Source organism: Bacillus silvicola, from assembly GCF_050524305.1.
GTDB lineage: Bacteria > Bacillota > Bacilli > Bacillales > Bacillaceae_G > Bacillus_A > Bacillus_A cereus_AT.
The window spans coordinates 1,130,001-1,180,000 of sequence record NZ_JBNGVC010000013.1 but is presented as its reverse complement, the minus strand read 5'-3'; the positions used below and the strand labels follow the sequence as shown (position 1 = coordinate 1,180,000).

The window sequence follows — 50,000 nt, the reverse complement described above, 5'->3', positions numbered from 1 at the left end:
TTAGGAGTCAGACTGCGAGTGATAAGATCCGTAGTCAAGAGGGAAACAGCCCAGATCGCCAGCTAAGGTCCCAAAGTGTGTATTAAGTGGAAAAGGATGTGGAGTTGCTTAGACAACTAGGATGTTGGCTTAGAAGCAGCCACCATTTAAAGAGTGCGTAATAGCTCACTAGTCGAGTGACTCTGCGCCGAAAATGTACCGGGGCTAAATACACCACCGAAGCTGCGAATTGATACCAATGGTATCAGTGGTAGGGGAGCGTTCTAAGTGCAGTGAAGTCAGACCGGAAGGACTGGTGGAGCGCTTAGAAGTGAGAATGCCGGTATGAGTAGCGAAAGACGGGTGAGAATCCCGTCCACCGAATGCCTAAGGTTTCCTGAGGAAGGCTCGTCCGCTCAGGGTTAGTCAGGACCTAAGCCGAGGCCGACAGGCGTAGGCGATGGACAACAGGTTGATATTCCTGTACCACCTCTTTATCGTTTGAGCAATGGAGGGACGCAGAAGGATAGAAGAAGCGTGCGATTGGTTGTGCACGTCCAAGCAGTTAGGCTGATAAGTAGGCAAATCCGCTTATCGTGAAGGCTGAGCTGTGATGGGGAAGCTCCTTATGGAGCGAAGTCTTTGATTCCCCGCTGCCAAGAAAAGCTTCTAGCGAGATAAAAGGTGCCTGTACCGCAAACCGACACAGGTAGGCGAGGAGAGAATCCTAAGGTGTGCGAGAGAACTCTGGTTAAGGAACTCGGCAAAATGACCCCGTAACTTCGGGAGAAGGGGTGCTTTCTTAACGGAAAGCCGCAGTGAATAGGCCCAAGCGACTGTTTAGCAAAAACACAGGTCTCTGCGAAGCCGTAAGGCGAAGTATAGGGGCTGACACCTGCCCGGTGCTGGAAGGTTAAGGAGAGGGGTTAGCGTAAGCGAAGCTCTGAACTGAAGCCCCAGTAAACGGCGGCCGTAACTATAACGGTCCTAAGGTAGCGAAATTCCTTGTCGGGTAAGTTCCGACCCGCACGAAAGGTGTAACGATTTGGGCACTGTCTCAACCAGAGACTCGGTGAAATTATAGTACCTGTGAAGATGCAGGTTACCCGCGACAGGACGGAAAGACCCCGTGGAGCTTTACTGTAGCCTGATATTGAATTTTGGTACAGTTTGTACAGGATAGGCGGGAGCCATTGAAACCGGAGCGCTAGCTTCGGTGGAGGCGCTGGTGGGATACCGCCCTGACTGTATTGAAATTCTAACCTACGGGTCTTATCGACCCGGGAGACAGTGTCAGGTGGGCAGTTTGACTGGGGCGGTCGCCTCCTAAAGTGTAACGGAGGCGCCCAAAGGTTCCCTCAGAATGGTTGGAAATCATTCGTAGAGTGCAAAGGCATAAGGGAGCTTGACTGCGAGACCTACAAGTCGAGCAGGGACGAAAGTCGGGCTTAGTGATCCGGTGGTTCCGCATGGAAGGGCCATCGCTCAACGGATAAAAGCTACCCCGGGGATAACAGGCTTATCTCCCCCAAGAGTCCACATCGACGGGGAGGTTTGGCACCTCGATGTCGGCTCATCGCATCCTGGGGCTGTAGTCGGTCCCAAGGGTTGGGCTGTTCGCCCATTAAAGCGGTACGCGAGCTGGGTTCAGAACGTCGTGAGACAGTTCGGTCCCTATCCGTCGTGGGCGTAGGAAATTTGAGAGGAGCTGTCCTTAGTACGAGAGGACCGGGATGGACGCACCGCTGGTGTACCAGTTGTTCTGCCAAGGGCATAGCTGGGTAGCTATGTGCGGAAGGGATAAGTGCTGAAAGCATCTAAGCATGAAGCCCCCCTCAAGATGAGATTTCCCATAGCGTAAGCTAGTAAGATCCCTGAAAGATGATCAGGTTGATAGGTTCGAGGTGGAAGCATGGTGACATGTGGAGCTGACAAATACTAATAGATCGAGGACTTAACCATATAATATGTAGCAATGTTATCTAGTTTTGAAGGAATATGCCTTCATAGTTTGGTGATGATGGCAGAGAGGTCACACCCGTTCCCATACCGAACACGGAAGTTAAGCTCTCTAGCGCCGATGGTAGTTGGGACCTTGTCCCTGTGAGAGTAGGACGTCGCCAAGCAACTAAAAACACAAGTCTTTTGACTTGTGTTTTTTTGTATTGTTAAACGGTATGTAAAAGAAGTAATGATAATACAAACACGTTGCCCAAGAGTTAATCATATTATATAAGAGATTGATGTATATTTTTCTGTAAATTGTTAAGGAATAGAAGTATAAAATATGTCCATTTAAATAGGGAGGGAAGGTTATGAAATCACAAAGCGAAGTTTGCATTGTTTGTGAGACAGAAAGAAAAGAAGGTATATATGTTTATAATAATTTAATTTGTTATGAATGTGAAAAAGATATGGTGAATACGGAGACAAATGATCCGAAGTATATATATTATTTAAAACAACTTCGAAAATTAGAAGTATCATATTTTTAAATAGGCATATGCCTATTATTTTTTTTGTTCTGTATAATAGATATAGAATGAATAATAAGGAAGAGATATAGATGAATCAAAATCGTATGCCTTTGTATGAGGCGTTAATGGAATTTAAAGAAAGACGACCACTATCTTTTCATGTTCCAGGTCATAAGAATGGTTTAAACTTCCCTCAGGAAGCTACAGGAGGGTTTAAGGACATATTATCGATAGATGTAACAGAGTTAACAGGATTAGATGATTTACATAGTCCGTTTGAATGTATAGATGAAGCACAGCGATTATTAGCTGAAGTATATGGTGTGCAAAAAAGTTATTTTTTAATTAATGGTTCAACAGTTGGAAATTTAGCGATGATTTTGTCTTGCTGCGGCGAACATGATATTGTCCTCGTGCAAAGAAATTGTCATAAATCAATCATTAATGCTTTGAAATTAGCAGGGGCTAACCCAGTCTTTTTAAATCCATGGATTGATGAAGTACATAACGTACCAGTAGGTGTTCATGATGAAGCTATCAAGGAGGCAATTACAAAGTATCCGAATGCTAAAGCACTTATTTTAACACATCCTAATTACTATGGTATGGGGATTGATTTAGAGGCAAGTATTGCTTACGCACATGAACATAAAATTCCTGTTCTAGTAGATGAAGCACATGGGGCACATTTTTGTATAGGAGATCCATTTCCAAAGTCAGCATTAGCTTATGGCGCGGATATTGTGGTTCATTCCGCACATAAAACATTACCTGCAATGACAATGGGATCTTATTTACATATAAATAGCCGTTTGGTGAGTAAAGAAAAAGTGTCCTCCTATTTAAGTATGCTACAATCTAGTAGCCCATCGTATCCAATTATGGCATCCCTTGATATAGCCCGTTTTGCAATAGCGGTTATAAAGGAAAAAGGTCATGATGATATTGTTGAGTTTTTACGCCGATTTAAAGAAGAATTGCGATCAATCCCGCAAATAGCTATTTTACAATATCCGTTGCAAGATGAATTAAAGGTTACGGTGCAAACTCGCTGTCAGTTATCGGGGTATGAATTACAGTCTGTATTTGAAAAGGTCGGTATATATACGGAAATGGCAGATCCATATAACGTCCTATTTATATTACCGTTACAAGTAAATGGGGAGTATATAAAAGCTATAGAGATAATTCGAGTAGCTTTGCAGCAATATAAGGTAAAAGACAAGACAGCATCAATTCGTTATACTTATAAAGGGGAGATTTCCCCTTTACCGTATACGTATAAACAATTAGAGAGATACGAAACGAAGTTAGTATCTATAGAAGAAGCCGTTGGTATGATAGCTGCAGAAATGGTGATTCCGTATCCACCTGGAATTCCATTGATCATGTATGGAGAGAGAATTACTCAGGAACATACAAAGCAAATTACTCATTTAGAGAAAACAGGGGCTCGTTTTCAAGGTAGTACGAAATATATGAACGTGTATGATATAGAAAGTAGGTTTTAGGATGAAGGGATTATTTGTAACAATTGAAGGGCCAGAAGGTTCGGGTAAAACAACATTAATTAAAAGTTTATTACCATATTTTGAGCAAAAGGAACAAAAGGTAATGGCGACCAGGGAACCGGGTGGTATTGCAATTTCTGAAGATATTAGAACAATTTTACATAAACAAGAATATACGATGATGGAAGCACGTACAGAGGCGCTTCTGTATGCTGCTGCACGTAGACAACATTTAGTGGAAAAAGTTATGCCAGCACTTGAGGAAAACTATCTTGTACTATGTGATCGTTTTATAGATAGCTCTTTAGCGTATCAAGGATATGCAAGGGGCTTAGGTATGGATAAAGTATTTGAAATTAATCGTTTTGCAACGGAAGATTGTATGCCTAGTTTAACAATTTATTTAGACATTGAGCCAGAGGTTGGGTTAGCACGAATTGAAAAAGATGCAGGACGCGAAGTAAATCGACTAGATATGGAAGACATCGCTTTCCATAAACGCGTGCGTGAAGGGTATTTACAAGTTGCAGAGCGCTTCTCTGATCGTATTGTAGTAGTAGATGCTGATCAACCAATGGAAAAACTTATAGAAGAAGTTATTCAGATTGTAGAAGATAAATTGTTATAATAGAAGGAAAGAATGAAATAAGTGAGGTATGCATTATGATAAAGACGTGGGAGCAGCTTTCTGCTATACAGCCCATCGGTGTCAAAATGTTGATGAATAGCATTGCAAAAGAGCGTATATCCCACGCTTACTTGTTAGAGGGAGGGAAAGGGACCGGGAAGTTCGCAACAGCAATTCAAATGGCAAAAAGTTTTCTCTGCTTACAAAGAAATGGTGTAGAGCCTTGTCATGTATGTACGAATTGTCGCCGAATTGATTCAGGTAACCACCCAAACTTACATATTGTAAAACCCGATGGATTATCTATTAAAAAACAGCAAATCCAAGATTTACAAGAAGAGTTTTCAAAAACAGGATTAGAAGCAAATAAAAAAGTATATATTATTGAGCATGCAGATCGTATGACAGCAAATGCAGCGAATACACTCTTAAAGTTTTTAGAAGAACCAAGTAGTGATACAACAGCCATTTTACTTACTGAACAAAGTCATCAGATTTTAAATACAATCTTATCTCGTTGTCAAGTTGTTACATTTAGGCCGTTACCTACAGAATCCTTAATTAAGAGATTAGAGGAAGAAGGTATTACAGTTTCTTTATCTACACTGGCTGCACAGCTTACAAATAGTTTTGAAGAAGCTTTATTAATGTGTAATGATGAATGGTTTGCACAAGCGAGAGCTTTAGTGATAAAATTATGTGAAGCGCTCGAAAAAGATAAGGCCTCTATTTTTTTTGTACAAGAAAAATGGGGGAAGCACTTTGGAGAGAAAGAACAATTACAGCAAGGCTTAGATATGTTACTCCTTATTTATAAGGATTTATTATATGTTCAACTTGGAGAAGAAGATCGTCTTGTTTTTCATGAGCAGAAAGAGATGTTTGAATCCTTTTCTTATGCTCAGAAGCGCATTGTATCAGCTCTCTTTCATATATTAGAGGCAAAAAATAGAATCAACGCTAATGTAAATGCGCAGCTTGTGTTCGAACAGTTAGTGTTGCGGTTGCAGGAGGGATGACCGTTTTGTATGATGTAGTAGGTGTTCGCTTTAAGAAGGCCGGGAAGGTATATTACTTTGATCCAAATCAGTTCGATATCTCAGAAAATGAGTTCGTAATTGTAGAAACGGTAAGGGGTATTGAATACGGAAAAGTAGTTATTACCAAAAAGCAAGTTGATGAAAACGACGTTGTATTACCGCTTAAAAAGGTTATTCGTATTGCAAATGAAAATGATCGTACCATTGTTGAAGAGAATAGGCATGCTGCGAAAGAAGCATATCAAGTTTGTCAACAAAAGGTAGGAGAACATAATCTTGATATGAAGCTTGTAGATGTAGAGTATACGTTCGATCGTAATAAGATTATTTTTTACTTTACTGCGGATGGTCGGATTGATTTCCGGGAACTAGTGAAAGACTTAGCGGCAATTTTTAGGACAAGAATTGAGCTGAGACAGATCGGCGTTCGTGACGAAGCAAAAATGCTTGGTGGTATTGGTCCATGCGGTCGTATGCTTTGTTGTTCTACTTTTTTAGGAGATTTTGAACCTGTATCCATTAAAATGGCAAAGGATCAAAATTTATCATTAAATCCTGCAAAAATCTCTGGTTTATGTGGTCGCTTAATGTGTTGCTTAAAATATGAGAATGATGAATATGAGGCAGCAAAGGAACAACTTCCTGATTTAGATCAACGTATACAAACCCCGCATGGTACTGGCCGTGTTATCGGATTAAATATTTTAGAAAGATTAATTCAAGTGGAACTAGTAGACAAGGAACGGATAGTAGAATATACGTTAGATGAATTAATTAATAAAGGGGTCGTTTCGAGTCAAACCACAGATTAATGAGGTGGGTGCTTGTGGAGAAAAAGGATATTTTTGCATCGGTTTCTAGTATGGAAGAGCAAATTGGACATTTATACAAACAGTTGGGAGAATTAAAACAACATCTTGCAGAATTATTGGAAGAAAACCAACATATAAAAATGGAAAATGAAAATTTGCGACATCGTTTTGAAGAAGTGCAGAATAAGGAAAAACAAAAAACTCAAAAACGCAAAGAAATGAAGCCAAAAACAGATATCGGTGAGGGCTACGATAACTTAGCGAGACTGTATCAGGAAGGTTTTCATATTTGCAATCTACATTATGGAAGTGTACGTAAAGAGGGAGATTGTTTATTCTGTCTGTCATTTTTAAATAAAAAGTGAGATTACCTTTCCAATATAATTGGAAAGGTAATTTTTTATACATGAGAGTAGAATGAAATTTATTTTTACATTAATAGAGGATGAAATAGGGTAGGTTAAATGTAAGAAAGGGAGCAATATATGAATTTATATGAAGATGAACGTTTAGATTACTTATTAGCACAAGATATGAAGATTATACAAAGTCCATCAGTATTTAATTTCTCTTTAGATGCTGTATTACTTGCAGACTTTGCTTGGGTACCAATTCAAAAAGGTAATTTACTTGATTTGTGTACGGGGAATGCGGTTGTACCTCTTTTATTGAGTACAAGGACAAAAGGGACAATTACAGGTGTAGAGATTCAAGAGCGCCTATATGATATGGGAATAAGAAGCGTTCAATACAATAATTTAGAAGAAAGAATTCATTTAATCCATGGAGATTTGAAAGATATGCCGGAGAAACTCGGACGCCATCAATATGATGTTGTAACGTGTAATCCTCCTTATTTTCAAACACCGCAAACTTCTGAGAAAAACATGAATGAACATTTAGCGATAGCTCGTCACGAAATTATGTGTACATTAGAAGATGTTGTATATGCAAGTAGCCAGTTGGTAAAACAGGGTGGGAAAGTTGCATTTGTACATCGGCCCGGTCGTTTTCTCGATATCGTTACATTGATGCGTAAATACAAAATTGAACCGAAACGTGTGCGATTTGTTTATCCTAAGGCTGGTAAAGAAGCGAATACATTGTTAATTGAAGGAATTAAGGATGGAAATGCAGATTTGAAAATCTTGCCACCTCTTTTTGTATATGAAGAGAATAACGAATATACAGAGGAGATTCGTTCAATTTTATATGGAGACGAATAAGCATTGTTTTTATGTGGTGGAGTGTTCTGATGGAAGTTATTATGCTGGATATACAAATCATATAGAAAAGCGGATTCAGACTCATAATAATGGAAAAGGTGCTAGATATACACGTGCTAGACTTCCGGTTGTTTTAAAATATGTAGAGGATCATGAGGATAAACGAACGGCTATGCAAGCTGAATATCATTTTAAGCAGTTAACGAGGAAACAAAAAGAAGAATACATGCAAAAAGGAGAACGCTATGTGGCAGCAAAAAAGCTTTCAGCAAAATGAAAAGGGAGTTTTATATTTAGTACCAACTCCAATCGGAAATTTAGAGGATATGACATTTCGTGCAATCCGAATTTTAAAAGAGGCAGATATTATTGCTGCTGAAGATACAAGACAAACGAAGAAGCTTTGTAATTATTTTGAAATTGAAACACCAGTTATGAGTTATCACGAGCATAACAAAGAAGTAAGTGGACGAAAAATTTTAGATAAGTTAGAAGATGGTAAGACTGTAGCCATTGTGAGCGATGCCGGTATGCCGTGTATTTCTGATCCTGGTTACGATATTGTTGTAGAAGCTGTAGCAGAACAATATCATGTTATCCCGCTTCCAGGAGCAAATGCGGCTCTTACAGCATTAATTGCATCAGGACTTGAAACAAAGCAGTTTTATTTCTATGGATTTTTGCAAAGAAATAAAAAGGAAAGAAGAATGGAATTAGAGAAGCTTCGTTACGTACAAACTACAATGATGTTTTATGAAGCACCTCATCGTCTAGATGATACTTTAATCTCAATGCAAGAAGTTTTAGGAAATAGGGAAATCGCATTATGTCGCGAGCTAACGAAAAAATTTGAAGAATTTATTCGTGGAACAATTGAGGAAGCGATTGAGTGGACGAAGCAAAATGAAGTACGTGGTGAGTTTTGTATTTTAGTAGCTGGTTCAACGGAAGAACCTGCTCCAGAAGAACAATGGTGGGAATCTGTTTCAGTACATGATCATATTGAACATTATATAAATGAAAAAGGCATGAATTCAAAAGAAGCGATTAAAACAGTCGCTAAAGAACGAGATTTGTCGAAAAGGGATGTATATCAAATCTATCATGTCGATAAAAAATAAGCTTCTCATAATTGAGAAGCTTATTTTGCTGTTTCGATATAATCTTGAAGTTCGTTTAAGACTTGCTCAGCGCCTTCTTTGCTTAAGATAATTTTGCCTTCAGCTAAAGATAGGTTACCATCAGATACTTCACCAGTTACTTGGCAAGTCATGTTTGGTTTATATTTTTTTAAGATGATTTTCTCGTCATCAACGTAGATTTCAAGAGCATCCTTTTCTGCAATACCTAAAGTACGGCGTAATTCGATTGGAATTACCACACGACCTAATTCATCAACTTTACGAACGATACCAGTAGATTTCATAATTCTTTTCCTCCTAAATAAATAGTTTATAAGTTACGAGTCTATTTTTTTGATTCGTCATTTTTCGACAAAATACCCTATGGACATATGATACCAATCATTTACATTTCCGTCAATTCTTAAATTCTATATTTTTTAAAAAGATTTATAGATTTCTTACTTTTTATATATAATAGAATGTGGGTAATTACTATAATTATTTCGTTTTATTTTCTGAAAAATATATATATTCCAGAGAAGGGCTGTATAATTTTTAAAAATATGAGTAATAGATGATAAAGATATCGAGCATTAACTCGTTTTTATATGTGAGTTTTTGATATACTGTTTATAAATACATATGAGGTCATCCGGGAGGTCCAAAACAATGACAGAGGAAAATAAGTCCTTTTATATTACTACCCCAATTTATTATCCAAGTGGAAAGTTACACATTGGACATGCTTATACGACAGTAGCAGGAGATGCGATGGCACGATATAAGCGTATGCAAGGATACAATGTTCATTATTTAACAGGAACTGATGAGCATGGACAGAAGATCCAAAAGAAAGCAGAAGAACTAAATGTTACACCACAAGCATATGTGGACAACATTGTATCAGGGATTAAAGAACTTTGGGAGAAGATGGATATCTCTTATGACGATTTTATTCGTACAACTGAAGATCGTCATAAAGACGTCGTTGAGAAAATCTTCAAGCAGCTAGTAGATCAAGGTGATATTTATCTTGATGAATATGAAGGTTGGTATTCTGTACAAGATGAAACATTCTATACAGCGCATCAATTAGTAGATCCAATTATGGAGGGCGACAAAGTAGTTGGTGGAAAAAGCCCAGATAGTGGTCATAATGTAGAGCTTGTTCGCGAAGAGTCTTATTTCTTTAGAATGGGTAAATATGTAGACCGACTATTAAAGTTCTATGAAGAGAACCCTCATTTCATTCAACCAGAGTCTCGTAAAAATGAAATGATTAATAATTTTATTAAGCCAGGATTAGAAGATTTGGCTGTTTCTCGTACTTCATTTGACTGGGGAGTTCGTGTTCCAGGGAACCCAAAACACGTTATTTATGTATGGGTAGATGCTTTGTCTAATTACATTACTGCATTAGGATATGGAACAGAAAATGAAGAGAAATATAAAAAATTCTGGCCAGCAGATGTTCATTTAGTTGGAAAAGAAATCGTGCGTTTCCATACAATTTATTGGCCAATTATTTTAATGGCGTTAGATTTACCACTTCCGAAGAAAGTCTTTGCTCATGGCTGGATTTTAATGAAGGATGGAAAAATGAGTAAGTCAAAAGGAAACGTAGTAGATCCAGTTACACTAATTGATCGTTACGGATTAGATGCATTACGTTACTACTTACTTCGCGAAGTTCCATTTGGCTCTGATGGCGTATTCACACCAGAGGGATTTGTTGAACGAATTAACTTTGATTTAGCGAATGACTTAGGAAACTTATTAAATCGTACAGTAGCTATGATTGATAAATACTTTAACGGGGAAATCCCTGCATTTAAAGCGAATGTAACTGAGTTCGATGAAACGCTAGTTACATTTGCGAAGGATACATTGAAAAAAGTAGAAGAGGCAATGGAGAATATGGAGTTCTCTGTAGCACTAAGTTCTATTTGGCAGTTAGTTAGCCGTACGAATAAATATATTGATGAAACACAGCCGTGGGTATTGGCGAAGGATGAGAATGATCGCGAAAAACTTGCGTCTGTAATGTCGCACTTAGCAGAGATACTTCGTCAAACAGGTATTATGCTTATGCCATTCCTAACAGTAGCACCAAGTAAGATGTTTGCTCAACTTGGACTTACTGAAGAGGCACATAAATCTTGGGAAAGCCTATCTACAATTGGATGTATTCCAGCTGGCACAAAAGTAGAAAAAGGAAACCCAATTTTCCCTCGTTTGGAAATGGAAGTAGAGGTAGAGTATATTAAAGAACAAATGAAGGGCTCTGCGCCTAAAGTAGAAGAGAAAAAAGAAGAAGAACCGAAGGCAGAAGAAATTACAATTGATGATTTCTTTAAAGTAGAATTACGAGTAGCTGAAGTAATATCGGCTGAACCTGTGAAAAAAGCAGATAAGTTGTTAAAAATTCAGCTTGATTTAGGCACAGAAAAGCGTCAAGTTGTTTCGGGAATTGCAAAATTCTACTCACCAGAAGATCTAAAAGGTAAAAAGGTAATTTGTGTAACAAACTTAAAACCTGTAAAATTACGTGGTGAATTATCGCAAGGTATGATTTTAGCAGGTGAAGAAAATGGCGTATTGTCATTAGCAACAATCGACCAAAATTTACCGAATGGTACAAAGATCAAGTAATTGGGACAAGAAAAGAGATGTTTCACGTGTAACATGTGTGAAGCATCTTTTTTCTTTTTAAATTCCCCTTTTTTGCATTAAAATTGTAGTATTGTTATCGTTAAGTTAGAAAAGGCTTAATTTTTTCTGGGATAAAATTGATTTCAATATAAAAGGAGTTATTTATTATGTTGTTTGATACACATTCACATTTAAATGCAGAGCAGTTTGAAGAAGATTTACAAGAAGTTATTGCAAGGATGAAAGAAGCGGGAGTTACATATACAGTTGTTGTTGGATTCGATGAAGTAACAATAAAAAAAGCGATTGAATTAGCTGAAGCCTATGATTTTATTTATGCTGCAGTTGGGTGGCATCCCGTTGATGCTATCGACATGACAGAAGAACATTTAGTTTGGTTAGAAGAATTAGCTGTCCACCCTAAAGTAGTTGCTCTTGGAGAAATGGGACTAGATTATCACTGGGATAAGTCTCCAAAAGAAATACAGAAGGAAGTATTCCGTAAACAAATTACATTAGCTAAAAAGGTAAAATTACCGATTATTATACATAACCGTGATGCAACTCAAGATATTGTTGATATCCTAGAGGAAGAGAATGCAGCTGAGGTGGGAGGCATTATGCATTGCTTTAGCGGTAGTGTAGAAGTAGCACAGCGATGTGTTGATATGAACTTTTTAATTTCATTAGGTGGGCCTGTTACATTTAAAAATGCGAAGAAACCGAAAGAAGTTGCTATGGAGATTCCATTAGAAAAATTATTGATAGAGACAGATTGTCCATATTTAACACCACATCCATTTCGAGGGAAACGAAATGAACCTAGTTATGTAAAACTAGTGGCAGAAGAAATTGCGAATTTAAAAGGAATTTCTTATGACGAGGTAGCACAAATAACAACAAAGAATGCAAAAGCTTTATTTGGTGTCGAATAAAAAAGAGTGGGGGAGTCCCATTCTTTTTTTATTTTTTAGAAGAGAGACAGTAGAAATGCTAAGAGCCCATTATTTACCCATAACATAAGTGTAGAAATATTGCGGATAAATTAGGATGGAGATAGAAGTGTTACAATAAGAATAGTGAACAAAGATTTTTCTCTTCTACTTTTTAAAATGTACGATTGGGAAAATAATAATGGAAAAGTCGTCATTTTTTTGTTTTACTAAGTAGAGACGAAACGAGTGTGGAGGCAAGCATGAAAATTAAAGAGATTATCGTTGTAGAAGGTAAAGATGATACAGTTGCGATTAAACGTGCTGTTGATGCGGATACAATCGAAACGAACGGTTCAGCAATCGGTGATCATGTTATTGAGCAAGTTAAATTAGCGCAGCAAAAACGAGGCGTTATTATTTTCACAGATCCGGATTATCCTGGAGAGCGTATTCGAAAAATTATTTCTGACAAGGTTCCTGGATGTAAGCATGCTTTTTTACCGAAGGAAGAAGCACTTGCTAAAAGGAAAAAAGGTGTTGGTATCGAACATGCTTCTAATGAGTCGATTCGCCGTGCTTTAGAGAATATACATGAAGAAATGGAAGCTTACACAAGTGAAATTAGTTGGAGTGATCTAGTCGATGCGGGCTTAGTGGGCGGAGAAATGGCAAAGAGTCGCAGAGAAAGAATGGGTAAGCTATTAAAGATTGGTTATACAAACGCAAAACAGTTACATAAACGTTTACAAATGTTTCAAGTTTCAAAGGAATCATTTGCAGAAGCTTATAAACAAGTAATACAGGAGGAAAAGAAATGAAAGATATAGCAACACCAAATCGTACAAAAGACATTGTTGAAAAGTATGGATTTTCATTCAAAAAAAGTTTAGGACAAAATTTTTTAATTGATACAAATGTATTAAATCGTATCGTTGATCACGCAGAAATAGGTTCAGAAAGTGGTGCAATTGAAATTGGACCAGGTATCGGTGCATTAACAGAGCAATTGGCAAAGCGTGCTAAAAAAGTAGTGGCTTTTGAGATTGATCAGAGATTATTACCAATTTTAGACGAGACGTTAGCTCCATATAGCAACGTTACAGTTATAAATAAAGATGTACTAAAAGCAGATGTACATGAAGTGTTTAGTGAGCAATTCGAAGAAGGACAAGATGTAATGGTAGTAGCTAACTTGCCATACTATATTACAACGCCAATTTTATTTAAATTGCTTGAAGAAAAATTACCCGTTCGTGGATTTGTTGTTATGATGCAAAAAGAAGTTGGAGATCGTTTAGCTGCTAAACCTGGAACGAAAGAATATGGTTCTTTATCAATCGCCATTCAGTATTATACAGAGGTAGAAACAGTTATGACTGTACCGCGTACAGTGTTTGTACCACAACCAAATGTTGATTCTGCGATTATCCGTCTTCTAAAGCGTTCTAAACCAGTTGTAGAAGTGACAGATGAAACTTTCTTCTTTGAAGTAGTACGAGCGAGTTTCGCACAGCGTCGTAAAACGTTAATGAATAATTTATCAAATAATTTAAATGGTTTCCCGAAAGATAAAGAGTTGTTGGATCAAATTTTAACAGAAGTAGGAATTGATCCGAGGCGAAGAGGCGAAACGCTATCTATCGAAGAGTTTGCAACATTAAGTAATGCATTAGTTCTTCATAAATTGTCATAAGAATATGAAAGGGACAGTTCAACTTGAGCTGTCCCTTTTGTCACCTTTCCTTTCCTAAATTCATACTTTAAAAGCAGGTAAGATGGCCTAACGAGTTTGGAGGTAGGAGAATGGCTTTACATGTTGGAGAATTAGTGGAACGATATTCTCATAATAGGGATATTCTTTTTCGTATTATAGAAATAAAAGGCGAGATAGCGATATTGTTTGGGGAAGAAATTAGACTTGTGGCGGATGCGCCGCTTGAAGATTTAATTAGTATAGATCAACGAGAACATAAAAAAAGAGTGAAGCGTGAAAAAGAAACAATGGAGCGTACGTACCGTTTATTTCAACAAGATTATGTATTAATGAAACAAAGACATGAACACACTTCAACAGGTGGATATACAAGTGAAGTGAATTACTTTCAAATGCCAGGGCGTGTATTGCATATAGATGGAGATCCTTTATATTTGCGCAAGTGTTTAGATTTATATAATAAAATAGGCGTTCCTGTACAAGGTATTCATTGTAAGGAAACGGAGATGCATGAAAAGGTAGTAGACTTAATCGATCATTTTCGTCCAGATATTTTAGTCATTACAGGACATGATGCATATACAAAGTCAAAAGGAGTCATGGGAGATTTAACAGCATATAGACATTCTAGACATTTTGTACAGGCTGTTCGAGAAGTGCGAAAAAAATATCCATCATTAGATCAACTCGTTATTTTTGCTGGAGCTTGTCAATCACACTTTGAGGCGCTGATTCGAGCAGGTGCTAATTTTGCTAGTTCGCCATCCAGAATTAATATTCATGCTCTAGATCCTGTATATGTAGTTGGTAAAATTAGCTTTACTTCATTTATGGAAAGAGTCAATGTATGGGACGTTGTGCGTAATACGATTACTGGTGAAAAAGGGCTAGGCGGAATTGAAACGAGAGGGATTTTGCGCACAGGATTACCCTTTCAACATTATGAAGAATGAGCAAGGTACATATGTATCTTGCTTTTTTATGCTGGAATGATTTGAATGAATTTGGATAAAAAACTGCAAGAACGTGCAGACTATACAATGATACTTTTACAATATAGTATTTCTTCTATCTATTCGAACGCATGATGCTTTTATAATGATATTGTCTGTAAATTGCGGTTAATAATTGGGATAGATATATCGTGTTTTAAGTGTTCAATCTAAATTACAGCGAGGTGTAGCAAGGGATATGTCAAAACGTTTAGATGATATTAAAAACGAATTAGATCACCATCTTGGACAGCGACTTATGTTAAAGGCGAATAGTGGAAGAAGAAAAACTGTAGAGCAATCGGGGGTACTTGCAGAAACGTATCGTTCGGTCTTTGTTGTACAATTAGATCAGCAAGAAGACGCATTGCAACGTGTATCGTATAGTTATGCAGATGTTTTAACAGAGACAGTAGAGTTAACATTTTACGATGAACCCCATAATGAAGCATTTTATAATTAATGTGTTATTTGTTACATATATTCCCACAAATGAAAAGCTATATTATTTTGCATACTAATTATACCGTAGCAAAATAAGGAGGGACTCTGCATTGAGTAGACGAAGAGGAGTCATGTCAAATCAATTTAAAGAAGAGCTGGCAAAAGAGCTTGGCTTTTATGATGTTGTTCAGAAAGAAGGATGGGGCGGAATTCGTGCGAAAGATGCTGGTAATATGGTGAAACGTGCTATAGAAATTGCGGAACAGCAATTAATGAAACGAAACCAGTAGTTGTAAGATACTTTCTATGCTACGGTAGCCGAGGAGAGATTCCTCGGCTTTTTGCACGCTAAAAGGTGCCATCATTTGATATAAGTAGTTTCATTCTGAATGCTTTTCGTTATAATTAGGGAAGTGTCATCGTCTTACTATAAATTTATGGTAAAATAAACGATAAAAGATTGAGTACATAGAGTGGGTGAATAGATTGAAGCTACTAGTGAAAGCGCCAGCAAAGATTAATCTGTCGTTAGATGTACTGGGAAAAAGACAAGACGGATATCATGAAGTGAAAATGATTATGACAACAATTGATTTAGCAGATCGTTTAGAGCTAATGGAATTAGCAGAAGACCGTATTGAAATTTTGTCCCATAATCGGTATGTCCCAGACGACCAACGCAACTTAGCTTATCAAGCAGCGAAATTATTAAAAGAGAAGTTTAATGTAAAAAAAGGTGTATCTATTACTATTGAAAAAACGATTCCAGTAGCCGCTGGATTAGCAGGTGGAAGTAGTGATGCAGCAGCGACATTACGTGGCCTTAATAAGTTATGGAATTTAGGAATTACAATCGATGAGTTAGCAAAGCTTGGCGCAGAAATTGGGTCAGATGTGTCGTTTTGTGTATACGGCGGAACTGCGATCGCCACTGGAAGAGGAGAAAAAATTGAACACATAAAGACTCCACCTTCTTGTTGGGTTATTTTAGCAAAGCCACACATTGGTGTATCGACTGCTGACGTATATGGAAATTTAAAATTGAATTGTGTTACACATCCAAATGTAGATAAAATGGTTGAAGTCATTAATGGCGGGGACTATAAAGGAATTTGTGATACTGTTGGTAACGTTTTAGAAGATGTGACATTTGCGATGCATCCTGAAGTTGCGCGTATTAAGGCGCAGATGAAACGATTCGGTGCGGATGCCGTATTAATGAGTGGAAGTGGTCCAACTGTATTTGGTCTTGTACACCATGATTCGCGAATGCATCGTATATATAACGGATTAAAAGGATTTTGCGAACAAGTATATGCAGTACGTTTATTAGGAGAGCGAGAAACGCTTGAATAAAGACGTATAATACGTTATGATTTGTTTAGAATATTCGTGATTTGAGGTGAGAGTATGAAAATTAGACGAAGTACAAGATTGGTCGATATGACTTATTATTTGCTACAAAATCCTCGTCAGCTAGTTTCTCTCACTTTTTTTGCTGAAAGGTATCAATCGGCTAAATCATCCATTAGTGAAGATTTAGTTATTATTAAGCAAACGTTTGAACAACAAGGGGTCGGCACATTGCAAACGATACCAGGAGCAGCAGGAGGAGTGAAATATATTCCCTATATAAGTGAAGAAGAGGCAAATCTAATTATTAATGAGCTTTGTAGCTTATTTGAAAATCCAGATCGCATTTTGCCTGGCGGTTACTTATATATGACGGATCTTTTAAGTAATCCTCGCCAGATTAATGGTGCGGGTCGTTTATTTGCTTCCGTTTTTGCTAGACAACCAATTGATGCGGTTATGACCGTAGCGACAAAAGGAATTCCACTTGCTTATGCAGTGGCGAATTACTTAGATGTACCGGTGGTAATTGCGAGAAAAGATAATAAGGTAACAGAAGGACCCACTGTTAGTATTAACTATGTATCAGGTTCCTCTAAGCGAATCCAAACGATGACTTTAGCAAAGCGTAGCCTTCCAGAAGGATCTAACGTTTTAATTATTGATGATTTTATGAAAGCTGGCGGAACCATTCAAGGTATGATGAGCATGCTAGAAGAATTTAAAGCTAACGTTGTTGGAATTGGTGTATTAGTAGAATCTACGGATATCGAAGAAAGGCTTATTAATAACTTTGTATCATTAATTCGTCTGTCGGAAGTTGATGTAAAAGAAAAGGCGATTCAAGTGGAGAAGGGGAATTATTCGCTTGCGCCATTTAATGAAGGAATTGTAGGGGCTGAGTAAAAAGGGTAAAGCAGATAGCTTTATCTTTTTTTATTCTATTTATAAATTATAAAATAGGTGGACAAACTGCTTTTCGTGCACTATTTTTAAAGAGTAAAAATAAATAATAAAAGGGTGAAAAGTATGAAAGTTGTTCAAACAAGCAAAGCACCACAAGCAATCGGACCATATTCACAAGGGATTATTGTAAATAATATGTTCTATAGTTCGGGACAAATCCCGTTAACGGCAAGTGGAGAACTTGTAACGGGGGATGTAACAGTACAAACAGAGCAAGTATTTGAAAATTTACAAGCAGTATTAGCAGAAGCTGGTGCTTCATTTGATACAGTGGTAAAAACAACAGTATTCTTAAAGGATATGGATGATTTTAATGCGGTTAATGAAGTATACGGTTCTTATTTCTCTACTCATAAGCCAGCGCGTTCTTGTGTACAAGTAGCAAAATTACCGAAAGATGTTTCTGTTGAAATCGAAGTAATCGCCCTAGTTAAGTAACCCTTTGTAAGCGATAACCTCTCCTAATCTCTATATTCAATTACTTTAAAAATTTTTATCTTAAAAATTTTTAAAAAATTAAAGGGAAAATAGAAATTTTGTGGAATTTATACAAATATATCGCTTATTTAGAAAAGGGTGGTGAACACAAGATGGAAGTGACTGACGTAAGATTACGCCGCGTAAACACAGAAGGCCGCATGAGAGCAATTGCCTCTATTACTCTAGACCATGAATTTGTTGTTCATGATATTCGTGTAATTGATGGTAATAATGGATTATTTGTAGCAATGCCAAGCAAACGTACTCCAGATGGAGAATTCCGTGACATTGCACATCCAATTAATTCTAATACACGCTCTAAAATTCAAGATGCGGTTTTAACAGAGTATCATCGTTTAGGCGAGTTAGAAGAGGTTGAGTTTGAAGAAGCGGGCGCTTCGTAAAATTCGAATGAAAAGGCTTTCGAAAGAAAGTCTTATAATTTTGTAGCAAACTCCTGTAAGCATTTACAGGAGTTTGTTTTTTTTTGGAATAATATCTGTTTTTAATTATAAAAATTCATATTTAGAAAAATAAGGGTGGAAAACTTCTAATTTTTTCAAAATCATTTAAAATAGTATAGCTTATTTCTTAAAAAAGATACTAAAGAGTAAAACATCGTATAAGAATTATGGTAAAATTTAATAGTTATAATGTGTTTCTTGAAATATATGATGATTTAGGATAATATCGTTAATGGATAAATAGGTTGCGATGGAGGGTCTATATGTCAAACAGATTTGCAGTGATTCTAGCTGCAGGTAAAGGCACACGTATGAAGTCCAAGCTATACAAAGTGCTACATCCTGTATGTGGAAAACCAATGGTACAACATGTAGTCGATCAAGTATCTCAATTAGGGATGCAGAAACTTGTAACAGTCGTTGGACATGGTGCTGAAATGGTACAAGAACAGCTAGGAAACGTAAGTGAGTTTGCATTACAAGCAGAACAACTTGGTACAGCACATGCTGTCGATCAAGCTGCAAATGTACTTGCAAATGAAGAAGGAACAACTTTAGTTATTTGTGGTGATACACCTCTAATAACTGCTGAAACGATGGAAGCATTGCTTCAGCAACACGAAGAAGCGGGAGCAATGGCAACGGTACTAACAGCGTACATAGAAGAGCCTGCTGGATATGGCCGTATCGTTCGTAATGAGAATGGTCATGTTGAAAAGATTGTTGAGCATAAGGATGCAAATGAAAAAGAATTAGCTATTAAAGAAATCAATACAGGTACGTATTGTTTTGATAATAAAGCTCTATTTGCTTCACTTTCTAAAGTTTCAAATGATAATGTACAGGGTGAATATTACCTTCCGGATGTTATTGAAATTTTAAAAAATGAAGGTCATATTGTATCAGCTTATCAAACAGAGCACTTCGATGAAACGTTAGGTGTTAACGACAGAGTCGCTCTATCGCAAGCGGAAATTATTATGAAAAACCGTATTAACCGAAAAAACATGGTAAATGGTGTTACAATTATTGATCCAAGTAACACATACATTTCTGCTGATGCAATTATTGGCAGTGATACAGTTCTTCACCCAGGAACAATTATTGAGGGGAACACTGTAATTGGTTCTGATTGTGAAATTGGACCACATACAGTAATTCGCGACAGTGAAATTGGAGAGCGTACGGTAATTCGTCAATCTACTGTACATGACAGCAAACTTGGTACAGAAGTATCAGTGGGTCCATTTGCACATATTCGCCCAGATTCAGTTATTGGAGATGAAGTGCGCGTTGGAAACTTCGTAGAAATCAAAAAAACTGTTTTTGGTAATAGAAGTAAAGCTTCACACTTAAGTTATATCGGGGATGCACAAGTTGGAGAAGACGTGAATCTTGGTTGTGGTTCAATTACGGTGAACTACGACGGAAAGAATAAATTTAAAACTGTGATTGGTAACGGGGTATTTATTGGATGTAATTCAAATCTTGTTGCTCCTGTAACAGTTGAAGATGGTGCTTATGTGGCAGCAGGCTCTACAATTACAGAGAATGTTCCATCAAAAGCATTATCAGTAGCACGTGCACGTCAAGTTAACAAAGAAGACTATGTTGATCAATTGCTGAATAAGAAAAAATCATAATGTGGAGGGTTAATCTAGATGTCGACTCAATATCTAAATTCTAATTTGAAAGTATTCTCTTTAAACTCTAATAAGGAACTTGCTGAGCAAATCGCAAAGCATATTGGAGTAGGACTAGGAAAATGTTCTGTTGATCGTTTTAGTGATGGAGAAGTTCAAATTAACATTGAAGAAAGTATTCGTGGTTGCGATGTATTCATTATTCAATCTACAAGCTTCCCAGTAAACGAACATATCATGGAATTACTTATTATGATTGATGCATTAAAACGTGCATCTGCAAAAACAATTAATATTGTTATTCCTTACTATGGTTATGCGCGTCAAGACCGTAAAGCGCGTTCTCGTGAACCAATTACATCGAAACTTGTAGCAAACTTGCTTGAAACAGCAGGTGCAACTCGTGTAATCACTCTAGATTTACATGCTCCACAAATTCAAGGATTCTTTGATATCCCAATCGACCACTTAATGGGTGTACCGATTCTTTCAGATTACTTTGAAACAAAAGGTCTTAAAGATATCGTAATCGTATCTCCTGATCACGGTGGTGTAACTCGTGCTAGAAAAATGGCAGACCGCCTAAAAGCGCCAATCGCTATTATTGATAAGCGTCGTCCTCGTCCGAATGTATCGGAAGTAATGAACATTATCGGTAACATCGAAGGCAAAACAGCAATTTTAATTGATGACATCATTGATACAGCTGGTACAATTACATTAGCGGCAAACGCTCTTGTTGAGAACGGTGCTTCTGAAGTATATGCTTGCTGTACACACCCAGTATTATCTGGCCCAGCAATTGAGCGTATTCAAAATTCGAATATTAAAGAGTTAGTTGTAACGAACTCTATCGTATTACCAGAAGAAAAGAAAATTGATAAAGTACATGAACTTTCAGTTGCTCCATTAATCGGAGAAGCAATCATTCGTGTATACGAAGAAGAATCAGTAAGTGTATTATTCAATTAATTGGATAGAATGAGACGTAACCAAGATTGGTTACGTCTTTTCGTATCGAAAAAAGAAAGTAGTGGTACAAAGAATGAAATTAATAGTAGGACTTGGGAACCCAGGTAGAGAATATGAATTAACAAGGCATAATATTGGGTTTATGGCGATTGATGAACTTGCCAAGCGTTGGAATATTTCTTTGAATGAACAAAAATTCAAAGGGCTATTTGGTGCAGGCTTTGTTAATGGGGAAAAGGTAATCTTATTAAAGCCACTTACATATATGAATTTATCTGGGGAAAGTATCCGTCCGCTCATGGATTATTATAAAATTGATGTCGAGGACTTCATCGTCATGTATGATGATTTAGATATTCCTGTAGGTAAATTACGCCTTCGCATGAAAGGAAGTGCAGGTGGACATAATGGTGTGAAATCAACAATTTCACATTTAGGAACACAAGAATTTCAACGTATCCGCATGGGAATCGATCGCCCGAAAAATGGGATGAAAGTAGTGGATTATGTATTAGGGCGTTTTACATCTGAAGAACTTCCTGGTGTCAATGGGTCCATTGAAAAGACAGCAGATGCATGTGAAGAGTGGTTAAATAAACCATTTCTCCAAATTATGAATACTTTTAATAGTTAAGAGTATAATCTAGAATATTTTATTTTGCTTTAACCCATACTAGTAGTAACTGGATATTTAGGAGGCTAGTATGGAAGGGTATTATTACTGTAGACATTGCGAGAGTAATGTAGGTTCCGTTACCGTAGAAAAAGTATATAGCGACGTTTTGCTTCAACTAACAGAGCAAGAAGTAGTGGATATGATTCATTTTCATGAGAATGGAAATATATATATAAAAACGATTTGTGAATCGTGTCAAGAAACGCTCGCATCTTATCCTGAGTATTATGAATATGAAAAATTTCTGCAATAAAATGTTGTCGCTTTGGCATGTCCAAAGCATTTTTCTGTTTTCTTTTTCCGAAATATTTGCATAAAATATAGTAACTTGCTCTTTATGTTGAGAGGAGTTTTGATAATGATAGGTTTATTAGAGCAGTTTTATAAAAATGAAGAGATACAATCGGTTATTAATGGGCTAGAAGATGGGTTGAAAGAGCAACTTATATCGGGTATGGCAACATCTTCTCGTTCATTATTAATGGCAGCTTTATATAAAAAAACAAAAAAATCGCAACTAATTGTGACGCACAATTTATACCAAGCACAAAAAGTACATGAAGATTTAGTGGCTTTACTTGGTGAAAAAGATGTGTGGTTATATCCCGTAAATGAATTGATAGCATCGGAAATTGGTGTTGCAAGTCCAGAATTGAAGGCGCAGCGTATTGAAGTGTTAAATCGCTTAGCGGCGGGAGAGAATGGGATTATTGTAGCGCCAGTTGCAGGACTACGTAGATTTTTACCAATAAAAGAATTATGGAAGCAAAGGCAAATTGAAATCAATCTAGGGCAAGAGATTGATCTAGATGCACTTTTGTATACTTTACATCATATTGGCTACGAGCGTAAGTCAATGGTAGAAGCTCCAGGAGAGTTCAGTTTACGCGGGGGAATATTAGATATTTATCCATTAACGGAAGAATTACCATTTCGTATTGAATTCTTCGATACAGAAGTCGATTCTATTCGATTGTTTGATGTGGATGAACAGCGCTCTCAAGATAAAAAGGAAAGTGTTAAGTTCGGTCCAGCAACAGAGTTTTTATTTTCACAGGAAGAATTGAAATCGGGAATTAAGCATCTTGAAGAAGGTTTGACTAAGACGATGCAAAAGCTTTCCGATGATAAATTAAAGACTACAGTACTTGAGACGGTAAGTCATGAAATTGAGATGTTGAAAAACGGGCAAAGTATAGAACAAATGTTTAAATATTTATCTATTTTCTATAAAGAACCTGCTAGTCTGATAGATTATTTACCAGAAGATGGTGTTGTGATTTTAGATGAAATTTCCCGTATTCAAGAAACGGCATCACATCTCGAAACAGAAGAAGCGGAATGGTATATATCACTTCTTGGTGAAGGAACAATTATTCAGGACTTATCTTTCTCCCACTCATTTGAGGAGTTTCTTCATCATAAAAAAAGAAGTTTTGTATATTTAACGTTATTCTTGCGCCATATAGCACATACACATCCACAAAATATTGTGAATGTGACATGTAAAACGATGCAGGATTTCCACGGACAGATGCAGTTGTTAAAAACTGAAATTGATAGGTGGAATGAAGGGCATTTTACGACCGTTGTGCTCGGAACAGATGATGAACGTGTAAAAAAACTGCAACATATTTTAAGTGATTATGATATTGATGCAGACATTGTAGAGGCAACAGATATTTTATTGCCTGGAAGGTTACAAATTGCTGTGGGTGATTTACATGCAGGGTTTGAAATGCCGATGCAAAAGCTTGTTGTTATTACTGAAAAGGAGCTTTTTCATAAGAAGGTTAAAAAATCACAACGTAAGCAAAAGTTATCTAACGCTGAACGTATTAAAAGTTATTCGGAATTAAAAGTTGGAGACTATGTAGTTCATGTAAATCATGGTATAGGTAAATTTTTAGGTATTGAGACATTAGAGATTAATGGTGTTCATAAAGATTATTTAAATATTAAATATCAAGGTAATGATAAGTTATATGTTCCGATTGAACAAATTGATCAAGTGCAAAAATATGTAGGATCTGAAGGTAAGGATCCGAAAGTTTATAAATTAGGTGGTAATGATTGGAAAAAGGTTAAAACGAAAGTTGAAAAATCTGTACAAGACATTGCAGATGACCTAATTAAATTGTATGCCGAGCGCGAAGCTTCAAAAGGTTATGCATATACACCAGATACGGCAGAACAACAAGAATTTGAATCTTCATTCCCATATCAAGAGACAGAGGATCAATTACGTTCTATTGACGAAATTAAGAAAGATATGGAACGTGGACGTCCGATGGATAGGCTTCTTTGTGGTGACGTAGGGTATGGAAAGACTGAAGTAGCCATTCGTGCGGCATTTAAAGCAATTATGGATGAAAAACAAGTTGCGATTTTAGTACCGACAACCATTCTTGCACAACAACACTATGAAACAATTCGAGAGCGTTTTCAAGATTACCCGATTAATATAGGGTTACTAAGTAGATTCCGTACGCGAAAACAACAAAATGAAACGATTAAGGGTTTAAAAGATGGAACGGTAGATATTGTAATCGGAACACATCGTATTTTATCTAAAGATGTTACTTATAAAGATTTAGGACTTCTTATTATTGATGAGGAACAAAGATTCGGTGTTACGCATAAAGAAAAAATTAAACAATTGAAAGCGAATGTGGACGTTTTAACGTTAACGGCAACTCCGATTCCACGTACACTTCATATGTCTATGCTTGGTGTGCGTGATTTATCTGTAATTGAGACACCGCCAGAGAACAGGTTCCCAGTACAAACATATGTAGTGGAGTATAATCCAGCATTAATGCGAGAAGCGATAGAGCGAGAGCTTGCAAGAGGAGGTCAAATTTACTTCTTATATAACCGTGTGGAGGATATTGAAAGAAAAGCAGATGAAATTTCGATGTTAGTTCCAGACGCTCGTGTAACATACGCACACGGGAAAATGAATGAAAGTGAATTAGAGTCTGTTATGCTATCGTTTTTAGAGGGGCAGCATGATGTTCTTGTAAGTACAACAATTATTGAGACGGGTGTAGATATTCCGAATGTAAATACATTAATTGTATTTGATGCAGATCGTATGGGATTATCACAGTTGTATCAGCTTCGTGGTCGTGTTGGACGTTCTAATCGCGTCGCGTATGCATACTTTGCATACAAACGCGATAAAGTGTTATCGGAAGTTGCAGAGAGGCGTCTGCAGGCAATTAAAGAGTTTACAGAGCTTGGATCTGGTTTCAAAATTGCGATGAGAGACTTATCAATTCGTGGTGCGGGTAATTTGTTAGGGGCAGAACAACATGGATTTATTGATTCTGTCGGATTTGATCTGTATTCTCAAATGTTAAAAGATGCAATTGAGCAACGTAGAGGAACAGATGGAGTTGAAAATACCGTTAATGTTGAAATTGATTTAGAAGTAGATGCATATTTACCGGATGCGTATATTTCAGATAGTAAACAAAAAATTATGATGTATAAACAATTTAGAGGTGTTTCTGCAATTGAAGATATTGAAGAGCTGCAGGAAGAGATGATAGATAGATTTGGTGATTACCCACAAGAAGTTGGTTATTTATTACAAATCGCAAATATTAAAGTGTTAGCAATGAAAGAACAAATTGAGTTAGTTAAGCAAAATAAATTTGAAGTAACGTTCCTGTTTTCTGAACAAGCAAGCCAAAATATCGATGGTGGGAAATTATTTATGCTAGGGAATAGTTTTGGTCGTATGATTGGTCTTGGTATGGAAGGATCACAATTGAAAATTGTGATGAAAACGAATGGATTAGAGACATCGAAATGGTTAACAATTGCTGAAAATTTATTAAAAGGCTTACCAGATGTAAAAAAAGAAGTAATAAATGCCTAATTTAAGATAAAAAATACAATTCGACGTGCATAGAAGAACTAATGTGTAAAATACTATGTTTAACAGTTGGTGATTTTTACATGAACAGGTAAATTCACCACTTTTGATCATCAGTAGAAAGTGAGGCAGCATTAGAATGAAAGCAACTGGAATCGTACGTCGAATTGATGATTTAGGCAGGGTAGTAATCCCGAAGGAAATTCGTAGAACTTTACGTATTCGAGAAGGAGACCCACTAGAAATATTTGTTGATCGCGATGGAGAAGTGATTTTGAAAAAATATTCTCCAATTAGTGAACTAGGTAATTTTGCAAAGGAATATACGGAAGCTTTATACGATAGCTTAGGACATAATGTGCTTGTATGCGATCGTGATTCTATTATCGCAGTAGCAGGCGTATCTAAAAAAGAATACTTAAATAAAAGTGTTGGCGATTTAATCGAGAAGACAATGGAAGAGCGTAAGTCTGTAATTATGACAGATGAAAGCGAAATTTCAATTATTGATGGAGTAACAGAAAAAGTGAGCTCCTATACAATTGGCCCGATTGTTGCGAATGGGGATCCAATTGGAGCTGTTGTTATCTTCTCTAAAGAGGCTATTATAAGTGAAGTAGAGCATAAGTCAGTAAATACAGCTGCAAGCTTTTTAGCGAAACAAATGGAGCAGTAGTGAAGTGTAATTTCTATAAGTAGCAATCTTTCCTAATTATGATATTTCTATTTGAGAAATTAACTATTTGGAGATATAAGTATATTGAACGAAGGTAGCGCTTTGCTACCTTTTTTCGTTGAACATTTTCTAGTGTTGCACGAACGTATTATTACTTGTGGAGGCAAGGGAGCTTGTTCTTTTCTTTATGATATAATACGAGGGGTGAGAATAGAAAAAGGAGTTTTCTTGTATGGAAGCGAAGAAGTATCAAGCCTTTTGGCGTGGGGCTATTATATTAACAATCGCAAGTTTTGTTACGAAAGTATTAAGCGCTTTTTACCGTATTCCATATCAAAATATAGCGGGTGATATTGGTTTTTATATTTACCAACAAATTTATCCGTTTTATGGATTTTGTTTAATTTTAGCTACTTATGGGTTTCCTATTATTATTTCAAAAATGGTCGCAGAAAGATTAGAACAAGGAAAACAAAAAGAAGCAGAAGAAATTATTTGTGTATCTTTTTGGTTTTTATTAGGAATTGGCTTTATAGGGTTTTTCACATTGTTCTTTGGTGCCGAAACGATTGCATCGGCTATGGGTGATGTACACTTATATAAGTTATTACGTGTTATTTCATTTTCATTCATATTAATGCCATTCTTATCCGTAGCGAGAGGGTATTTTCAGGGATTCAATAATATGATGCCGACGGCTGTTTCACAAGTAATTGAACAAACGATTCGTGTATCTATTATTGTCTTTTTATCACTATTCCTTATTGCTCACGGATTTGATCTATATACAGTCGGTGCAGGTGCTATGTTAGGTTCGATTGCAGGTGGGCTTATTGGGATTATCGTACTTTTACTTTATATGCGTCATGATTTTCGGTCTATTTTCTTTAAAAGTTGGAAGAGAGTTGGAGATAAAAAAAGGATTATTAGAATCCTTTTTTGGCAGGGATTAGCGATTTGTGTTAGTAATTTAGTCCTTATTTTTATACAAATGGCGGATTCTATTTCCTTTTATACCTTGCTTATTCGCGCGGGGGAGCAAGTTGAAAATGCAAAGGTACTAAAAGGTGTTTATGACAGAAGTATCCCCCTTATGCAATTAGGTACTGTCGTGACAACTTCTTTCTCATTGTCACTGATTCCGATTATTACAGCGGCAAAGGAAAGAGGAGATCTTGCTTTTATTCAAGAAAAGGTAAAGTTAGCGATGAAAATAACGTTTGTTATTGGATTTGCAGCAGCCATCGGATTAACTTGTATTATTCAGCCTGCAAATATTATGTTATTTGAGAATAGTGATGGATCAGATGTGTTATCGATTTTATCTTTATCTATTTTATTTAGTTCATTGTCAATTACAACTGCTTCTATTTTGCAAGGGTTAGGACAAACATTAAAGCCAGCAATATTCGTTGTATTTGGAGGTTGTTTGAAGCTAGCTTTAAACTATATATTAATGTCGTATTTTGGTGTAAAGGGAGCTGCAATTGCAACTTTAGTTGCGCTTATTGTAATTGCCTTGCTAAATAGTGTATTACTTATGCGAGCTGTATCAGAGCCGCTTGTTGATAAGCGGAATATGTTAGGTGTAGTTATTAGTGGTATTGGTATGGGGTTTGTATTAATAATCTTTATGCGTGTGTTGCGAATGTCTGGATTAGTAATTGATACAGGACATAGAGGAATTGCGACGCTTGAAGCGTTGTTAGGTGTAGCTATCGGCGGATTAGCATATATGTTTTTAATTTTAAAATTACGTGTATTTACAAAAGAAGAATTAGGAACCGTTATGAAACAAGAGAAAAAAGAAGGTTCATTGAAGAAGAGTGGATAGAGGTGACTGGTTGTGAGTGGAATTATTACTATTTTAGGATTAGGTGCTGGTGAGTTAGATCAGTTAACGATGGGTGTATATCGAAAGATAAAAGAAGCGGACCATATGTTTGTTAGAACGAAGGAACACCCAGTTATAGAAGAATTGGAGAAAGAAGGCATAAAATATACAGCTTTTGACGATGTATACGAAGCGCATGATACATTTGAAATCGTATATGAAACAATCGCGAATACGTTATTAGAACAAGCTAAAGGTACAGAAATTATTTATGCCGTTCCTGGTCATCCGCTTGTAGCAGAAAGAACAGTTCAGCTACTTTTGGAAAAAGGAGAGGTAGCAAATATTGAAGTGCGACTTGAAGGTGGACAAAGTTTCCTTGATCCGATGTTTGCGAGTCTAAAAATTGATCCGATTGAAGGATTTCAATTAATTGATGCTACATCATTTGAAAGAGGGCAATTAGAATTACGTCAACATTTAATCTTTTGCCAAGTGTATGATGCGTTTGTTGCTTCAGATGTGAAACTGCCGTTAATGGAGATGTTGCCAGATGATTACGAAGTGTATATCGTAACAGCTGCAGGAACTTCATTTGAGCAAGTGAAAAAAGTACCATTATACATGTTAGATCATGAAACGGAATTAAATAATTTAACGAGTGTATATGTACCGCCAGTTAAGGAACGTGCATCCTTATATCAGCAGTTTGATGTGCTTAGAGCAATTATTGCTGATCTTCGTGGACCGAATGGTTGCCCGTGGGATAAAAAGCAAACTCATCAATCTTTAAAGAAATACTTAATTGAAGAAGCATATGAAGTGCTAGAAGCCATTGATGAAGAGGATGATGATCATTTAGTAGAAGAACTGGGTGATATATTATTACAAGTTATGCTTCATGCTCAAATTGGAGAGGATGAAGGTTGGTTCTCTATAGACGATATTATTCGAACTTTATCTGAGAAAATGGTTCGTCGTCACCCGCATGTGTTTGGGAATACGGATGTAAATAATGCTGATGAAGTAATTGCGAATTGGGAAGAGATTAAAAAACAAGAAAAGGGATTCGTGAAAGAATCTGTTTTAACCGGTATTCCAAAAAGCTTACCGCAGCTAATGCGTGCTTATGAAATTCAGAAGAAAGCTGGAAAGGTTGGATTTGATTGGGTTGATGTGCAGCCGATGATAGAGAAAGCCTTAGAAGAATGGCAAGAATTCCAGCAAGAAGTTGTAAACATGGATGAGGAAAAGATGCTAGGTGAATTTGGTGATTTACTATTTGCATTTGTTAATATAGCTCGTCATTATAAAATAGATCCAGAAGAAGCGTTGCGTTCAACTAATGAGAAATTTACCGGTCGTTTTTTATACATGGAAGCAAAAGTAGCAGAAATGAATAAAGAAATGCAAGATTTGTCATTAGAACAGTTAGATGTTTTATGGGAAGAGGCCAAACAAACAGAGCGTTAATAGGGGGACTTGATATGCGTTTAGATAAGTTTTTGAAAGTGTCACGTTTAATTAAAAGAAGAACATTAGCAAAAGAAGTATCTGATCAAGGAAGAATATCCATTAATGGTCAAGTGGCAAAAGCGAGTTCAGATGTAAAGATAGATGATGAATTAACAATTCGTTTTGGTCAAAAAATAGTAACTGTGAAAGTAAATGAATTGAAAGAAACGACTAAAAAAGAAGATGCAGCAAACATGTATAGTATAGTTCGCGAAGAAAAAGTAAAAGCAGAAGAAGGCTTGTTCTAAAATGGGTCACCCCTTCATACATTACTATTAGCTAGTATAAAGCTATGGGGGGATTTTCGTGAATAATGGTTACTCACCTATGTCTTCTAATCAACAAAATGTTTCTGTAGAGCATGATATTATCATGCGTGGCAGGCGTGTAATCGATATTACTGGTGTAAAGCAAGTGGAGAGTTTTGATAGCGAAGAGTTTTTACTTGAGACTGTAATGGGTTTTTTAACAATTCGTGGTCAAAATTTACAGATGAAGAATTTAGATGTAGAAAAGGGTGTTGTATCGATTAAAGGGAAAATTCATGAGATGCTGTATATCGATGAGAATCAAGGGGAGAAAACTAAAGGTTTCTTTAGTAAGTTGTTTAAATGAGCCTAACGATTCAGTTGTATACAATGCTTTCAATGATTGGAATGGGTGCTTGGATTGGTGCATCTTTAGATACGTATCAACGATTCTTAAAACGCCAAGAGCGTAAACGTTGGCTTGTATTTATACATGATATACTATTTTGGATTGTCCAAGCCTTATTTGTTTTTTATGTATTACTGCTCGTGAATGAAGCTGAATTACGTATATATGTATTTTTGGCATTACTATGCGGTTTTGCGGCATATCAAAGTTTATTGAAAGCAGTATACATGAAGATGTTAAATTTTCTCATCTATATTTTTGTGCAAACAATACAATTTTTTGTTCGAATTATACAGCTACTCATGATAAAACCTGTTATTATTATAGCGCAGCTATTTATTGCATTTATATTATTCTTATTTCGTGTACTGCTTTCAATTGGACATGTGTTATGGAAAATGGCGATTTGGATATTACTTTTCATATGGAAAGTTTTTTTCTGGCCTGTTCGATTTATTGCTTCACTCATATGGAAACTTCTCCCTAATCGTGTTAAACTTTTTATAACGAAGCATGTAGGGTTCCTGCAATATATAGCAAAGTTGAAGGGACATATCTCCCAATTATGGGAGCGTATAAAAAAGAAGTTAGGGGGACCTCGGAAATGAGGGAACTGAGACAAAGAACAATCGAAAAACAGAGTCCAAATCCTGTCAAAGAACATATAATACAAACGGATGAGAACAGGAAGCGACTTTATCGCCGTTTAGCGGTTTTTCTTGTCTTTGCTTTTACAATTATTGCGAGTATTAGTGTAACGTTTTATCAACAAAACAGTTCCATTAAAGCAAAAGAGGCAAAAGTTAAGGACATGAAAAAAGAACTGGATTCATTAACGAAAAAAGAAAAAAGTCTAAAAGACGAAGTTCAAAAGTTAAATGATGAAGAGTACGTTTTAAAGATTGCTAGAAGGGATTATTTCTTCTCCGGAAAAGGGGAGATAATTTTTCCTGTTTCTAAGTAGAGTATGTCTTATTGACACTATATTTTAGGATTATATATAATAAAGTAAAATTTGACTTTTTAACCACTAAGGAGGAGCATTTTTTTTATGTCAATCGAGGTAGGCAGCAAGTTACAGGGTAAAGTAACAGGTATTACAAATTTTGGCGCTTTTGTGGAGCTGCCAGAAGGCTTAACGGGTCTTGTTCATATTAGTGAAGTTGCTGATAATTATGTGAAAGATATTAACGATCACTTAAAAGTGGGCGACCAAGTAGAAGTAAAAGTTATTAATGTTGAAAAAGATGGAAAAATTGGTCTATCTATTAAAAAAGCGAAAGAACGCGAAAAAACAGAAGGAGATCGTCCACGTGGTGAATACCAACAACGCGGTGGTGATCAACAACGTTCTGGACGTCCACAACGTAATAATCGTTCTTTCAACAGAGATAACCGCGGTGGCGGTAACGACCGAGCTCCAAAAGAAACATTTGAGCAAAAGATGGCACGCTTTTTAAAAGATAGTGAAGATCGTTTAACTTCGTTAAAGCGTAACACAGAATCTAAACGTGGTGGCCGTGGCGCACGTCGCGGATAATAAGTCCGTTTAATTCTTAGCATATAGAGAGGTACCCAGAGTAATTACTCGGGTACTTTTTTATGTGAGAGAATATATTTTTAAAAAAGTTTTTTAGATGTATTGACTTTAAAACATATCTGATGTAAGATACTAATTGTCCGTTAAATACGACGACATGGCGGTGTAGCTCAGCTGGCTAGAGCGTACGGTTCATACCCGTGAGGTCGGGGGTTCGATCCCCTCCGCCGCTATATTTAATTTAACGGCCCGTTGGTCAAGTGGTTAAGACACCGCCCTTTCACGGCGGTAACACGGGTTCGAATCCCGTACGGGTCATCTAAAAAAGATCATGCAAATTGCATGATCTTTTTTTGTTAAGTAAATTAAGACATACAACACTTCTACAAAATCACCCTATATTTTCTGAATATTCCATCGACTATAAATAGATAAATTAAATACTGTGTATATATGTAGACTTATTTCGAATAAAACGTCGAACGATTATAAAAGTGAAAACTGTTGTTTTGACAAAAATCCCAATAATCATCTTTTATAATGACAGTAATTAAACTATGCAGGTGGTGTTAAAAATATGCCTAAAGCAGGAAGGACTACTATGAATACAAGTACATTGGCGATGAATGAAAGTCAGCTTGGAACAATGAAGTGGACAAGTAAGTTGCGAATGAAATTTGAACAAGTTTTCTTTAGATGGGGATTCATAATTGTTGTTATTGGTTTTCTTTTGGGACGAGCATATATATTAACGAACATCTTACCTTTTGCATTGCCGTTTTTTGCTGCTGTTTATGTTATGAAGCGAGATAAAATGCCGCTCGCATTTTTAGCTCTAATGGGAGGAGCACTTTCAGTTTCGATAGATAATTTATTTTTTACTTTTGCATCTATTTTTACTTTCTTCATTTATAATATCTTCTTTAGTCGATTTACACGTAAAACTGTTGGACTTGTACCATTCCAAGTATTTATCTCCGCATTAACCGCACATTTAGTTGTTGTATATTTTGCGCAACAAACCGTCACCATGTATGACTTGCTCGTTAGTACGATCGAAGCAGGGCTTAGTTTCGTATTAACGATGATATTTCTGCAAAGTGTTCCACTCTTGGTGGAAAGGAAAGGGAAACAACAAGCGTTAGAAACAGAAGAAATTGTTTGTTTAATTATATTACTAGCATCTGTTTTAACGGGTACAACAGATTGGTTCGTTTATGATGCTTCTATTCAACATATTTTCACTAGATACTTAGTATTAGTATTTGCATTTATTGCTGGTGCGGCTACAGGGTCCACGGTGGGAGTCGTCACTGGATTGATATTAAGTTTAGCGAATGTGTCTAGTTTGTCTCAACTTAGCCTCCTTGCCTTTTCAGGGTTGCTTGGGGGATTGTTGAAAGAAGGAAAGCGTATAGGAGTTAGTTTAGGATTATTAATTGGTACAAGTTTAATTACGTTATATGTAGACAAGCAAACAAGTATTGTAACAACCTTAATTGAATCTGGTGTGGCAATTGTTTTCTTTTTATTAACACCGAAACTTGTTATGGATCGTATTGCTAAATTTATGCCAGGTACACAAGAACACTCACAAGATCAACAACAATATTTACGAAGAATGCGCGATGTTACAGCGAACAAAATCAATCAATTTGCTAATGTATTTGCCGCTTTGTCTAATAGTTTTTCTGTATATGGGTACGTGGAAGAGGAAGATAAAGAAACAGAAGCGGATTTATTTTTAAGTACAATTACTGCAAAAACATGTCAAACGTGCTTTAAGAAGGATCAATGTTGGGTAGTCAATTTTGATAAAACGTACGATTATATGAAACAAATAATGAACGAGACAGAAGAAGGAACGTTGCAGCATAATCGGAAGTTAGTTCGTGAATGGGACAAGCATTGTGTGAGAGGGAAGAAAGTAACGGATTTAGTAGCAGGTGAATTAGATCACTTCTATGAGGGACAGAAATTAAGAAAACAAATGAAGGAAAATCGTAGAATTGTAGCCGAGCAATTACTAGGTGTATCAAAAGTAATGGAAGACTTCGCTAAGGAGATACAACGAGAAAGAGAGAATCATCAAGCGCAGGAGGAGCAGATTTTACAAGCGTTTCGTGATTTTGGTGTCGAAGTGGAGCATGTTGATATTTATTGTTTAGACAGAGGAAGTATCGATATTGAAATGTTGATTCCAGCTGTATCTAATGAGCATGGAGAATGTGAGAAGTTGGTTGCGCCGATGCTCTCGGATATTTTAAAAGAAAATATCGTTGTTAAGCATGAAGAGAAATCCTCTTATCCAAATGGTCACAGTTTAATATCATTTGGTTCAGCGAAGACCTATTCTCTTGATACAGGATTGGCTACGGCTGCAAAAGGTGGTGGATTTGTTTCAGGCGATTCCTACGCGATGATGGATTTAAGTGTTGGAAAATATGCACTTGCAATTAGTGATGGTATGGGAAATGGGCAAAGGGCTCATATGGAGAGTAGGGAAACGGTAAAATTATTACAAAAGATCCTTCAATCAGGTATTGATGAGGAAATAGCGATTAAGTCCATCAATTCAATTCTTTCTTTAAGAACGACAGAGGAGATGTATACCACGCTTGACTTGGCTATGATAGATTTACGGGATGCGAGTGCGAAGTTTTTAAAGGTTGGATCGACGCCGAGTTTTGTTAAACGCGGCAATAATATTTTGAAAATTGAGGCAAGTAATTTACCGATAGGAATTATTGAAGATGTTGAAGTTGATGTGGTTGGTGAGCAATTAAAAACGGGTGATATTCTTATTATGATGAGTGATGGCATTTTTGAGGGAGCGCAACATGTGGAGAATCACGAGTTATGGATAAAACGTAAAATTAAAGAACTACAAACAGAGGATCCACAAGAAATAGCTGATATTATTATGGAAGAAGTAATTAGGTCTGGTGATGGTTATATAAATGATGATATGACTATTGTTGTGGCGAAAGTAAAGAAAAATATGCCGAAGTGGGCTACGATTCCAATAGTGGGAATGCAGGCGCAATAAAATAATCAAAAAAACCTAGGTATTTACCTAGGTTTTTTTGATTAAAAAGGTAATGTAATTACTTTGTTGAATCTACAGGAGGAATGTAAGATAAAAATGTGAGTTTTGTACATCTTTTTTTTGCACAATGTTTGTAAAAGTTGTACCATTATATACAGGGTAACTAATGTTGCAGTTCTTGTTTAATGAAAGGTGATTGCGAAGTTGAAAGATGCATTTGTTGGAAAAGTAGATGACTTTGTAAAGCAGCATGATGTATTAAAGAAACATTCAACAATTGTTGTAGGGGTTTCTGGCGGTCCGGACTCTTTAGCTCTTCTATATTATTTGTTAGAAAAAAGGGCAGAAAAGCAACTCGAAATTGTAGTAGCACATGTGGATCATATGTTTAGAGGTAATGAATCTTATGAGGACCTACAGTTTGTACAGGGTCTTTGCAAAGAGCTGGGAGTTATTTGTGAGACGATAAGGATTAATGTGTCGCAATATCAACAGCAATATGGAATGAATGCACAAGTTGCTGCTAGAGAATGCAGATATGCATTTTTGGAAACAATAATGAAGAAATATGATGCGAGATATGTAGCTCTTGGTCACCATGGAGATGATCAAGTAGAGACGATTTTGATGCGCCTTGTACGAGGGAGTACTCCGAAAGGATACGCAGGAATTGCAGTGAAGCGTCCTTTTCATAATGGATATTTAATTAGGCCGTTACTTGGGGTAACTAAGGAAGAGATTGTTGATTACTGTAATAAGTTAAAAGTTATTCCGCGTATAGATCCGAGTAATAAAAAGGAAGTATATACAAGGAATCGATTACGTAAATATGTCCTTCCTTATTTGAAAGAGGAAAATCCACAAATGCATGAGAAATTCCAAAAATTTAGCGTGCAGATGCAAGAGGATGAGGCTTATTTGCAGGAATTAGCTTTTGAGAAAATGAATAAAGTAATTACAAAAAAAAGCGATAAACAAATTAGCTTATCAATTCCTGCCTTTGAATCCATGTCTATGCCTTTACAAAGGAGAGGGATTCAACTAATATTAAACTATCTTTATGAATATAAGATTCCATCTTCGCTTTCTTCTATACATATTGACAAGGTGATTGAATTTTTTAAGCGGATACAACCTTCAGGTTCATTGGATTTTCCAGGTGGCTTGAAAATTATTCGTACATACGAAGAATGTAGCTTTGGATTTAAACAAGAAATTGTTTCTCCTTTTTTGCAAGATTTATCAGTACCCGGGACAATTACATTACCGAACGGAGATAAACTTGTAACAGAGGTGAGCGAGGATATACCAAGTAACATGAATGAAACAGTGTTTGTTGCTAAGTATAATGATATATCGTATCCACTTCGTATTCGTTCTAGGCAAAATGGAGATCGCATGTCAATACAAGGTATGGATGGTACAAAAAAGATAAAAGCTATTTTTATCGAATCGAAAGTACCGAAAGAAAAAAGAGAAGAATGGCCGATCGTTTGTGACGCAAGTGAAAATATTATTTGGGTACCCTTGTTGAAACGATCTGCATTTGCTATTTCGAAAGAGGTAGCAAAGAAGGGTAAATATATTATTATTCACTACAAAAGCAAGGAGTCTTCCGGGAGGATAATGAAATGATGAATCAAGATATCGAAAAAGTATTAATTTCTGAAGAACAAATACAGGAAAAGGTGCTCGAATTAGGTGCAGTTATTGCAGAGGATTACAAAAATACAGTACCGCTTGCAATTGGTGTACTAAAGGGTGCAATGCCATTTATGGCAGATTTATTAAAGAGAACAGATACATATCTTGAAATGGATTTTATGGCTGTATCTAGCTACGGTCACTCTACTGTTTCAACAGGCGAAGTAAAAATCTTAAAAGATCTTGATACTTCTGTAGAAGGTCGCGATATTTTAATCGTTGAAGATATTATTGATAGCGGTCTTACACTAAGCTATTTAGTAGACCTGTTTAAATATCGTAAAGCGAAATCTGTAAAAATTGTTACATTATTAGATAAACCAACAGGTCGTAAGGTTGATCTGAAAGCGGATTATGTTGGATTTACTGTCCCTCATGAATTCGTTGTAGGGTATGGATTAGATTATAAAGAGCAATACCGTAATCTTCCGTATGTGGGAGTATTAAAACCAAGTGTTTACTCAAATTAATTAAATACAGGCGTTACAATTGTATAGGAAAGTTTTTCTATGTTACGATTTACTATAGTGTTTATGCCGTGAGAGGAGGTTAGGAATGAATCGTATCTTCCGTAATACCATCTTTTATTTACTGATATTCTTAGTAGTAATTGGGATCGTAAGCTATTTTAATGGTTCGACGCAAAAAACGACATCAGTTAGCTACGATAAATTCATTACTAAACTTGAAAAAGGTGAAGTGCGCAATGTGCAGCTTCAACCGAAGAATGGTGTATTTGAAGTAAAAGGACAATTCAATACTTCTAACCAAGGAGAACAATTTGTTACTTATGCACCAAATACTGAGGAATTACAAAAGAAAATTAATGATAAAGCGCAAGGGGCCGAGGTTAAGTATCAACCAGCAGAAGAAACAAGTGCTTGGGTAACATTCTTTACTTCTATCATTCCGTTTGTCATTATCTTCATTTTATTCTTCTTCTTATTAAATCAAGCTCAGGGCGGCGGTAGCCGTGTTATGAACTTCGGGAAAAGTAAGGCGAAGCTATACAATGATGAAAAGAAAAAAATTCGTTTCAGAGATGTTGCTGGAGCGGATGAAGAGAAACAAGAACTTGTTGAGGTAGTTGAATTCTTGAAAGACCCTCGTAAGTTCGCTGAAGTTGGTGCCCGTATTCCGAAGGGTGTTCTATTAGTGGGACCTCCAGGTACAGGTAAAACTTTACTAGCACGTGCTGTTGCAGGTGAAGCAGGCGTTCCGTTCTTCTCTATTAGTGGTTCTGACTTCGTAGAGATGTTCGTCGGTGTCGGTGCATCCCGTGTACGTGATTTATTTGAAAATGCAAAGAAAAATGCTCCTTGTATCATTTTCATTGATGAAATTGATGCAGTAGGACGTCAACGTGGCGCAGGTCTTGGCGGTGGTCATGATGAGCGTGAACAAACGTTGAACCAATTACTTGTTGAAATGGATGGATTCGGTGCAAACGAAGGTATTATTATCATCGCTGCGACAAACCGTCCTGATATTCTTGATCCAGCGTTATTACGTCCAGGTCGTTTTGACCGTCAAATTACAGTAGATCGTCCAGATGTAAATGGTCGTGAAGCTGTACTTAAAGTACACGCTCGTAATAAACCGCTTGATGAGAATGTCAACTTAAGAGCAATAGCAACTCGTACACCAGGATTCTCTGGTGCCGATCTTGAAAACTTATTAAACGAAGCTGCTCTAGTAGCTGCGCGTCAAGATAAGAAGAAAATTGATATGAGCGACATCGATGAAGCAACGGATCGTGTTATTGCAGGTCCTGCTAAGAAAAGTCGTGTTATCTCTGAAAAAGAACGTAATATCGTTGCATTCCATGAAGCTGGCCATACTGTAATTGGTGTTGTCCTTGATGAAGCGGATATCGTTCATAAAGTAACAATTGTCCCTCGTGGTCAAGCTGGTGGATATGCAGTAATGCTTCCGAAAGAAGATCGTTACTTCATGACAAAACCAGAGTTACTTGATAAAATCACTGGTTTACTTGGTGGTCGAGTAGCTGAGGAGATTGTATTTGGTGAAGTAAGTACAGGTGCTCACAACGACTTCCAACGTGCGACTGGCATTGCAAGACGTATGGTTACGGAATTCGGTATGAGTGATAAGCTTGGCCCGATGCAATTCGGTAGCTCACAAGGTGGTCAGGTATTCTTAGGAAGAGACTTCCACTCAGAGCAAAACTACAGTGATGCAATTGCACATGAAATTGATGTGGAAATGCAAACTATTATGAAAGACTGTTATGCTCGTGCGAAACAAATTCTTACTGAAAAACGTGATAAGCTAGATATTATTGCGAAAACGTTACTTGAAGTAGAAACATTAGATGCAGAGCAAATTAATCACTTATATGATTATGGCAGATTACCAGAGCGTCCAACATCTTCAGATGATGTGAAAGTAAACATCAATATGAAGAAAGATGATGAAGACGCAGAAGATAAGTAAGAGATGAAGGAGTGACGATAGTCACTCCTTTTTTATTTGTGGAATGAATGTAAGTGGCAAAAGAATTTAAATAAAACTATTATTAAAAATTGAAATAGAGAGTAATCTTTTTGTACAATGATGAGTATAGAAAAACTGATTATATAAGTATGTGTGATATGATGTTTTTATAAGTTTTATACATACTGCACAAATATAGATTAAATAAGATAAGTGGTGAGAATATGATTTTTGTATTGGATGTAGGGAACACAAATGCGGTACTAGGTGTGTTTGAAGAGGGGAAACTTCGTCAGCATTGGCGCATGGAAACGGATCGTCATAAAACAGAAGATGAGTATGGGATGCTTGTAAAGCAGTTACTTGAGCATGAAGGTCTTTCCTTTGAAGATGTGAAAGGTATTATCGTATCTTCAGTCGTACCGCCAATTATGTTCGCTTTAGAACGTATGTGTGAAAAGTATTTTAAAATTAAACCGCTTGTAGTGGGGCCTGGGATAAAAACAGGTTTGAATATTAAATATGAAAATCCACGTGAAGTAGGCGCGGACCGAATTGTAAATGCAGTAGCAGGTATTCATTTGTATGGAAGTCCTCTTATCATTGTTGATTTTGGTACGGCTACTACATATTGTTATATTAACGAAGAGAAACATTATATGGGTGGCGTTATTACGCCAGGAATTATGATTTCGGCAGAGGCGTTATATAGTAGAGCAGCAAAGCTTCCTCGTATTGAAATTACAAAACCGAGTAGTGTTATCGGGAAGAATACAGTAAGTGCGATGCAATCAGGTATTCTTTATGGATACGTTGGACAAGTGGAAGGTATTGTTAAGCGTATGAAAGAAGAAGCTAAACAAGAACCGAAAGTTATTGCAACAGGTGGATTAGCGAAATTAATTTCAGAAGAATCAAATGTAATTGATATTGTAGATCCATTTTTAACGTTAAAAGGTTTGTATATGTTATATGAACGTAATGCAAATTTACAGTATGAGAAAGGTGAATAAATAAGTATGAAAGATTATTTAGTAAAAGCGTTAGCGTTTGATGGAGAAGTGCGTGCGTATAGTGTGCGTACAACAAACACAGTAAGTGAGGCGCAAAGACGTCATGATACATGGAGAACGGCTTCGGCAGCACTTGGCCGTTCTTTAACTGCGGGTACAATGATGGGTGCTATGCTAAAAGGTGAGCAAAAGTTAACGATTAAAGTAGAGGGTAACGGTCCGATTGGTCCTATCTTAGTAGATGCTCATGCAAATGGAGATGTACGTGGTTATGTAACGAATCCGCATGTTGATTTTGAAGGGACAGAACAAGGGAAATTACGTGTATATCAAGCGGTAGGTACAGAAGGATTTGTAACGGTAATTAAAGATATCGGTATGCGTGAACCGTTTATCGGTCAATCTCCAATCGTTTCAGGAGAATTAGGTGAAGATTTCACATATTATTTCGCGGTTTCTGAGCAGACACCTTCTTCTGTTGGTGTCGGTGTTCTCGTAAATGGAGATGACAGCGTATTGGCGGCGGGTGGATTTATCCTTCAAATTATGCCAGGCGCACAGGAAGAAACAATTTCGTTCATTGAAGATCGTTTACAAAAAATCCCTCCTGTATCAACATTGATCGAACAAGGTCTTTCTCCAGAAGAGCTACTATATGCAGTCCTTGGAGAAGATAAAGTAAAAGTATTAGAAACTATGGATGTTCAATTTAATTGCACGTGCTCGCGCGAACGTATTGAGAGTGTGTTAATTAGTTTAGGTAAAACAGAGTTAGAGCAAATTCGTGAAGAAGAAGAAGAGACGGAAGTTCACTGTCACTTCTGTAATGAACGATATAAATTCGCTAAAGAAGATATTACAAGCCTAATTGAGAGTCTGTAATAAAGAAGTTTATGCGGAGAATCAGCCGCCCAAATGGATTGACAAACAGGGAATTTTCTGACAAAATCTAAATATAGATAAAACCAATAAAAATACTCGGTGTTAGGAGTGACAGGAATGCGAGTGGCACAATCAGTTTCAGAATTAATCGGGAAAACGCCGATCGTTAAGTTGAACCGCATCGTAGAATCAGACAGCGCAGATGTATACTTAAAATTAGAATTTATGAATCCGGGAAGCAGTGTTAAAGATCGTATCGCGTTAGCTATGATTGAAGATGCTGAAAATAAAGGATTATTAAAAGAGGGCGATACAATCATTGAGCCGACAAGTGGTAACACAGGTATTGGCTTAGCGATGGTAGCAGCAGCTAAAGGATATAAGGCAATTTTAGTAATGCCAGAAACAATGAGTATTGAGCGTCGTAATTTATTACGCGCTTACGGTGCTGAATTAGTATTGACTCCAGGGCCTGAAGGAATGGGTGGAGCAATTCGTAAGGCAACTGAATTAGCAAAAGAACATGGGTACTTTATACCACAACAGTTCCAAAATCAAGCGAACCCAGAAATCCACCGTTTGACAACAGGTCCAGAAATTGTTGAACAGATGGGTGATCAATTAGATGCGTTTATCGCGGGTATTGGTACAGGTGGAACAATTACAGGTGCTGGTGAAGTGCTGAAGGAAGCGTATAAAGATATTAAAATTTATGCGGTAGAACCTGCGGATTCGCCAGTATTATCTGGTGGGAAACCAGGACCACATAAAATCCAAGGAATTGGAGCGGGATTTGTTCCAGAGACATTGGATGTAGCGGTATATGATGAAATTATTCAAGTGAAAACAGAGCAAGCATTCGAATATGCAAGAAGAGTTGCTCGAGAAGAAGGTATTTTAGTAGGTATCTCTTCAGGAGCGGTCATCTATGCAGCGACAGAAGTTGCGAAGAAATTGGGTAAAGGGAAAAAGGTACTTGTTATTATTCCGAGTAATGGTGAACGTTATTTAAGTACACCACTTTATCAATTTGAATCATAATTGAATGCGATTGAAAAAGCATCCTTGAAAGAGGATGCTTTTTCTTTTTGGATTGGAAAAAGGAAAAGAGTGAATGACTAGAAAACTTCATGTAAAATAAGAGGTAGTATAATTAATTTATTTTCACTAGCCCTTGAGTATAATCACTCTCTGTATACATAACTTATGTAGTTGGAGCTGGTTAGTCTAAGAGGGTGGGATAAAAGAAAACGGGGTGTTGATATGCAACGAAGAAAATCTTTAGCACTTTCTATTCCATATCAGTTAGATTTCTTTAAGCAGTATAAATTTCTTTCTAAGGATAAACCGCAACATATTTTGTTAGAGAGTGGACGTGGTGGTCGTTATAACATTGTGGGGCTGGACCCAGTAGCGGTAATTCAAGGGAAGAATGAGACGTTACATATAAGAGAAAGTGGTAAGGAAACAATAAAGCAAGGGAATCCATTAGATTTAATGCAAGAATATATGGAGAAATGGAAAACGGACTATAATCCGGAGTACCCGCCTTTTCAAGGTGGTGCAATTGGTTACTTTAGTTATGATTGTATCCGTTATATCGAAAAACTGCCTTCTCTTGCAGAGGATGATCTGAATATACCTGATATATTCTTTTTATTATTTGATGACGTGTTTGTGTACGATCAAAAAGAACAAGTGTTATGGATTATTACGCATTATGTAGATAAACATGAAAAGGCAGAAGAACGATTAAATGCATGGAAGGATCTTTGGGTGAAAGAAGCACCTAAATTGACTATGCCGTTTGAATGTCCTGAAAAGAAAAATGAAGCAGTTGCTTTTACGGAAGAGGGCTTTATAAAGGCCGTTGAACGTATTCAAGAATATATTGGAGCGGGTGATGTGTTTCAAGTAAACTTGTCGACAAGGCAAGAAAGAACTTTACAAACACATCCGCTAGAAATTTATACAAGTCTTCGTGAAATTAATCCATCTCCATATATGGGCTACTTGGAGCTTGGGGATTTTCAAATTGTTAGTGCTTCGCCTGAATTGCTAATTAAAAAACAAGGGCCAGAAGTAAGTACAAGACCAATTGCTGGTACAAGATCCCGCGGTGCGAATGAACAAGAGGATGAAGAATTAGCAAGGGAATTAATTGAGAACGAAAAGGAAAGAGCAGAGCATGTAATGCTTGTGGATTTAGAACGAAACGATTTAGGCCGGATTTGTAAATATGGAACGGTTGAAGTAGATGAATTTATGGTAATTGAAAAGTACTCGCACGTTATGCATATTGTTTCTAATGTGCGCGGTGAAGTGGAAGAAGATAAGGATGCGTTCGATTTAGTAAAGGCTGTATTTCCTGGCGGGACAATTACTGGTGCTCCGAAAATACGTACGATGGAAATTATTGAAGAACTAGAACCTGTTCGCCGAGGGATTTATACGGGGTCAATTGGTTGGATCGGTTATTCCGGAGATACGGAATTGAATATTGTAATCCGAACACTGCTTGCTAAAGATGGGCAAGCGCATGTGCAAGCTGGAGCGGGAATTGTAATTGATTCGAATCCAAAAAATGAATATAAAGAGTCGTTAAAAAAGGCAATCGCTTTATGGCGTGCGAAAGAAAGTAGCGAAGAAACGGTTAGGTGAGAGAAATGATATTGATGATTGATAATTATGATTCTTTTACATTTAATTTAGTGCAGTTTCTTGGAGAACTTGGACAAGAGCTTGTTGTTAAGCGTAATGATGAGGTGACTATTTCGGATATTGAGAATATGAAACCAGACTTTTTAATGATTTCGCCAGGTCCATGTAGTCCTAATGAAGCGGGTATTAGTATGGAAGTTATTCAATACTTCGCTGGAAAGATTCCGATTTTTGGAGTTTGCCTTGGGCACCAATCAATTGCGCAAGTGTTTGGTGGAGAGATTGTTCGTGCAGAACGATTAATGCATGGGAAAACGTCGCCTATGCATCATGACGGAAAGACGATTTTCTCGGATATTCCTAATCCGTTTACTGCAACGCGTTATCATTCGCTTATTGTTAAAAAAGAGACGTTACCAGAATGTTTAGAGATCACATCTTGGACGGAAGAGGGAGAGATTATGGCGCTTCGTCATAAAACGTTGCCGATTGAAGGTGTACAATTCCATCCAGAATCTATTATGACTTCTCATGGGAAAGAGTTGTTACATAATTTTATTCGCAAATATAGTCCAAGTGTGACGTTATGTTAATTTACGTAAATGGCGCGTATGTAGAAGTGAGTGAAGCGAAAATTTCTCCTTATGATCATGGTTATTTATATGGGCTTGGAGTTTTTGAGACGTTTCGTATTTATAATGGTCATCCTTTCTTGTTGGATGATCATTATGAACGTTTAATGGATGCGCTGGATACATTGCAAATCAAATGGACAATGACGAAAGATGACGTAATACGTATTTTGGAGAATCTACTCGTTAAGAACGAATTGAAGCATGCGTATGTACGCTTTAATGTATCGGCGGGTATAGATGAAATAGGGTTGCAAACGAATGTGTATGAAGAACCATCTGTTATTGTTTTTATAAAACCTTTAGCAATTCCAGGAGAAGTAGTGGAGAAAGAAGGGGTTATTTTAAAACAAGTACGAAATACACCAGAGGGTGCGTTTCGCTTGAAGTCCCATCATTATTTAAATAATATTTTAGGGAAACGCGAAATTGGAAATGGTGTGAATAAGGAAGGGATTTTCCTTACTGAAGCAGGTTATGTTGCAGAGGGGATTGTTTCGAATCTCTTTTTTGTTAAAGGAGGTACTTTGTATACTCCTTCGTTAGAAACAGGGATTTTAAACGGTATCACTCGTGCATTTATTATAAAGGTTGCTGAAGAGCTGGGTATAGAAGTAAAGGAAGGTTTCTTTACAAAAGATGAATTGCTTTCAGCCGATGAAGTGTTCGTGACGAACTCTATTCAAGAAATTGTTCCTCTTTATCGTATAGAGGGGGAAGATTTCCCGGGCAAAGTGGGAATAGTTACAAAAAGATTTATGGATCTTTATGAAGTGCAGAGAGAGAAGTTGTGGAGCAGAAATGAATTGCGAAGAGGAGATGTGTAATTTGAAGTGGGATTATGATTTACGCTGCGGCGAATATACATTGAACTTAAATGAAAAGACATTAATTATGGGGATTTTAAATGTAACACCAGATTCGTTTTCTGATGGTGGGAGTTACGACGAGGTAGATGCTGCAGTGCGTCACGCGAAAGAAATGAAAAATGAAGGTGCTCATATTATTGATATCGGTGGTGAATCTACCCGCCCAGGTTTTGCTAAAGTTTCGGTAGAAGAAGAAATAAAGCGAGTCGTTCCGATGATTCAGGCAGTTTCGAAAGAAGTGAAATTACCTATTTCTATTGATACGTATAAAGCTGAAGTTGCAAAACAAGCGATTGAAGCTGGTGCTCATATTATTAATGATATTTGGGGAGCGAAGGCGGAACCGAAGATTGCTGAAGTTGCAGCCTATTATGATGTACCCATTATCTTAATGCATAACCGAGATAATATGAACTATCGCAACTTAATGGCTGATATGATTGCTGATTTGTATGAAAGTATTAAAATTGCTAAAGATGCTGGTGTGCCAGATGAGAATATTATTTTAGACCCAGGTATCGGTTTTGCGAAAACGCCTGAACAAAATTTAGAAGCGATGCGTAATTTAGAACAGTTAAATGTACTGGGTTATCCAGTCCTCTTAGGTACTTCAAGAAAGTCCTTTATTGGCCATGTATTAGATTTACCTGTGGAGGAACGTCTTGAAGGAACGGGCGCTACCGTTTGTCTTGGTATTGAAAAGGGCTGTGAGTTTATCCGTGTTCATGATGTGAAAGAAATGGCGCGTATGGCTAAGATGATGGACGCGATGATTGGTAAGGGGGCAAAATAATTGGATAAAATTTATATTCATGATATGGAGTTTTACGGTTATCATGGTGTATTCCCAGAAGAGAATAAATTAGGTCAGAGATTTAAAGTGGATTTAACGGTGGAGTTAGATTTAAAACACGCAGGAGAAAGCGACGACTTGAAGCATTCTGTCAATTACGGGGAGCTTTTCGAACTATGTAGAAAAGTTGTTGAAGATAGAACGTATAAGCTTGTGGAGAGTATCGCTGAAAATATAGCTACAGATATATTGAAAGAATATGAGAGTATTTCACGGTGTACAATTAAGGTAATTAAACCGGACCCACCAATACCGGGGCATTATCGTGCTGTAGCTGTGGAAATTACGAGAGAGCGTCCATGAATAATATAGCGTACATTGCATTAGGTTCAAATATTGGAGAGCGTTATACGTATTTAACTGAAGCGATTCAGTTTTTAAATAAAAACCCTTATATCCAAGTTGATGATGTTTCGTCTGTATATGAAACAGAACCAGTTGGTTATACTGACCAAAGTTGCTTTTTAAATTTAGTTATAAAAATTTCTACCAATTTATCGCCGCAAGAATTATTGAAAATAACGCAAAAGGTAGAGAATGATTTAGGAAGAAAGAGGGAAATTAGGTGGGGCCCGAGGACCATCGACCTTGACATTTTACTATATAATCAAGAAAATATTGAAGCAGAGAATCTTATTGTTCCGCATCCGCGGATGTTCGAAAGAGCTTTTGTTATCGTTCCGTTGTTAGAAATTAATCAAGATATAAAACAAGACATTTCATGTTCACAAGTAGAAGAAATGAAAAGGCGAGAGGGAGTAACGGTATGGAAGCAGAAAAATGGGGAAGACGCATTCGTGCTTTTCGAAAGCTAAAAGGCTATACACAAGAAGGTTTTGCTAAAGAATTAGGGGTATCTGTATCTGTTTTAGGTGAAGTTGAGAGAGGGAATCGATCGCCTTCCCAAGATTTTGTAGTAGAAGTTGCTAAAGCATTAAAGGTCTCGATAGATGAACTAATGCCGAAGTGACTATGAAGGAAGGAGCAAATCGAGTGTTAAAGATTGCAAATATTGAGATGAAAAATCCGGTTGTATTAGCACCGATGGCGGGAGTGTGTAACTCTGCATTCCGTTTGACAGTAAAAGAATTTGGTGCAGGTTTAGTTTGTGCCGAAATGGTAAGTGATAAGGCAATATTACTTAATAACAAAAGAACATTAGATATGCTATATATCGATGAGAGAGAAAAGCCATTAAGTTTACAAATTTTTGGTGGAGAGAAAGAGACTCTTGTCGATGCTGCGAAATACGTAGATAAATATACGACAGCAGACATTATTGATATTAATATGGGGTGCCCAGTACCGAAAATCACTAAGTGTGATGCAGGAGCAAAGTGGCTTTTAGACCCAAATAAAATATATGAGATGGTAGCGGCGGTTGTAGATGCTGTTGAAAAGCCGGTTACAGTTAAAATGCGTATTGGTTGGGATGAAGATCATATTTTCGCAATAGAAAATGCTAGAGCTGTTGAGCGTGCTGGTGGACAAGCGGTAGCGGTTCATGGTCGTACACGAGTGCAAATGTATGAAGGTAAAGCGGATTGGAATATTATTAAAGAAGTAAAGCAGGCTGTAAATATTCCGGTTATCGGAAATGGTGATGTCGAAACACCACAAGATGCAAAGCGTATGCTTGATGAAATTGGTGTAGATGGTGTTATGATTGGTCGCGCTGCTCTTGGAGATCCGTGGATGATTTATCGTACGGTAAAGTATTTAGAGACAGGTGAGTTAATGCCGGAACCAACAGTGCGTGAGAAAATTGATGTATGTATGTTGCATCTAGATCGTCTTATCGATTTAAAGAATGAAAATGTTGCCGTAAGAGAGATGAGAAAGCATGCAGCTTGGTATTTAAAAGGTGTTCGTGGTAATGCGAGTGTGCGTAACGGTATCAATACTTGCGACACACGTGAAGACCTTGCGAATGTATTAGGTGCATTTGTAGAAGAAGTAGAAGCGAAACAACAAACAATTTATGTTGGTTAATAAGGGGGCATAGGAGATTGACATTCTTCTATACACTTCCTATAATTACGTGAAAGAAAGAAGAACTGCCAGTTAGTTGCTGGCAGTTTTTCTAGTTGAGTAGAAAATGCTATACTGTATATATTGTAAAAATTAATAGAGCTGGAGTGATATTAATATCATGGATAACATGAACCACGAAGAATTAAACGACCAATTGCTTGTTCGTCGTGAAAAGCTACATAATTTACGTGAGCAAGGAATCGATCCGTTCGGTAAACGATTTGAACGCACAAATTCAACAACTGACTTAGTAAGTCTATATGGAGAATTCTCTAAAGAAGAATTAGAAGAGAAAGAAATCACTGTTTCTATCGCTGGTCGTATTATGACAAAACGCGGTAAAGGAAAAGCGGGATTTGCGCATATTCAAGATTTACACGGGCAAGTTCAAATTTATGTTCGTAAAGATACTGTTGGAGATGAAGAGTACGAGTTATTTACGACAGCAGATTTAGGTGACTTAGTAGGTATTGAAGGTAAAGTGTTCAAAACAAACGTTGGAGAACTTTCAGTAAAAGCAACAGGATTTACACTTTTAACGAAATCTCTTCGTCCATTACCGGATAAATACCATGGATTAAAAGATGTTGAACAACGCTATCGTCAACGTTACTTGGACTTAATTACAAGTATGGAAAGCCGTGAAACGTTCGTTACCCGTAGTAAAATCATTCGTGAAATGAGAAGGTATTTAGATGACAACGGTTATCTTGAAGTAGAAACGCCTATGATGCACGCGATTGCAGGTGGAGCGTCTGCTCGTCCTTTCACTACACATCATAATGCGTTAGATATGGAATTATATATGCGTATCGCAATTGAACTTCATTTAAAACGTCTTATTGTGGGCGGGTTAGAAAAGGTTTATGAGATCGGCCGTGTATTCCGTAATGAGGGTGTATCAACTCGTCATAACCCTGAGTTTACGATGATTGAATTATATGAAGCGTACGCTGATTATAATGATATTATGAAACTAACAGAAAATATGGTTGCTCATATCGCGAAAAAAGTATTGGGTACAACAACAATCCAATATGGTGATTATGAAATTAATCTAGAGCCAGAATGGACACGTCTTCATATGGTAGATGCAATTAAGCAACACTCTGGAGCAGATTTCTGGAATCCAATGAGTGTAGAAGAAGCGCGTGAACTTGCAAAAGAACATAATGTAGAAATTAAAGATACAATGGAAGTTGGTCATATTATTAATGAGTTCTTCGAACAAAAAGTAGAAGATAAATTAATCCAACCAACATTTATTTACGGTCATCCGGTAGAAATTTCGCCACTTGCGAAAAAGAATGACGAAGATCCACGATTCACAGATCGTTTCGAGTTATTTATCGTTGCACGTGAACATGCAAATGCATTCACTGAGTTAAATGATCCAATCGATCAAAAAGAACGTTTTGAAGCTCAATTAAAAGAGCGCGAGCAAGGTAATGACGAAGCTCACATGATGGATGATGATTATATCGAAGCTCTTGAGTACGGCATGCCTCCTACGGGCGGATTAGGAATCGGTATTGATCGTTTAGTTATGTTATTAACAAATGCACCATCTATTCGCGATGTACTATTATTCCCTGCTATGCGTCATAAACAAGACTAAGCTTTGGAGATTTCTCCAAAGCTTTTTTTATT

At 36.9% G+C, this 50,000-nt stretch carries 50 protein-coding genes, 2 tRNA genes and 2 rRNA genes (1 of these 54 only partly in view); 53 read left to right on the top strand and 1 reads right to left on the bottom strand.

Features of this window, described 5'->3' with window-relative positions; genetic code table 11:
* From ACP6L7_RS28275 to rsmI, 11 genes are all read left to right on the top strand, one after another.
* A 23S ribosomal RNA gene (locus tag ACP6L7_RS28275) occupies nt 1-1,941 on the top strand (it extends 981 nt beyond the left edge of the window).
* 48 nt (nt 1,942-1,989) lie between these two features.
* A 5S ribosomal RNA gene (gene rrf, locus ACP6L7_RS28270) occupies nt 1,990-2,105 on the top strand.
* Between the two features lie 189 nt (nt 2,106-2,294).
* A complete protein-coding gene (locus ACP6L7_RS28265; RefSeq protein ID WP_000842053.1) occupies nt 2,295-2,474 on the top strand; it encodes a sigma factor G inhibitor Gin in 180 nt (59 codons plus the stop codon).
* Nucleotides 2,475-2,545: 71 nt separating this feature from the next.
* Complete coding sequence (locus tag ACP6L7_RS28260; protein ID WP_097832999.1) at nt 2,546-3,967, top strand: aminotransferase class I/II-fold pyridoxal phosphate-dependent enzyme; 1,422 nt, start codon at nt 2,546-2,548, stop codon at nt 3,965-3,967.
* Nucleotide 3,968: 1 nt separating this feature from the next.
* Entirely contained in the window at nt 3,969-4,595 is a 627-nt protein-coding gene (tmk, locus tag ACP6L7_RS28255; RefSeq protein WP_097832998.1) for a dTMP kinase, read from the top strand.
* Nucleotides 4,596-4,630: 35 nt separating this feature from the next.
* Nucleotides 4,631-5,614: a DNA polymerase III subunit delta' gene (gene holB, locus ACP6L7_RS28250; RefSeq protein ID WP_000598358.1), complete on the top strand. Its 984-nt coding sequence runs from the start codon at nt 4,631-4,633 to the stop codon at nt 5,612-5,614.
* Between the two features lie 5 nt (nt 5,615-5,619).
* The gene (locus ACP6L7_RS28245; RefSeq protein ID WP_002107285.1) at nt 5,620-6,447 is read left to right on the top strand and encodes a PSP1 domain-containing protein; all 828 of its coding nucleotides are present in this window, start codon (nt 5,620-5,622) and stop codon (nt 6,445-6,447) included.
* A 14-nt stretch (nt 6,448-6,461) separates the two neighbouring features.
* On the top strand, nt 6,462-6,812 hold the full coding sequence (gene yabA, locus ACP6L7_RS28240) for a DNA replication initiation control protein YabA (protein ID WP_000412059.1): 351 nt from the start codon (nt 6,462-6,464) through the stop codon (nt 6,810-6,812).
* Nucleotides 6,813-6,932: 120 nt separating this feature from the next.
* Nucleotides 6,933-7,673 (top strand): tRNA1(Val) (adenine(37)-N6)-methyltransferase, encoded by a 741-nt coding sequence (locus ACP6L7_RS28235; protein WP_097832997.1) that lies wholly within the window; start codon nt 6,933-6,935, stop codon nt 7,671-7,673.
* Complete coding sequence (locus ACP6L7_RS28230; protein WP_016131051.1) at nt 7,660-7,950, top strand: GIY-YIG nuclease family protein; 291 nt, start codon at nt 7,660-7,662, stop codon at nt 7,948-7,950. The genes ACP6L7_RS28235 and ACP6L7_RS28230 overlap by 14 nt, the downstream gene beginning before the upstream one ends.
* Complete coding sequence (rsmI, locus tag ACP6L7_RS28225) at nt 7,919-8,794, top strand: 16S rRNA (cytidine(1402)-2'-O)-methyltransferase (protein ID WP_097832996.1); 876 nt, start codon at nt 7,919-7,921, stop codon at nt 8,792-8,794. The genes ACP6L7_RS28230 and rsmI overlap by 32 nt, the downstream gene beginning before the upstream one ends.
* Before the next feature lie 20 nt (nt 8,795-8,814).
* Here rsmI and abrB read toward each other — a convergent pair whose 3' ends face one another.
* Nucleotides 8,815-9,099 carry a transition state genes transcriptional regulator AbrB gene (gene abrB, locus ACP6L7_RS28220; protein ID WP_000843037.1) on the bottom strand — a complete coding sequence of 95 codons (285 nt, stop codon included), beginning with the start codon at nt 9,097-9,099 and terminating at the stop codon, nt 8,815-8,817.
* A gap of 367 nt (nt 9,100-9,466) precedes the next feature.
* Here abrB and metG point away from each other — a divergent pair, with 367 nt between their 5' ends.
* From metG to lysS, 42 genes are all read left to right on the top strand, one after another.
* On the top strand, nt 9,467-11,449 hold the full coding sequence (gene metG / locus ACP6L7_RS28215) for a methionine--tRNA ligase (RefSeq protein ID WP_097832995.1): 1,983 nt from the start codon (nt 9,467-9,469) through the stop codon (nt 11,447-11,449).
* A gap of 167 nt (nt 11,450-11,616) precedes the next feature.
* Nucleotides 11,617-12,384, top strand: a complete 768-nt coding sequence (locus ACP6L7_RS28210; protein ID WP_097832994.1) for a TatD family hydrolase — start codon at nt 11,617-11,619, stop codon at nt 12,382-12,384.
* A gap of 260 nt (nt 12,385-12,644) precedes the next feature.
* Nucleotides 12,645-13,202, top strand: a complete 558-nt coding sequence (gene rnmV / locus ACP6L7_RS28205) for a ribonuclease M5 (RefSeq protein ID WP_000692835.1) — start codon at nt 12,645-12,647, stop codon at nt 13,200-13,202.
* Nucleotides 13,199-14,077: a 16S rRNA (adenine(1518)-N(6)/adenine(1519)-N(6))-dimethyltransferase RsmA gene (rsmA, locus tag ACP6L7_RS28200; protein WP_097832993.1), complete on the top strand. Its 879-nt coding sequence runs from the start codon at nt 13,199-13,201 to the stop codon at nt 14,075-14,077. Before rnmV ends, rsmA begins: the two co-directional genes overlap by 4 nt.
* A gap of 110 nt (nt 14,078-14,187) precedes the next feature.
* Nucleotides 14,188-15,051, top strand: coding sequence for a sporulation peptidase YabG (yabG, locus tag ACP6L7_RS28195; protein ID WP_097832992.1), 864 nt, complete (start codon nt 14,188-14,190; stop codon nt 15,049-15,051).
* Between the two features lie 238 nt (nt 15,052-15,289).
* Nucleotides 15,290-15,553 carry a biofilm formation stimulator Veg gene (gene veg / locus ACP6L7_RS28190; RefSeq protein ID WP_000044339.1) on the top strand — a complete coding sequence of 88 codons (264 nt, stop codon included), beginning with the start codon at nt 15,290-15,292 and terminating at the stop codon, nt 15,551-15,553.
* Nucleotides 15,554-15,644: 91 nt separating this feature from the next.
* On the top strand, nt 15,645-15,824 hold the full coding sequence (gene sspF, locus ACP6L7_RS28185) for an acid-soluble spore protein SspF (protein WP_002094215.1): 180 nt from the start codon (nt 15,645-15,647) through the stop codon (nt 15,822-15,824).
* A 196-nt stretch (nt 15,825-16,020) separates the two neighbouring features.
* The gene (ispE, locus tag ACP6L7_RS28180; RefSeq protein WP_141533416.1) at nt 16,021-16,890 is read left to right on the top strand and encodes a 4-(cytidine 5'-diphospho)-2-C-methyl-D-erythritol kinase; all 870 of its coding nucleotides are present in this window, start codon (nt 16,021-16,023) and stop codon (nt 16,888-16,890) included.
* A 54-nt stretch (nt 16,891-16,944) separates the two neighbouring features.
* Nucleotides 16,945-17,793 carry a pur operon repressor gene (gene purR, locus ACP6L7_RS28175; RefSeq protein ID WP_098361756.1) on the top strand — a complete coding sequence of 283 codons (849 nt, stop codon included), beginning with the start codon at nt 16,945-16,947 and terminating at the stop codon, nt 17,791-17,793.
* Between the two features lie 123 nt (nt 17,794-17,916).
* Nucleotides 17,917-18,291, top strand: coding sequence for a RidA family protein (locus ACP6L7_RS28170; protein ID WP_000869819.1), 375 nt, complete (start codon nt 17,917-17,919; stop codon nt 18,289-18,291).
* Nucleotides 18,292-18,443: 152 nt separating this feature from the next.
* The gene (gene spoVG / locus ACP6L7_RS28165; protein ID WP_000454042.1) at nt 18,444-18,737 is read left to right on the top strand and encodes a septation regulator SpoVG; all 294 of its coding nucleotides are present in this window, start codon (nt 18,444-18,446) and stop codon (nt 18,735-18,737) included.
* A 323-nt stretch (nt 18,738-19,060) separates the two neighbouring features.
* Nucleotides 19,061-20,440 (top strand): bifunctional UDP-N-acetylglucosamine diphosphorylase/glucosamine-1-phosphate N-acetyltransferase GlmU, encoded by a 1,380-nt coding sequence (gene glmU, locus ACP6L7_RS28160; protein WP_097832989.1) that lies wholly within the window; start codon nt 19,061-19,063, stop codon nt 20,438-20,440.
* An 18-nt stretch (nt 20,441-20,458) separates the two neighbouring features.
* Nucleotides 20,459-21,412: a ribose-phosphate diphosphokinase gene (locus tag ACP6L7_RS28155; protein WP_000107420.1), complete on the top strand. Its 954-nt coding sequence runs from the start codon at nt 20,459-20,461 to the stop codon at nt 21,410-21,412.
* A 73-nt stretch (nt 21,413-21,485) separates the two neighbouring features.
* Nucleotides 21,486-22,046 carry an aminoacyl-tRNA hydrolase gene (gene pth, locus ACP6L7_RS28150; protein ID WP_097832988.1) on the top strand — a complete coding sequence of 187 codons (561 nt, stop codon included), beginning with the start codon at nt 21,486-21,488 and terminating at the stop codon, nt 22,044-22,046.
* A 70-nt stretch (nt 22,047-22,116) separates the two neighbouring features.
* Nucleotides 22,117-22,341 (top strand): anti-sigma-F factor Fin, encoded by a 225-nt coding sequence (locus ACP6L7_RS28145; protein WP_000399437.1) that lies wholly within the window; start codon nt 22,117-22,119, stop codon nt 22,339-22,341.
* A 105-nt stretch (nt 22,342-22,446) separates the two neighbouring features.
* Entirely contained in the window at nt 22,447-25,977 is a 3,531-nt protein-coding gene (gene mfd, locus ACP6L7_RS28140; RefSeq protein WP_097832987.1) for a transcription-repair coupling factor, read from the top strand.
* A 136-nt stretch (nt 25,978-26,113) separates the two neighbouring features.
* Complete coding sequence (gene spoVT / locus ACP6L7_RS28135; protein ID WP_000648312.1) at nt 26,114-26,650, top strand: stage V sporulation protein T; 537 nt, start codon at nt 26,114-26,116, stop codon at nt 26,648-26,650.
* Nucleotides 26,651-26,882: 232 nt separating this feature from the next.
* Entirely contained in the window at nt 26,883-28,484 is a 1,602-nt protein-coding gene (locus tag ACP6L7_RS28130) for a putative polysaccharide biosynthesis protein (protein WP_097832986.1), read from the top strand.
* Nucleotides 28,485-28,496: 12 nt separating this feature from the next.
* Nucleotides 28,497-29,957, top strand: a complete 1,461-nt coding sequence (gene yabN / locus ACP6L7_RS28125; RefSeq protein ID WP_097832985.1) for a bifunctional methyltransferase/pyrophosphohydrolase YabN — start codon at nt 28,497-28,499, stop codon at nt 29,955-29,957.
* A 14-nt stretch (nt 29,958-29,971) separates the two neighbouring features.
* Nucleotides 29,972-30,247: an RNA-binding S4 domain-containing protein gene (locus ACP6L7_RS28120; protein WP_097832984.1), complete on the top strand. Its 276-nt coding sequence runs from the start codon at nt 29,972-29,974 to the stop codon at nt 30,245-30,247.
* 58 nt (nt 30,248-30,305) lie between these two features.
* The gene (gene yabP, locus ACP6L7_RS28115) at nt 30,306-30,614 is read left to right on the top strand and encodes a sporulation protein YabP (RefSeq protein WP_001059100.1); all 309 of its coding nucleotides are present in this window, start codon (nt 30,306-30,308) and stop codon (nt 30,612-30,614) included.
* Nucleotides 30,611-31,264: a spore cortex biosynthesis protein YabQ gene (yabQ, locus tag ACP6L7_RS28110; RefSeq protein WP_097832983.1), complete on the top strand. Its 654-nt coding sequence runs from the start codon at nt 30,611-30,613 to the stop codon at nt 31,262-31,264. Before yabP ends, yabQ begins: the two co-directional genes overlap by 4 nt.
* A complete protein-coding gene (gene divIC / locus ACP6L7_RS28105; protein ID WP_001208735.1) occupies nt 31,261-31,620 on the top strand; it encodes a cell division protein DivIC in 360 nt (119 codons plus the stop codon). Before yabQ ends, divIC begins: the two co-directional genes overlap by 4 nt.
* An 87-nt stretch (nt 31,621-31,707) precedes the next feature.
* Nucleotides 31,708-32,196, top strand: coding sequence for a S1 domain-containing RNA-binding protein (locus ACP6L7_RS28100; protein WP_000021449.1), 489 nt, complete (start codon nt 31,708-31,710; stop codon nt 32,194-32,196).
* A 159-nt stretch (nt 32,197-32,355) separates the two neighbouring features.
* Nucleotides 32,356-32,429, top strand: a tRNA-Met gene (locus ACP6L7_RS28095).
* A 13-nt stretch (nt 32,430-32,442) separates the two neighbouring features.
* Nucleotides 32,443-32,514 (top strand) — tRNA-Glu (locus ACP6L7_RS28090).
* Between the two features lie 259 nt (nt 32,515-32,773).
* Entirely contained in the window at nt 32,774-35,245 is a 2,472-nt protein-coding gene (gene spoIIE / locus ACP6L7_RS28085; protein WP_141533415.1) for a stage II sporulation protein E, read from the top strand.
* Between the two features lie 204 nt (nt 35,246-35,449).
* Entirely contained in the window at nt 35,450-36,880 is a 1,431-nt protein-coding gene (gene tilS, locus ACP6L7_RS28080) for a tRNA lysidine(34) synthetase TilS (protein WP_097832982.1), read from the top strand.
* A complete protein-coding gene (gene hpt / locus ACP6L7_RS28075; protein ID WP_000981839.1) occupies nt 36,877-37,419 on the top strand; it encodes a hypoxanthine phosphoribosyltransferase in 543 nt (180 codons plus the stop codon). Before tilS ends, hpt begins: the two co-directional genes overlap by 4 nt.
* Before the next feature lie 85 nt (nt 37,420-37,504).
* Nucleotides 37,505-39,406, top strand: a complete 1,902-nt coding sequence (gene ftsH, locus ACP6L7_RS28070; RefSeq protein ID WP_097832981.1) for an ATP-dependent zinc metalloprotease FtsH — start codon at nt 37,505-37,507, stop codon at nt 39,404-39,406.
* 224 nt (nt 39,407-39,630) lie between these two features.
* Complete coding sequence (locus tag ACP6L7_RS28065; protein WP_000578370.1) at nt 39,631-40,419, top strand: type III pantothenate kinase; 789 nt, start codon at nt 39,631-39,633, stop codon at nt 40,417-40,419.
* 6 nt (nt 40,420-40,425) lie between these two features.
* Nucleotides 40,426-41,301, top strand: coding sequence for a redox-regulated molecular chaperone HslO (hslO, locus tag ACP6L7_RS28060; RefSeq protein WP_098361754.1), 876 nt, complete (start codon nt 40,426-40,428; stop codon nt 41,299-41,301).
* A 117-nt stretch (nt 41,302-41,418) separates the two neighbouring features.
* The gene (gene cysK / locus ACP6L7_RS28055; protein ID WP_071745166.1) at nt 41,419-42,342 is read left to right on the top strand and encodes a cysteine synthase A; all 924 of its coding nucleotides are present in this window, start codon (nt 41,419-41,421) and stop codon (nt 42,340-42,342) included.
* Between the two features lie 222 nt (nt 42,343-42,564).
* Complete coding sequence (gene pabB / locus ACP6L7_RS28050) at nt 42,565-43,962, top strand: aminodeoxychorismate synthase component I (RefSeq protein WP_097832979.1); 1,398 nt, start codon at nt 42,565-42,567, stop codon at nt 43,960-43,962.
* Nucleotides 43,963-43,967: 5 nt separating this feature from the next.
* Nucleotides 43,968-44,555, top strand: coding sequence for an aminodeoxychorismate/anthranilate synthase component II (gene pabA / locus ACP6L7_RS28045; protein WP_097832978.1), 588 nt, complete (start codon nt 43,968-43,970; stop codon nt 44,553-44,555).
* The gene (pabC, locus tag ACP6L7_RS28040) at nt 44,549-45,421 is read left to right on the top strand and encodes an aminodeoxychorismate lyase (RefSeq protein ID WP_097832977.1); all 873 of its coding nucleotides are present in this window, start codon (nt 44,549-44,551) and stop codon (nt 45,419-45,421) included. The genes pabA and pabC overlap by 7 nt, the downstream gene beginning before the upstream one ends.
* Complete coding sequence (gene folP, locus ACP6L7_RS28035; RefSeq protein WP_141533414.1) at nt 45,396-46,256, top strand: dihydropteroate synthase; 861 nt, start codon at nt 45,396-45,398, stop codon at nt 46,254-46,256. Before pabC ends, folP begins: the two co-directional genes overlap by 26 nt.
* Complete coding sequence (folB, locus tag ACP6L7_RS28030) at nt 46,257-46,619, top strand: dihydroneopterin aldolase (RefSeq protein WP_097832975.1); 363 nt, start codon at nt 46,257-46,259, stop codon at nt 46,617-46,619.
* Nucleotides 46,616-47,131 (top strand): 2-amino-4-hydroxy-6-hydroxymethyldihydropteridine diphosphokinase, encoded by a 516-nt coding sequence (gene folK / locus ACP6L7_RS28025; RefSeq protein WP_097832974.1) that lies wholly within the window; start codon nt 46,616-46,618, stop codon nt 47,129-47,131. Before folB ends, folK begins: the two co-directional genes overlap by 4 nt.
* Nucleotides 47,083-47,286 carry a helix-turn-helix domain-containing protein gene (locus tag ACP6L7_RS28020; protein ID WP_000387027.1) on the top strand — a complete coding sequence of 68 codons (204 nt, stop codon included), beginning with the start codon at nt 47,083-47,085 and terminating at the stop codon, nt 47,284-47,286. Before folK ends, ACP6L7_RS28020 begins: the two co-directional genes overlap by 49 nt.
* A gap of 23 nt (nt 47,287-47,309) precedes the next feature.
* Entirely contained in the window at nt 47,310-48,308 is a 999-nt protein-coding gene (dusB, locus tag ACP6L7_RS28015) for a tRNA dihydrouridine synthase DusB (protein ID WP_141533413.1), read from the top strand.
* 160 nt (nt 48,309-48,468) lie between these two features.
* Entirely contained in the window at nt 48,469-49,968 is a 1,500-nt protein-coding gene (lysS, locus tag ACP6L7_RS28010) for a lysine--tRNA ligase (protein WP_000369685.1), read from the top strand.
* Nucleotides 49,969-50,000 lie beyond the last annotated feature (32 nt).

Coding starts and splice junctions, on each gene's coding strand:
- ACP6L7_RS28265 (WP_000842053.1), top strand. CDS start 2,295: ATGAAATCACAAAGCGAAGTTTGCATTGTTTGTGAGACAGAAAGAAAA.
- ACP6L7_RS28260 (WP_097832999.1), top strand. CDS start 2,546: ATGAATCAAAATCGTATGCCTTTGTATGAGGCGTTAATGGAATTTAAA.
- tmk (WP_097832998.1), top strand. CDS start 3,969: ATGAAGGGATTATTTGTAACAATTGAAGGGCCAGAAGGTTCGGGTAAA.
- holB (WP_000598358.1), top strand. CDS start 4,631: ATGATAAAGACGTGGGAGCAGCTTTCTGCTATACAGCCCATCGGTGTC.
- ACP6L7_RS28235 (WP_097832997.1), top strand. CDS start 6,933: ATGAATTTATATGAAGATGAACGTTTAGATTACTTATTAGCACAAGAT.
- ACP6L7_RS28230 (WP_016131051.1), top strand. CDS start 7,660: ATGGAGACGAATAAGCATTGTTTTTATGTGGTGGAGTGTTCTGATGGA.
- rsmI (WP_097832996.1), top strand. CDS start 7,919: ATGTGGCAGCAAAAAAGCTTTCAGCAAAATGAAAAGGGAGTTTTATAT.
- abrB (WP_000843037.1), bottom strand. CDS start 9,099: ATGAAATCTACTGGTATCGTTCGTAAAGTTGATGAATTAGGTCGTGTG.
- metG (WP_097832995.1), top strand. CDS start 9,467: ATGACAGAGGAAAATAAGTCCTTTTATATTACTACCCCAATTTATTAT.
- ACP6L7_RS28210 (WP_097832994.1), top strand. CDS start 11,617: ATGTTGTTTGATACACATTCACATTTAAATGCAGAGCAGTTTGAAGAA.
- rnmV (WP_000692835.1), top strand. CDS start 12,645: ATGAAAATTAAAGAGATTATCGTTGTAGAAGGTAAAGATGATACAGTT.
- rsmA (WP_097832993.1), top strand. CDS start 13,199: ATGAAAGATATAGCAACACCAAATCGTACAAAAGACATTGTTGAAAAG.
- yabG (WP_097832992.1), top strand. CDS start 14,188: ATGGCTTTACATGTTGGAGAATTAGTGGAACGATATTCTCATAATAGG.
- veg (WP_000044339.1), top strand. CDS start 15,290: ATGTCAAAACGTTTAGATGATATTAAAAACGAATTAGATCACCATCTT.
- purR (WP_098361756.1), top strand. CDS start 16,945: ATGAAAATTAGACGAAGTACAAGATTGGTCGATATGACTTATTATTTG.
- ACP6L7_RS28170 (WP_000869819.1), top strand. CDS start 17,917: ATGAAAGTTGTTCAAACAAGCAAAGCACCACAAGCAATCGGACCATAT.
- spoVG (WP_000454042.1), top strand. CDS start 18,444: ATGGAAGTGACTGACGTAAGATTACGCCGCGTAAACACAGAAGGCCGC.
- glmU (WP_097832989.1), top strand. CDS start 19,061: ATGTCAAACAGATTTGCAGTGATTCTAGCTGCAGGTAAAGGCACACGT.
- ACP6L7_RS28155 (WP_000107420.1), top strand. CDS start 20,459: ATGTCGACTCAATATCTAAATTCTAATTTGAAAGTATTCTCTTTAAAC.
- pth (WP_097832988.1), top strand. CDS start 21,486: ATGAAATTAATAGTAGGACTTGGGAACCCAGGTAGAGAATATGAATTA.
- ACP6L7_RS28145 (WP_000399437.1), top strand. CDS start 22,117: ATGGAAGGGTATTATTACTGTAGACATTGCGAGAGTAATGTAGGTTCC.
- mfd (WP_097832987.1), top strand. CDS start 22,447: ATGATAGGTTTATTAGAGCAGTTTTATAAAAATGAAGAGATACAATCG.
- spoVT (WP_000648312.1), top strand. CDS start 26,114: ATGAAAGCAACTGGAATCGTACGTCGAATTGATGATTTAGGCAGGGTA.
- ACP6L7_RS28130 (WP_097832986.1), top strand. CDS start 26,883: ATGGAAGCGAAGAAGTATCAAGCCTTTTGGCGTGGGGCTATTATATTA.
- ACP6L7_RS28120 (WP_097832984.1), top strand. CDS start 29,972: ATGCGTTTAGATAAGTTTTTGAAAGTGTCACGTTTAATTAAAAGAAGA.
- yabQ (WP_097832983.1), top strand. CDS start 30,611: ATGAGCCTAACGATTCAGTTGTATACAATGCTTTCAATGATTGGAATG.
- divIC (WP_001208735.1), top strand. CDS start 31,261: ATGAGGGAACTGAGACAAAGAACAATCGAAAAACAGAGTCCAAATCCT.
- ACP6L7_RS28100 (WP_000021449.1), top strand. CDS start 31,708: ATGTCAATCGAGGTAGGCAGCAAGTTACAGGGTAAAGTAACAGGTATT.
- spoIIE (WP_141533415.1), top strand. CDS start 32,774: ATGCCTAAAGCAGGAAGGACTACTATGAATACAAGTACATTGGCGATG.
- hpt (WP_000981839.1), top strand. CDS start 36,877: ATGATGAATCAAGATATCGAAAAAGTATTAATTTCTGAAGAACAAATA.
- ftsH (WP_097832981.1), top strand. CDS start 37,505: ATGAATCGTATCTTCCGTAATACCATCTTTTATTTACTGATATTCTTA.
- ACP6L7_RS28065 (WP_000578370.1), top strand. CDS start 39,631: ATGATTTTTGTATTGGATGTAGGGAACACAAATGCGGTACTAGGTGTG.
- hslO (WP_098361754.1), top strand. CDS start 40,426: ATGAAAGATTATTTAGTAAAAGCGTTAGCGTTTGATGGAGAAGTGCGT.
- cysK (WP_071745166.1), top strand. CDS start 41,419: ATGCGAGTGGCACAATCAGTTTCAGAATTAATCGGGAAAACGCCGATC.
- pabB (WP_097832979.1), top strand. CDS start 42,565: ATGCAACGAAGAAAATCTTTAGCACTTTCTATTCCATATCAGTTAGAT.
- pabA (WP_097832978.1), top strand. CDS start 43,968: ATGATATTGATGATTGATAATTATGATTCTTTTACATTTAATTTAGTG.
- pabC (WP_097832977.1), top strand. CDS start 44,549: ATGTTAATTTACGTAAATGGCGCGTATGTAGAAGTGAGTGAAGCGAAA.
- folP (WP_141533414.1), top strand. CDS start 45,396: ATGAATTGCGAAGAGGAGATGTGTAATTTGAAGTGGGATTATGATTTA.
- folK (WP_097832974.1), top strand. CDS start 46,616: ATGAATAATATAGCGTACATTGCATTAGGTTCAAATATTGGAGAGCGT.
- ACP6L7_RS28020 (WP_000387027.1), top strand. CDS start 47,083: ATGGAAGCAGAAAAATGGGGAAGACGCATTCGTGCTTTTCGAAAGCTA.
- lysS (WP_000369685.1), top strand. CDS start 48,469: ATGGATAACATGAACCACGAAGAATTAAACGACCAATTGCTTGTTCGT.